The sequence below is a fragment of the Halomonas sp. TP35 genome (assembly GCF_052375975.1).
GTDB classification, from domain to species: domain Bacteria; phylum Pseudomonadota; class Gammaproteobacteria; order Pseudomonadales; family Halomonadaceae; genus Vreelandella; species Vreelandella citrativorans.
The window spans coordinates 56,004-99,374 of record NZ_JBQSUZ010000012.1 but is presented as its reverse complement, the minus strand read 5'-3'; the positions used below and the strand labels follow the sequence as shown (position 1 = coordinate 99,374).

36 protein-coding genes and 1 pseudogene are annotated in these 43,371 nt (G+C 52.9%); 13 read left to right on the top strand and 24 right to left on the bottom strand.

The genetic code is table 11. The features are described 5' to 3' along the window. Positions 1-48: 48 nt before the first annotated feature. From ACT3RU_RS13800 to ACT3RU_RS13765, 8 genes are all read right to left on the bottom strand, one after another. Entirely contained in the window at positions 49-1,554 is a 1,506-nt protein-coding gene (locus ACT3RU_RS13800) for a tripartite tricarboxylate transporter permease (protein WP_087108241.1), read from the bottom strand. Then, entirely contained in the window at positions 1,554-2,000 is a 447-nt protein-coding gene (locus tag ACT3RU_RS13795; RefSeq protein ID WP_192526662.1) for a tripartite tricarboxylate transporter TctB family protein, read from the bottom strand. The genes ACT3RU_RS13800 and ACT3RU_RS13795 overlap by 1 nt, the downstream gene beginning before the upstream one ends. A gap of 88 nt (positions 2,001-2,088) precedes the next feature. Then, positions 2,089-3,063, bottom strand: coding sequence for a Bug family tripartite tricarboxylate transporter substrate binding protein (locus ACT3RU_RS13790; RefSeq protein WP_192526661.1), 975 nt, complete (start codon positions 3,061-3,063; stop codon positions 2,089-2,091). Between the two features lie 430 nt (positions 3,064-3,493). Then, positions 3,494-4,819 (bottom strand): enolase C-terminal domain-like protein, encoded by a 1,326-nt coding sequence (locus ACT3RU_RS13785; protein WP_192526660.1) that lies wholly within the window; start codon positions 4,817-4,819, stop codon positions 3,494-3,496. Between the two features lie 51 nt (positions 4,820-4,870). Then, on the bottom strand, positions 4,871-6,439 hold the full coding sequence (gene garD, locus ACT3RU_RS13780; protein ID WP_192526659.1) for a galactarate dehydratase: 1,569 nt from the start codon (positions 6,437-6,439) through the stop codon (positions 4,871-4,873). Then, positions 6,420-7,979 (bottom strand): tripartite tricarboxylate transporter permease, encoded by a 1,560-nt coding sequence (locus tag ACT3RU_RS13775; RefSeq protein ID WP_087108233.1) that lies wholly within the window; start codon positions 7,977-7,979, stop codon positions 6,420-6,422. Before ACT3RU_RS13775 ends, garD begins: the two co-directional genes overlap by 20 nt. 17 nt (positions 7,980-7,996) lie before the next feature. Continuing rightward, on the bottom strand, positions 7,997-8,431 hold the full coding sequence (locus ACT3RU_RS13770; protein ID WP_087108231.1) for a tripartite tricarboxylate transporter: 435 nt from the start codon (positions 8,429-8,431) through the stop codon (positions 7,997-7,999). Positions 8,432-8,547: 116 nt separating this feature from the next. Further along, a complete protein-coding gene (locus ACT3RU_RS13765) occupies positions 8,548-9,603 on the bottom strand; it encodes a type 2 periplasmic-binding domain-containing protein (protein ID WP_192526658.1) in 1,056 nt (351 codons plus the stop codon). A gap of 915 nt (positions 9,604-10,518) precedes the next feature. Here ACT3RU_RS13765 and ACT3RU_RS13760 point away from each other — a divergent pair. Further along, on the top strand, positions 10,519-10,641 hold the full coding sequence (locus tag ACT3RU_RS13760; RefSeq protein WP_254908591.1) for a hypothetical protein: 123 nt from the start codon (positions 10,519-10,521) through the stop codon (positions 10,639-10,641). 90 nt (positions 10,642-10,731) lie between these two features. On the opposite strand, the gene speG is transcribed toward ACT3RU_RS13760, so the two are convergent. Next, entirely contained in the window at positions 10,732-11,265 is a 534-nt protein-coding gene (speG, locus tag ACT3RU_RS13755) for a spermidine N1-acetyltransferase (RefSeq protein WP_192526657.1), read from the bottom strand. A gap of 64 nt (positions 11,266-11,329) precedes the next feature. After that, a complete protein-coding gene (locus ACT3RU_RS13750) occupies positions 11,330-12,541 on the bottom strand; it encodes an NAD(P)/FAD-dependent oxidoreductase (RefSeq protein WP_192526729.1) in 1,212 nt (403 codons plus the stop codon). An 84-nt stretch (positions 12,542-12,625) separates the two neighbouring features. On the opposite strand from ACT3RU_RS13750, the gene ltaE reads away from it, so the two are divergent. After that, positions 12,626-13,636 carry a low-specificity L-threonine aldolase gene (ltaE, locus tag ACT3RU_RS13745; protein ID WP_192526656.1) on the top strand — a complete coding sequence of 337 codons (1,011 nt, stop codon included), beginning with the start codon at positions 12,626-12,628 and terminating at the stop codon, positions 13,634-13,636. A 24-nt stretch (positions 13,637-13,660) separates the two neighbouring features. On the opposite strand, the gene fhuB is transcribed toward ltaE, so the two are convergent. After that, on the bottom strand, positions 13,661-15,658 hold the full coding sequence (fhuB, locus tag ACT3RU_RS13740) for a Fe(3+)-hydroxamate ABC transporter permease FhuB (RefSeq protein ID WP_192526655.1): 1,998 nt from the start codon (positions 15,656-15,658) through the stop codon (positions 13,661-13,663). A gap of 218 nt (positions 15,659-15,876) precedes the next feature. On the opposite strand from fhuB, the gene ACT3RU_RS13735 reads away from it, so the two are divergent. The 3 genes from ACT3RU_RS13735 (at position 15,877) to fhuF (ending at position 18,277) form a co-directional block, all read left to right on the top strand. Then, a complete protein-coding gene (locus tag ACT3RU_RS13735; RefSeq protein WP_192526654.1) occupies positions 15,877-16,470 on the top strand; it encodes a cytochrome b in 594 nt (197 codons plus the stop codon). Positions 16,471-16,575: 105 nt separating this feature from the next. Beyond that, positions 16,576-17,343, top strand: coding sequence for an ATP-binding cassette domain-containing protein (locus ACT3RU_RS13730; protein WP_192526653.1), 768 nt, complete (start codon positions 16,576-16,578; stop codon positions 17,341-17,343). Positions 17,344-17,509: 166 nt separating this feature from the next. Next, complete coding sequence (gene fhuF, locus ACT3RU_RS13725; protein WP_192526652.1) at positions 17,510-18,277, top strand: siderophore-iron reductase FhuF; 768 nt, start codon at positions 17,510-17,512, stop codon at positions 18,275-18,277. A gap of 70 nt (positions 18,278-18,347) precedes the next feature. Here the strand turns inward: fhuF and ACT3RU_RS13720 are convergent, their stop codons facing one another. Further along, positions 18,348-20,003: a multidrug ABC transporter permease/ATP-binding protein gene (locus ACT3RU_RS13720; protein ID WP_192526651.1), complete on the bottom strand. Its 1,656-nt coding sequence runs from the start codon at positions 20,001-20,003 to the stop codon at positions 18,348-18,350. Positions 20,004-20,221: 218 nt separating this feature from the next. On the opposite strand from ACT3RU_RS13720, the gene ACT3RU_RS13715 reads away from it, so the two are divergent. Then, complete coding sequence (locus tag ACT3RU_RS13715; protein WP_192526650.1) at positions 20,222-22,360, top strand: TonB-dependent receptor; 2,139 nt, start codon at positions 20,222-20,224, stop codon at positions 22,358-22,360. Positions 22,361-22,493: 133 nt separating this feature from the next. On the opposite strand, the gene ACT3RU_RS13710 is transcribed toward ACT3RU_RS13715, so the two are convergent. From ACT3RU_RS13710 to ACT3RU_RS13700, 3 genes are read right to left on the bottom strand one after another with little or no spacing between them, the layout of a single operon-like run. Then, entirely contained in the window at positions 22,494-23,522 is a 1,029-nt protein-coding gene (locus ACT3RU_RS13710; protein WP_192526649.1) for a FecCD family ABC transporter permease, read from the bottom strand. Further along, complete coding sequence (locus tag ACT3RU_RS13705) at positions 23,519-24,523, bottom strand: FecCD family ABC transporter permease (RefSeq protein ID WP_192526648.1); 1,005 nt, start codon at positions 24,521-24,523, stop codon at positions 23,519-23,521. The genes ACT3RU_RS13710 and ACT3RU_RS13705 overlap by 4 nt, the downstream gene beginning before the upstream one ends. Continuing rightward, a complete protein-coding gene (locus ACT3RU_RS13700; protein ID WP_192526647.1) occupies positions 24,507-25,466 on the bottom strand; it encodes an ABC transporter substrate-binding protein in 960 nt (319 codons plus the stop codon). Before ACT3RU_RS13700 ends, ACT3RU_RS13705 begins: the two co-directional genes overlap by 17 nt. A gap of 114 nt (positions 25,467-25,580) precedes the next feature. Here ACT3RU_RS13700 and ACT3RU_RS13695 point away from each other — a divergent pair, with 114 nt between their 5' ends. Both ACT3RU_RS13695 and ACT3RU_RS13690 read left to right on the top strand, forming a co-directional pair. Beyond that, a complete protein-coding gene (locus tag ACT3RU_RS13695; protein WP_192526646.1) occupies positions 25,581-26,426 on the top strand; it encodes an ABC transporter ATP-binding protein in 846 nt (281 codons plus the stop codon). After that, positions 26,423-27,352 (top strand): ferredoxin family protein, encoded by a 930-nt coding sequence (locus ACT3RU_RS13690; protein ID WP_192526645.1) that lies wholly within the window; start codon positions 26,423-26,425, stop codon positions 27,350-27,352. The genes ACT3RU_RS13695 and ACT3RU_RS13690 overlap by 4 nt, the downstream gene beginning before the upstream one ends. 136 nt (positions 27,353-27,488) lie before the next feature. Here the strand turns inward: ACT3RU_RS13690 and ACT3RU_RS13685 are convergent, their stop codons facing one another. The 3 genes from ACT3RU_RS13685 to ACT3RU_RS13675 all read right to left on the bottom strand — a co-directional run bounded on the left by ACT3RU_RS13685 (position 27,489) and on the right by ACT3RU_RS13675 (position 29,386). Continuing rightward, positions 27,489-27,791 carry a hypothetical protein gene (locus ACT3RU_RS13685; RefSeq protein ID WP_225733688.1) on the bottom strand — a complete coding sequence of 101 codons (303 nt, stop codon included), beginning with the start codon at positions 27,789-27,791 and terminating at the stop codon, positions 27,489-27,491. Positions 27,792-27,872: 81 nt separating this feature from the next. Next, the gene (locus ACT3RU_RS13680) at positions 27,873-28,430 is read right to left on the bottom strand and encodes a cytochrome b (RefSeq protein ID WP_192526644.1); all 558 of its coding nucleotides are present in this window, start codon (positions 28,428-28,430) and stop codon (positions 27,873-27,875) included. A gap of 83 nt (positions 28,431-28,513) precedes the next feature. Then, positions 28,514-29,386 (bottom strand): LysR substrate-binding domain-containing protein, encoded by an 873-nt coding sequence (locus ACT3RU_RS13675; protein WP_087108193.1) that lies wholly within the window; start codon positions 29,384-29,386, stop codon positions 28,514-28,516. 101 nt (positions 29,387-29,487) lie between these two features. Between ACT3RU_RS13675 and ACT3RU_RS13670 the strand changes: the two genes are divergently transcribed. Further along, positions 29,488-30,366 (top strand): DMT family transporter, encoded by an 879-nt coding sequence (locus tag ACT3RU_RS13670; protein ID WP_192526643.1) that lies wholly within the window; start codon positions 29,488-29,490, stop codon positions 30,364-30,366. A gap of 326 nt (positions 30,367-30,692) precedes the next feature. Here the strand turns inward: ACT3RU_RS13670 and ACT3RU_RS13665 are convergent, their stop codons facing one another. After that, on the bottom strand, positions 30,693-31,466 hold the full coding sequence (locus tag ACT3RU_RS13665) for an RsiV family protein (protein WP_087108190.1): 774 nt from the start codon (positions 31,464-31,466) through the stop codon (positions 30,693-30,695). A gap of 109 nt (positions 31,467-31,575) precedes the next feature. Next, positions 31,576-33,027 carry a hypothetical protein gene (locus tag ACT3RU_RS13660; protein WP_192526642.1) on the bottom strand — a complete coding sequence of 484 codons (1,452 nt, stop codon included), beginning with the start codon at positions 33,025-33,027 and terminating at the stop codon, positions 31,576-31,578. A 372-nt stretch (positions 33,028-33,399) separates the two neighbouring features. Between ACT3RU_RS13660 and ACT3RU_RS13655 the strand changes: the two genes are divergently transcribed. Together ACT3RU_RS13655 and ACT3RU_RS13650 are read left to right on the top strand one after the other, a co-directional pair. Continuing rightward, on the top strand, positions 33,400-33,723 hold the full coding sequence (locus ACT3RU_RS13655) for a septal ring lytic transglycosylase RlpA family protein (protein ID WP_412767824.1): 324 nt from the start codon (positions 33,400-33,402) through the stop codon (positions 33,721-33,723). A 260-nt stretch (positions 33,724-33,983) separates the two neighbouring features. Beyond that, positions 33,984-34,988 (top strand): NADP-dependent oxidoreductase, encoded by a 1,005-nt coding sequence (locus ACT3RU_RS13650; RefSeq protein WP_192526641.1) that lies wholly within the window; start codon positions 33,984-33,986, stop codon positions 34,986-34,988. 33 nt (positions 34,989-35,021) lie between these two features. On the opposite strand, the gene ACT3RU_RS13645 is transcribed toward ACT3RU_RS13650, so the two are convergent. Continuing rightward, positions 35,022-36,071 carry an RNA-guided endonuclease InsQ/TnpB family protein gene (locus ACT3RU_RS13645; RefSeq protein ID WP_483392755.1) on the bottom strand — a complete coding sequence of 350 codons (1,050 nt, stop codon included), beginning with the start codon at positions 36,069-36,071 and terminating at the stop codon, positions 35,022-35,024. Positions 36,072-36,488: 417 nt separating this feature from the next. Between ACT3RU_RS13645 and ACT3RU_RS13640 the strand changes: the two genes are divergently transcribed. Next, complete coding sequence (locus ACT3RU_RS13640) at positions 36,489-39,038, top strand: glucose/quinate/shikimate family membrane-bound PQQ-dependent dehydrogenase (RefSeq protein ID WP_192526639.1); 2,550 nt, start codon at positions 36,489-36,491, stop codon at positions 39,036-39,038. A 127-nt stretch (positions 39,039-39,165) separates the two neighbouring features. On the opposite strand, the gene ACT3RU_RS13635 is transcribed toward ACT3RU_RS13640, so the two are convergent. After that, positions 39,166-41,220 carry a TonB-dependent receptor family protein gene (locus ACT3RU_RS13635; protein WP_192526638.1) on the bottom strand — a complete coding sequence of 685 codons (2,055 nt, stop codon included), beginning with the start codon at positions 41,218-41,220 and terminating at the stop codon, positions 39,166-39,168. 148 nt (positions 41,221-41,368) lie between these two features. Between ACT3RU_RS13635 and ACT3RU_RS13630 the strand changes: the two are divergent. Next, positions 41,369-41,511, top strand: a pseudogene (locus ACT3RU_RS13630) (YqaE/Pmp3 family membrane protein). Positions 41,512-41,579: 68 nt separating this feature from the next. Here the strand turns inward: ACT3RU_RS13630 and ACT3RU_RS13625 are convergent. After that, complete coding sequence (locus ACT3RU_RS13625; protein WP_192526637.1) at positions 41,580-42,053, bottom strand: nucleoside deaminase; 474 nt, start codon at positions 42,051-42,053, stop codon at positions 41,580-41,582. 34 nt (positions 42,054-42,087) lie between these two features. Then, positions 42,088-43,350, bottom strand: coding sequence for a dicarboxylate/amino acid:cation symporter (locus tag ACT3RU_RS13620; RefSeq protein ID WP_192526636.1), 1,263 nt, complete (start codon positions 43,348-43,350; stop codon positions 42,088-42,090). Between the last annotated feature and the right edge of the window lie 21 nt (positions 43,351-43,371).

Below are 43,371 nucleotides of genomic sequence, written 5' to 3'. Positions count from 1 at the left end.
AAAACTTCCCAAGGTTAAAAACAGCTTTTTAAGAATTAGTTTAAAACGCTAAAGCTCACCCTCAACTGGGCTACGCCTTTGCTTAATTGCTGAATAGATTGACCAACATAAAAAAAGCGCTATTAACGCAAAAAAGGTTGCGCTAACAGGTCTTTCTAAAAACACCATCAAATCTCCCCGGCTTATCAACATGGCACGCCGAAAGTTTTCTTCCATCATCGGCCCCAAAATATACCCGAGGAGCAATGGCGCTGGCTCAAAACCCAAGATTAATAACACGCATCCAATAACGCCAAACATAGCCACTAGCATAATATCCATATTGGCATAATTAATACTATAAACACCAATCACAATAAACAGAATAATTGCGGGATAAAGTATAGGATAAGGTATTTTCAACAAGCGAACCCATAACCCCACCATAGGAATATTAAGTATCAAAAGAAGTAAATTACCAATTAAAAAGCTAACAACTAACCCCCAAAATAAATCAGGGTTATCTGAAATAACATTAGGCCCTGGCGTGATACCGTGGATTAAAAGCGCGCCCAGCATAAGAGCCATAACTGCATCACCGGGAATGCCCAAGGTTAAAGTAGGTATAAAAGCAGATTGAGCTGCTGCATTATTTGCACTTTCAGGCGCAGTAATACCTTCTATCGCCCCTTTGCCGAATTTGGAAGGGTCCTTAGAAATTCTTTTTTCCAAGGCATAGGCTATAAAAGACCCTATTGACGTGCCCGTTCCTGGCAATATGCCAATCCCGGTACCTATTCCAGTACCTCTTAATATAGGGAATACACTATCTTTAACATCGCGCTTCGTTGGTAGAAGTGAACGAAACGTGATTTTTTGATCATTTTTTATCTGGGCCACTTTACCAACATTTGCAATGACTTCTGTAACACCAAAAATGCCCATAGCAATGGCTACAATATTGATACCATCATAGAGAAAGGTAAGCCCAAACGTGTATCGTTGAATACCAGTACTTACGTCAGTACCTACCATCCCTAACATAAGACCGAACACGACTGCTGCTAACCCCTTAGCAGGCGATCCCTGCACTAGAATTGCAGCAGCCACGAGTCCAAGCAACATCATGGCAAAATAATCTGCCGAATTAAAAGCAACGGCAAAATTTGCCAAAGGTGGTGCAAAAGCAGCCAGTACAATTACTGTAATAAAGCTACCTACAAACGATGCAATCGTCGTCATAAAAAGCGCAACACCAGCCCGCCCATTTTTCGACATGGGATAGCCGTCCAAACAGATGACAGACGAAGACGGTGTACCAGGCAAATTCAGGAGAATTGCCGCCGTGGACCCACCATACTGTGCCCCATAATAAATGCCAGCTAACATTACGAGCGCCGTTGTAGCGGGTACATAATATGTTAAGGGCAAGAGCATCGAAATAGCAGCGAGGTGGCCAACACCTGGGATAACCCCAATAAACATTCCAATCGTTACGCCCAAAGCGCAATACATAAGGTTTTCAAGGGTAAAAGCAACGGATATACCAAGTGCCAAATTATTTATAATTTCCATTAGAAACTCCAAGGAAAAAGGCGAATTGGCATATTAAGCCCCAGTATAAAGATTAGATACGACATTAGGCATAATGCAAGTGATATCAAAGCCAACCTTACTGGCTTGAACTTTTTCTCACTTAAACCGCACAAAAAAACAAGCGTAACTGTTGAAATGAATAGCCCAGCGGGGTTCATTAAGGAAGCAAACACAACGATGCCTGTAGTAATACAAACTAACGCTCTAACGTTAATTTTCGGAAAATCAGTCGCTGTCTTGGCTGAAAAAGCCATTATCAGAACACCAAGCGCACCAAGAAAGTAGCCCAAGACTCTTGGCAAATATCCAGGCCCCATATTTCTCAAAGTTCCTAAACTATAGTCTTGCGCCTGCCAAAGTACACATATCGACAATACAAGGCACATTAACCCTGCCAAAAAATCTCTATTGGTGAGTACTCTCATCCTTCTTTTCTCTTTTCTTGGGCAACGAGAGTCCTGCTCCAAAGAGCAGGATTCTATTTTTATATTTAAACTTCTTAATAGCTAACAATTATTGTTTAATATCAGATCCAGCAATAAACTCAGTTAACTCTGCCATTTGTTCGGTCATCCATTCCTGTAACTGAGCAGAGGTTTCAGAAGGTCGAGCCTGGCCGCCTTGTTGGGCAATTTTTGCTTGTAAATCTTCAGTCGCCAGTATATCAGCAAGCTCTTTCTGAAGGCGTTCAACTACTTCTGGCGGACTGCCTGCTGTTACCAAAATACCTTGATAGGTTCCATCAAGCTCCCCCGGAAGTCCTAGCTCACGAAACGTTGGCGTATCAGGGAGCTCCTCTAACCGCTCTTCTCCAGTTACTGCTAGCGCATTCATTTGATCATTTAAAACAAAAGGAAGGGAAGCTGTTGTACCGTTCAGTAACATATCACTTTCACCAGACACTACGGCACGTGTAGCATCAGACCCACCTCGATAAGCAATGACCGTCCAATCAAGCCCTAAATCCTGGATTAATCGCTCGGTAGTAATATGATTATTTGCTCCTACACCGGATGTTGCGACGGCAATATCACCAGGATTATTGCGAGAATACTCGACCAGATCATCAAAGCTTTCAAAATTATGCTGCTGTGACATGCCTAACACATAAGGCGAATAAGAAACCATCGTCACAGGCGACAAGTCGCTTTCAATATCATAAGCAACATTATCAAGTACGCTGGGCGCAGCTAGTAGTGCAGTCAGATCCGAAAGTAAAAGCGTATGCCCGTTAGGGTTTGCTTTAGCCACATAGTCCGCGCCAATATTCCCCCCTGCCCCCGCCTTATTTTCGACAATGACGGGTTGACCAATGGCTTCGGAGAGTTCTGGCGCAATGTAGCGTGCAAGAATATCTGAGGTGCCTCCAGGAGCAAACGGAACAACGATCCTAACAGGCCCTTGAAATTCATTAGCTAAAGCGACATTACCGGCTACGATCAGCGATACAGACGCAGCACCTACAAATAAGCTTTTGATATTTATCATGACATCTGCTCCAAGCTGTTAATTTTATAGTTATGTCAAATCTCGGTATTAATTAGTATGCCGCCTCAAACGTCATATGTATTTAATCATACAACCATAACGTAGCGTGGGTTGAATTCGTTGAACATACGACTATAGTCCAGACTTAGCCAAATTGTTTGCTCTGTCTGTACTCGCACCGATCAAAGTGATACACGACAATGGCAACAGTAACAGGAAGTTTGGCTATGCTACACAAACTGTGCAAAGTCATTAATTACGACCTGATGTAATACGCCAAGTAAACTGCAAATTAAAAGCAAAATCACGCTGATTAATAGGCAGTAAACTTGGAAATATCAATTCTCTCTTATACAAACAAGTAAACTATAATTAATGAAAGCGCAAGAAAAAACTTCCCCTCGGCTAGCATACAAAACTTACAGTTCATTTAACGAACCAATGCTGGGCGTTTAGGATCAAACTTCCAATCAGGAACAAGGAACTGCATAGCCATGGCATCATTTCGTTGCGTGACATCCAAGGTTTTATAAAGACGATGTGCTTCCATAAGCTTATCGTCATCCAATTCAATTCCTAAGCCAGGTGTGGTAGGAACCTTAATTTTTCCATCTCGAATTAAAAACGGATTTTTCGTAATACGTTGCCCATCCTGCCAGATCCAGTGGGTATCAATCGCCGTAATCTCTCCTGGGCAGGCGGCCGCTACATGCGTCATCATCGCAAGAGAAATATCAAAATGGTTATTGCTGTGCGAGCCCCAAGTCATACCCCACTCGTGGCATAATTCGCCAACCATGACCGCTCCTTGCATGGTCCAGAAATGGCAATCAGCAAGCGGAATATCCACAGCATTAAGCTGTACGGCGTACTGCAATTGCTTAAAGTCGGTCGCAATCATGTTTGTTGCTGTGGGCAGGCCTGTACGCTTCTTGAACTCAGCCATGGTTTCACGGCCTGAGTAGCTTTCTTCCTGACCGCAAGGATCTTCTGCATAGCTAAGCAGGTGCTTGATCGGGTCCAGAACACGCACCGCCTCATCAAGCTTCCATGCGCCGTTGGGATCCAACGTCAAGCGCGCCTCCGGGAAGGCTTCATAAAGGGCGCGAATGCAGTCAGCTTCTTCTTCACCGCGCAGCACACCGCCTTTAAGTTTGAAATCCTTGAATCCGTAACGCTCATAGGCAGCCTTAGCCAAGCTCGCCACGGCGTCAGGCGTTAGCGCTTCCTGATAGCGAACTTCATCCCACGCATCTTTAGGGTCTGATGTTTGAGGATATGGGAGATCGGTTTTGCCAGGATCTCCAAGTAAAAACAAATAACCTAAAGCCTCTACCTCATCGCGCTGGCGACCATATTGCCCTAACAAATCGGCGACAGGCAGCTGCAACGTTTGGCCATAAAGGTCTAACAATGCGGACTCGATACCCGTAATAACGTGAACAGCGACTCGTAGATCAAACGTCTGGCGACCGCGCTCTTCACGGCCATTTTTGGCCAAGGCCAAGCGCGTGTTATTGAGGGTTTGTTTGATATTGTTGATGCGCGACCCTTCAACGATACCCCGGCACTGTTCCAAACCCTTAAGAATACCGGCACTAGAAGGAATTTCACCTACCCCTTTATTACCGGCGTCATCTTCAAGAATGACAACGCAACGGATAAACCATGGTGCATGGCCGCCGCTCAAGTTGAGCAAAAACCCATCGTAGCCAGCAACAGGAACGACGCTCATGGATTTAATTCTCGGGAACATAAATCACTAACCTCTTGTACTATTAGTCCAGCCAGGATGTCTTTTCCACACTCATGTCACAGGTGCAGGATTAAATAACACTAGATCGTTATGGATACCCAATCGATCAGCAGCGGCTTGCTTGCGCCCACTCGCCACATCGAGAATCAGATGAAAAAGCTCCCATCCAACGTCTTCAATGCTGGCATCACCCGTGGCGATGCGACCGGCGTCCAAATCGATAATGTCGTGCCAACGTCTTCCTAACTGTGAATTAGTGGAGACCTTTAGCACCGGCACCATTGCCAAACCATAGGGCGTTCCACGGCCTGTGGTGAACACCTGCATGTTCATGCCTGCAGCCAATTGCAGAGTCCCACAAATAAAGTCGCTCGCCGGTGTAGCTGCAAAGGTGAGCCCTTTACGCCGTAAGCGCTCACCAGGACCAATCACATCCACAATGGGCGAGTTACCCGACTTAATCACCGAGCCAAGCGCCTTTTCAACGACATTACTTAACCCGCCTTTCTTGTTGCCAGGCGAGGGGTTGGCACTACGATCAGCCTGTCCTTGAGAGAGGTAATCATCGTACCAAGCCATCTGTTCAATCAGCGCTTTTCCCACTTCCTTGTTAATAGCTCGCGGCGTTAGCAAGTGGATGGCATCGCGCACTTCCGTGACTTCAGAGAACATCACGCTACCGCCAGCTCTTACGATCAGATCAGTAGCAAAGCCGACGGCTGGGTTCGCAGTGACGCCAGAGAAAGCATCACTTCCTCCACACTGCATACCTACCACAAGATCAGATGCAGGACAGGTCTCACGGCTGCGCTTGTTGAGCCGTTCCAAATGGCGCTCGGCCATGGCTAAAATGCCGTCGACCATGTCACCAAACCCTTCAAAGCTCTCATCCTGAAGGCTCAGTACGTTGGCTTCCGGATCGGCGGCTTCGCTGTTTTCATAGATTTTGACCGGGCGATCTTCGAGCAGTGTCGAGGGTTGAAGCTTTTCGCAACCCAATCCGATCACCATGATCTCGTTACCGAAGTTGGGGTTCAGCGCAATATTTTTTAGCGTACGAATAGGCACAATCGCCGCCGGTGCGTTGATCGCCACGCCGCAGCCATAGCTATGGTTGAGCCCGACCACATCATCAACATTGGGAAAGCGTGGCAGCAATTCACGCTTGATACGACTGACTACATAATCCACGGTGCCGGCCACGCACTGAACGCTGGTGGTAATCCCCAGTACGTTCTTGGTGCCCACGCCGCCGTCCGGATTGCGAAACCCTTCGAAGGTATAGCCTTCGAGCGGTTCGGAAGCTGACGCCTGTCGCGTGGCCAACGAGAGCTCGCCAAGGCCTGGGGCCGTCGGCAGGCGTACATTGGTTTCATTGACGTGGCCGCCACGCTCGATAGCAACCACGGCGGTGCCGATTACCTCGTTATAGCGAATCACTGGGCTATCCTGGGCAATCGCTGTCAATGCCACCTTGTGACCCTGCGGAATAGGCATCAAGGTAGTACACCCCTCGCTGATACTCACACCTTCAGCCAACCCGCCCTGCTCAATCACAATGGCAACATTATCGTTCGGATGTACTTTTATTACGCGCGAATTAGTCATTGTTTGAGCCATGGTGTTTTCCTGAAACGGTGTGCGGGCCCGAGGCTTGGCTTAGCTCCATCTTTTGGCGAGCACGAGACCTGATGCCCATGATGATTGCAAACACCACAGAGGCAGCGATCAATCCCCATAGCACCATAGCAATCGGGCTTTTAGTGAAGAAGACCGAGTAGGTGCCAAAGGATTCAAGGCTTTTTACAAAATATACCTCGGCCTGACTTCCCAGAATAAAGCCGATGATCAGTGGCGCTATTTCAAGGCCGATTTTCTGAATCAAATACCCCAGAACGCCAAAGATAAGCAGAGTCCAAACATCGAACATGATGCCGTAATTAATGGCGTAAGCGCCCACTACGCACATCATCACAATAATGGGATAGAGAATATGTTTGGGTACCATTACCACTTTGGCAATGTACTTGATGGCAAAGAACATCAAAAAGAACATCACGAAATTGGCAAGCACCAAAGCCGTCATCATGACGTACCATGTTTCATGATTTTCCGGGATGAACAGAGGCCCGACCTGTATTCCCTGTAGCGTAAAGGCGCCAATCAGTACTGCCGTGGTAGCATCACCTGGAATGCCAAGCGAGAGCAGGGGGATGAGCGCACCACCGGTCAGCGCGTTATTAGCAGACTCCGAGGCGATTAACCCTTGTGGCGCTCCTTTGCCCATCTGAGACGAGTTACGTGCCAGGTTTTTCTCTTGGGTATAGGCGAGAACGGAAGCAGCACTGCCACCCACGCCCGGCAACATCCCCACAAAAGTGCCAATAAAAGAAGAGCGTGTCAGATTGGTCAGGCTGCCCTTAAAGATAGACAGCGAAAACCCACCTTCTTTACCAATTTTAATACGTTGCCCAGCGACATCGCGTTTTACGCCTTTTTCAGCCTCCAGCAAAATGGTGGAAATACCGAAAATGCCGATTAGCACCGGTAACAGCGAGAAGCCTTCAAACAGGTAAGGTTCCATGAAGTCGAACATCAGCCGCGTATGGCCATTACCACCGTCAGAAATGCTGTAATCGCCAATAAGGCTTAGCCAGACGCCAATGACGCCGCTAAATATACCGATCAGCATGCTATTTGAAAGAGAGGCAATAACGCTCAATGCCAGCAAGATAATCAGGAACTTCTCTACATAAGAGAATTTGATCGAAAAATCCGCCAGCAGTGGCGCAAACAGGAACAGTACGGCTGCGCTAATAAGCCCGCCAATGACAGAGGCAATGACACAAATGCGCAATGCCTTTTCACCCTCCCCTTTACGCGCCATAGGATAGCCGTCGAAGGTGGTGGTTATCGAAGAAGGCGTACCGGGGATATTCAGAAGTACCGCTGGTACCATACCGCCTGAAATTCCGCCCACATAGAGGCCCAGCAACAGTGCCAAGCCATGGTTCAACCCCAAAGCATAGGTAAGCGGCAGACAGACAGCGACGGCCATGGTAGCCGTCATGCCTGGGATCGCGCCGAAAATGATACCTACAAGGGTGCCAAATCCAACGAGTAGAAAAAAAGTAAAATCGAGAACTGACAAAAATTCCATGGCGGTACTCGCGTTGGTTATGGCAGTGTGATGGTGAATAGCTTGGCGAGCACAAACCAGGCTAGCGTTGGCGCAACAACAGCATTGATGACGACAATAACGAGGGCTTTTTTCGTCCACTCATGCAGATAAAGCAGCGACATGAGAAGTACAAAAGCTATTGAGACAAACAGAAAGCCATAGCCCGTATAGGGGAACAGATCACCGACAACCGCCATTAGATAAAAGTACGCGGCTATCAAAGCAAAGGTGCCGAAGAAACGAAAATTGTCTCTTGATTCGCCAATAATGGGTAAAGTGCGCTCTCCTCGCTTAACCGCAACCATAAAGGGGGCTACTTTGGTTATTAAAATCAAGGCAAACAGCCCACCCAGAATCCAGTGAATAATAGTGGGAAAGAATAAGTGTGAAGTCTCGAAATCTATCGAAACACTAAACAGCCCTGACTCCATATTTACTCCAGAAGTATTAACGCAGCGTGCGTATAAGTAAGGTATATACGCTTGGCCCCATACCCATGCTCAGCGCATGGATAGGCGCTAGTAACAAGCTACTAGCGCCTACCCGCTTAGTTGATGTTGCTAATGATTTCTTCGTAGCGAGTCATTTTCTCTTGGAGGTATTCAGAAGCCTCTTCTGAGGGGTTGAAGTCAGGAATAAAGAACGCATTTAACTGCGCTTCCTGAATGCTGCCTTCGTCATATATTGCAGCAAGCGCCTCATCAATCTGATCTACGATACCTTGGTCCATCTCTTTGTTGTAAAGGAAGAAGAACTCTTTATCGAAGGTAAAGTTTTCGTCTTCACCCATGGTGACATCCACATTAGGCTCGACGTATTCAAGAAGTTGCTCGCGGGTCGTCTGGCCAAGACCCTCTTCCAACGCCTGCTCGATAGTGCCTTGGCGTGCTGTCAACCATACAAAGCGCATGGCTTTCTGATCATCTTCGGGTAAACGGGTGTATTGCTCATTGGCTTGGACACTGCCATTAATGACATCGGCTTGACCATCAAACAGCTGCTGGTTTTTATCAGACTGAGAGCCTGTATTAACGGCTACCAGATTGTCTTCCTGTCCGGGGTGCTCAATAGCAATGGCATTTTTCAATGCACTGAAGCCGATCTCGGAAACGCCGCCAGGCTGGATCGCTACGCGCACGGTTTCGCCGTTACCTACCGCCTCAATGATATCGTCTAGGGTTTCATAAGGAGAGTCTTTGGCCACGAGATAGGCGTTGCCGGGGTTGATCGCGATAGTCGGCCCAATCGTGTACTTTTCAAAGATATCGTCATAGCCTTGCACGCCATAGAGATGACCAAGATAGGATTGATCATGAAAAATCATCAGGGTATTGCCCCGAGAATCCCTATCCAGTGTGCGAAACGCTGAGCTTGCGCCTACGGCATCAACCTTCATATTTAAGCCGAGATGCTCGGCTAGACGATCAACAACGATGCTGGCGTTTTGGTAAGTGTCGCCACCGGTAGAAGTAGAGCCAATTACGACTCGGATATTGCCACGCATCTGGGCCTCTTGTGCCATGGCAATGCCGGAGTGCATAGCTAATGCTGCAATCAAGCCAGCAGAGCCAACGCCCATCATTGTTTTCTTTGATAGCAACATAAATTCACCTTTTGCGTTCATTGTTGATTTTATCGGTTTGAAGATACTTATTCGTTGGCACTATCAAAAAGCTGTTCCAACGGCTGCCACTGCCATTCGATTCAGTACCCTATCTTTACGAAAATTAAGCATCTTTCACAAACCTGCGAATACAGCCACATCAACTCATTTCACAAGCTAATAAGTTATTAGTTAAAACCTTGAGAGCAGAGTCGTCTCTCACACACAGCGCTATCACGGCTTATCGTCATACATCATACAAATAAACATTATTGCCAAGTACCGAGTGTCGCAAGGCTTATTGCTTAAATTGAGACCAAAGTTTTAATCACACAGGACATAGACTTTCGTCTCAACCGAAAAGCAAAAAACTATTAAAACAAACGGTTGAGCACAGAGTGCAGCGCAGCAAATATAAGCAGCACAACTATTAATCATGCCCCATAAAATGGTGCATGATGGCCCATAGCTAACCAATAGACCCAAAAATAACTGTAAAAGCTCATGCGCTAGCCAAGACAGCGCTTAATGGGGAGCTGCGAGCTACTCCAGGTGTAAAGGCTCACGGAGGGGCGGTGACGGCGCTTTAAAGCCAGACATGTGGCCATGGGCTTTAGCTTTTGGGAATTACACACTAGCTCACCAGCGAACTGCTAAAAAATATCCAACTCATGCCACCCTGAGGCTTTTTTATATTGCTTGTGAAAACCTTTTTCATTCAACAATGTAAGCACTCATCTACTCAATCTGTAAGCCATTACTTACAGCCCATCGTCTTTTACCTACAACGTTAGGACTAGCATCAACCCTCAAAAGCGCCTACTATCCTCCGCCGCAGCCAATGCTGCGACGCACAACCAAAAATCCTCATAACAAGAACCGTTGTTAACTCCCCTGCTAACAGGAGTGCATGCTATGCAACACTCAATGACTCAGTACCCGGCCACTAATGCGGACATTATGGAAGTATGGGCACAGCACGCGCTTGCGCAGCGCGCAGCGTTTGATGCCTTTGCCGCTTATATTTGCGATTGCTAAAGCCTGCTGCTATTTATCCCTATCAACGCCTCCCCTTGGAGGCGTTATTTTTTTGTACATGAGTAGTCGATTCAAACCACCCATCAGCCACTAGGTAGCGTCGCTTTCAAGCACTGCCAAATAAGCGTCCTGCAGGATATACATTCGCTTTACGTCCCGGTATTTGCCGTTGATAAAGAACTCCTGAACCAGGTGGCCTTCTTCGATGAACCCGCTCTCTTCATAAAGATGAATCGCCTTAACGTTCTCCACTGCGACGATGAGATATACCTTATGAAGGTTCAAAATGGTAAACGAGTAATGTAAGGCTTGGCGGATCAGCGAGCGTGCAAACCCTTTTCCCTGATGATCCGGGGTAATAATGATTTGGAATTCTGCGCTGCGATGGATGTAGTCAATTTCAATCAGTTCCACCAAGCCAATCGCCGTGCCGGTGCTATCTTCCGCTACAAAACGTCGCTCGGCATTATCATGAATATGTTTGTTATAAAGCTCCTCCAGCTCATCAAATGATTCGTATGGCTCCTCAAACCAGTACGACATAATACTTTGATTATTATTGAGTTCATGTACAAAGCGCAGGTCGCCACGCTCAAGGGCACGTAAAAATAGCAAGTGGTTCATGGGCGCTGCCCTCATCGTGTAGCGGCAATGTGAGGTGGCAATATCACATAGCCCGTTACGTGGCTTAAATGTGGCGTTTAAACGAAAATAACTCTGCCAGCGGATGCGGTTTTCCTTCAATTAAAGCGCGCAGCAGCTTGGCCCCTATCATGCTGTAACTAATGCCGTTTCCGCCGTACGCCATGGCAAAGTGCACGTTTGGCCCATGGGAATCATGAGGACCAAAATAAGGCAGCCCGTCGCATGTTTCGGCAAACGTGCCCGCCCAACTAAAGGTAGGGTTAATCGTTAACGACGGCCAGAGCATCTTGATCTTATCTGCCAACCCTTGGGCTTTTTCCAGCACTCGTTCATCGCGGCGCTTGGGTATATCCTGCTCATCATCATCACCGCCCACCAGCAGCCGCCCCTCTTGAGTAGTGCGCAGGTAAAGATAGGGCCGCGCAGACTCCCAGACGAGGGTATGTTTAAGCTCGCCCAGCATGTCAGGCGTTAGCGGGTCAGTAATGAATGCATAGCTGCTCCGGTTTTTAGCCACCGGCTCAGGCAGCCACGCTTGAGACTCATAGCCTGCGGCCACCACGACCTGCTGGCAGTTGAGCGTTGCGCCGTTCGTCAACGTAAGCGCTATATACTCACCGTGCCGGGTCATGCGCTCAACCTTGGTACGGTCGTATACCTTGCTGCCCCGCGTGGTTATCTTGCCAAACAGCTGATAGGCCATTCGATAAGGGTCCATGCGTGCTGCAAGCTCGGTTAAAATAGCGCCTGGCGCATCAAAGCCGTAGCGTTCCAAAAGCGTTGCCCGCTCAAGCCAACTGGCCTTAAAACCATGTTTCTGACGCAGCAAAAGTTCCTCTTTTAACGACGCTACGTCTTCCCCACTGCTTGCATAATAGAGGCTTTGCTGACGCTCAAACTCCACATCCTCCAGCTCAAGCGCCAAGGCTTCAAGCTCAAAAATTGATTCGGCACACGCCCGATAGGCAAGCACCGCGTTTGCCTCGCCGTAACGCTCGGCAAGCTCGGTCATATGGGTATCAATTTCATACTGCAGCAGTGCGGTACTGGCGGCCGTGCTTCCCCAGCCTATATCACGGCGCTCAACCACCACCACGTGATGGCCATGCTGACTTAGTTCATTGGCAATCAGCGCCCCGGTTATGCCGCCGCCGATGACGGCCACCTCGCATTGATGGTCATGGGTTAGCTGTGGGAAAGTAGCCAATAGACCGTTCTTTACCGCCCAAAACGGATAGCCGCTTTTAAGATCCATCATGCTCCCCTTGCAACGTTTTTATCGATAGCTTTAACCATAGTGGGTTAACGTAGAAATCACTTATTTATAAAGGAAATCTTTATGATCGATTTACGCAGCGACACGGTCACCCGACCCGATGCCGCCATGCTAGAAGCCATGATGAGTGCGCCCCTTGGTGACGATGTCTGGGGCGATGATCCAACGGTCAATGCGTTTCAGGAGCACCTTGCCACCTTAACCGGCAAGCAGGCGGCACTGCTGTTTCCAAGCGGCACCCAAAGCAACCTGGTGGGACTGATGGCGCATTGCGAGCGAGGTGATGAGTATATCGTTGGGCAGTCAGCCCACACCTATCGTTATGAAGGGGGCGGCGCTGCGGTGTTGGGCAGTATTCAGCCACAGCCAATTGAAAATGCCAGTGATGGCAGCCTGCCATTAGAGAAAATCAGCGCGGCGATTAAAGCCGATGATGTTCACTTTTCCCGCACGCGTCTTTTGGCGTTGGAAAATACCATTGCCGGTAAAGTGCTACCCGAAACCTACGTTCATCAAGCCACCGAGCTTGCCCGTTCACGAGGTTTGGCAACGCACCTGGACGGCGCGCGGCTTTTTAATGCGGCCGTTGCAAGCCAGGTGCCGCTTGAACAGCTATGCCGCCCCTTTGATAGCGTTTCATTGTGCTTTTCAAAAGGGATGGGCGCACCGATCGGCTCGGCGTTGGTAGGTCCACGAGACTTTATCGAGCGCGCCCGCCGCTGGCGCAAGGTAGCGGGAGGAGGTATGCGCCAGGCAGGAATAATAGCCGCCGCCTGCCAGTATGCGTTAGATAACAATATTCAGGACCTGGCCGACGACCACCGCCGCGCAGCACGCTTGGCCGAAGGCCTGGCCCTGCTTCCGGGCATAGAGGTGACGTCTCAAGCCACTAACATGCTGTTTGTACACATTTCGGAAGAGCACCTTCAGCCTCTTGCAACATGGCTTAAACAGCACGATATTTTAATTGAGCTTCTATACGCCACGCGTCTTGTCGTGCACCGCGATATCGCTGATGCCGATATCGAAAAGGTACTCGACGTGATGGCTGTTTACTTCAAACAACGCACTTAGGGGTAACGCTTAAGCGCGTAAGCCTCATAAACGCCGCAGGCCCCACATAAAGTAGGCGCCGCCAATCAACGAGGCAACAAGGCCTGCGGGGATCTCATACGGAAACATAATCTGGCGGCCGACCCAGTCGGCCAGCACCATGAGCAACATTCCGATCAGTGCGGCGCCAACCAGTTGCTGCCGAGCGCGGGAAAAACCCACCAAACGCGCCATGTGCGGTGCCAGTAGGCCGATAAACGAGAGCGGCCCAACGACCAGCGTGGCACACGCGGTTAACAGTGCCACCAGCAACAACAGCCCCAACCTTGCTCGATTCAGTGAAACACCCAGCGCTTGGGCCATCGGCGCACCCAGCGGCAGGATGTCGAGCCAGCGGGCAAAGGGAAGGGTTATCACTGCCAGCACAGCGGCGATACTTCCCACGACCACCGAGCTGGTCACATCCACGTAATACGTAGAGCCCGCCAGCCAGGCAATAACCTGCTGCCCCCGCGGGTCGCCGCCCGCCAGCAGCACGCTACGCACCGCATCAAACAGTGCGCCAATCGCAACGCCGCTAAGCAACAGCCGCTCGGGCACAAAGCCACTACGGCGATTCAAGATCACTAGCACGGCCAGCGTAGTCAACGCCCCCAGGGTTCCAATGCCGATCAGCGCTGCGTTGCTCGGTGCAGGCAGCACGTAAATGCCCAGGACCAACGCAATCGTGCAGCCCCCACTGATACCCAGCACTTCGGGGCTTGCCATAGGGTTAGCGGAAAGGCGTTGAAGCACTGTTCCGGCGATGGCTAACATCAAGCCACTGGCTGCCGCGGCGATGACTCGGGGCAGGCGCCACTCCATCACCTGCCAGTGGGCCGGACTAACCCACTCCCAGCCGTTGGCACCCTGGCCTGATAGAAGCCCTAAGCACGCTGCCATTAATAACGCGATTAAAAGCCCCATCGCCAAGCGGTACGGCGTTGGATGACGGCTTACCAACATCCCCGGGGGTTGCAGAGGCCTGTCCCCCTGAAGCTTCAGTCGAGGAATGAGCCATAAAAGCAGCGGTGCACCCAGCGCGCCGGTAATGGCGCCGGTGGGAACCAGCGTCGTCAGCATGCCCGAAAAGCGCTGTAGTAGAAGATCCGTGGTCGCCAGCAGTACCGCGCCCAGCAGCGTCGACCAGAGTATGCGGCTGCCTAATCGGCGTGCCCCGGCCATGCGCACAATATTGGGCGCCGCCAAGCCAATAAAGCCAATAATGCCGACAACGCTGACCACGCTGCCGGTAATAAACACCGCAAGCCCGAGGCCAGCAAAACGCAGATATTTAAGCGAGATACCCAGGCTCTTGGCGCTGGCATCGTCAAGTTCCAACACGGCCAGTGGGCGTAACAACAGCCCTGCAGCCACAGCACTGATGGCCAGGTGGGGCCATAAGGTGGCTACCCCGCTCCAGCCGTTCTGGGCAAGCGACCCCGCCCCCCAAATCAATAGCCCCGCCAGCGTCTCATGGTTGAACAGCAACAGCGCGGTCGAAAGTGCGCCCAAATACAGATTAACCACCAACCCAGCCAATACCACGACCACGGGCGCTAGCCCACGCCGCCAGGTCAGCGCGAACACCAGCCCAACGGCTAAACCGCCACCGATTAACGCCACCCACTCACGTCCGATGACCAGCAGCCCTGGCGCCATCAACGTGGTAGCCAGCAACGCCAGGTTAGCACCCGATGCCACCCCAAGCGTAGTGGGTGACGCCAGCGGGTTTCTCAGCACCTGCTGCATCAACACACCCGCCAGCGCCAAACCGCCGCCAGCCAGCAATGCCACGCACACCCGCGGCCACCAGGCATAATAGAGTAATACCTCATGGGTATTTCCAAACGAAGGCGCCAGCAGTGCCTGAAACCCGGAAACAATACCGCCCTGAACATGAAGGCTAATGCCGAACAGCACCAGCAACGGTAGGCTAAGTAACCAAACGGCCTTGGCAGGCGACATACGGCACACTTTTTGAAGGGCGGCTGCATCTAGCATGGCGGGGTATCTCGAATAATCGTCCACGCTTGTGCGGTGGACGCGATAGGCAGCACGGTCATTTAAGCGCCTTGGCTTTTTAATCAGTCATGGGTGAATATAAGCGCGTGATTTTAAATGATAACGATTAGCACTACAATTGATGCCCTCGTTAGTGCCGCTCTGTAGGGCTGTAACAGCGCATCATCAAAACAGTTATTGAATCGAGAAAGATAATAATGGCCGACATAACCTCCCCTGCTGCTTTAACAAGCTCTCACTCCTACTGGCGAGACAGCGCTACGCGCTATGGCATCATAAGCCGCACTCTGCACTGGTTAACAGCCGCTATCGTATTGCTTCAGTTCAGCGTTGTGCTGGCGTGGCGCGGGTTTGGCGAAACGCCCCTCACCTTGCTGCTATCTAGCGTCGGCCCCCACGGCTCGTTGGGCGTTATACTTTTAGTGATGACGTTACTGCGTGCGGGCTGGGCATGGCTAAATCGCCAGCAGCGTCCTTCGTATGCGCCTGGGATAAGGGGTGCTCTAGCGCATGGCGTGCATGTCACGTTGTATGCGCTGCTGATCGCGCTACCAACGCTTGCCATCTTGCGCCAGTACGGCAGAGGCGGTGCGCTGGATATTTATGGCCTACCGCTTTTCAGCGCAGCCGAGCGCGAAATCCCATGGCTGATAGCGACGGCCAACGCACTACATAGTCCGCTCGCTTGGCTGCTTTTAGCACTGGTGGTTGGGCACGTGATAATGGCGCTTATTCACCGCATCGGGCTCAAAGATGGCGTGCTTTCCCGTATGGCGGGGGTCCCTTCGTGATTAGACAGCCGCTTTCGTGAAGCACTGGACCAGCGCTACTAAATGATAACCATTCACGATACAATCGGTTTTTCGTAATCACCTTCTGACGGCCAGGAGTTCTCCATGTTCGAGGTCAAAGGCGCTACCTTTGCGATCAACGGCAAGCCCCTTTTACAGCCCATTGAGCATACCTTTCAGCAAGGCAAGGTCTACGGCCTGATTGGTCATAACGGCTCGGGAAAATCGACCCTGATCAAGCTGCTGGCCCAGCAGCAGCCGGTAAGTCAGGGCGAGATCCATTTTGATCAACGCTCGCTAAGTGCCTGGGGCAACCGGGAGTTTGCGCGCCAGGTGGCCTATCTTCCCCAGCACTTACCCAGCGCCGAAAATTTAACCGGTCGCGAATTGGTCGCTTTTGGCCGCTACCCGTGGCACGGCCTACTGGGTCGCCATAACCAGAAAGATAAAGACGCGATTGACCGAGCCATCACGCTCACCCATACCGAAGCGTTTGCCGACCGCTTGGTCGATACGCTTTCTGGAGGTGAACGCCAACGCGTCTGGCTTGCCATGCTATTGGCACAAGGTAGCCGCTTTTTGCTGCTTGATGAGCCGCTGGCCGCGCTGGATATTGCTCACCAGGTGGAAGTCCTCGCGCTCATTCGCAAGCTCTGCGATGAGCTCGGCCTTGGGGTTATTATCGTTCTGCACGATATTAATATGGCCTCGCGCTACTGCGATGAATTGATGGCCCTGCACAGCGGCCGCTTGCTCGCTCACGGCACGCCAAGTGACATGATGAGTAATAGCACCCTGGAAGCTATTTATGGGTTGCCTATGCAGGTCATGAAACATCCTAACGGCGAGCATGATATCGCGGTCGCTCAATAAGCGCGTTTTTGTAAAACGCACTGATTCGCAACTAACACTTCAACTGATAAGCATTATCGATTAAGCTGACTCCTTCACTTTCAACCTGCGCTAACGCCACATCGTTACCATTACTGTTTGCGCGAGTGTGCTTGAACTTTTACAAGTTCATGTCGGGAGTTTTGTTATGCCACCGCTAGCCCTGAACCGTACCTTGCCCTCGCTCGCTGACTGCTATCAGGGCGCGCTTGTGCTGTTTACCCCGCCCTTGATTGGCGGCACGCCACCGGTCGGTGCAGTAAAGGCTTCGCGCTGGCGCAATACAGCACTGCTGGAACAGGACCTGGAGCGCTACGCTGCTCGCTACCCGGGTGGCGACAAGCGCGCCATTACGTCGCTGTGGTCGAAGTGGCATTTCAGCGCACTTACCGTGCCTACCCTCGCTTCTCACCTGCTTCTTAACCGTGATCTACCGGTAGAGCTGGATGACGTACACGTCATTTTGAATGATGAAGGCTGTACAACACAGCTTTGGCTGCCCCATGAAGGCGCGTTGATGGACGCTCAGGATACCAGCGAACGTTTTGCCAAATTGATTACCCAGCACTGGGCGCCACTTATTGAACGCTTGTCCGCCATTTCAGGCGCAGCCCCCCGCGTGTTCTGGAGCAACGCCGGTGGCTATCTGGATTACTATGTGAAGGTACTTGCTGAACATCCGGAAGTGAACCAGGCGGCGCTTAGTGCTGCCCGAGCGCTGCTGGAATCGCGCCATATTGATGGCCAGCGCAATCCGCTCTTTGAGCCTGTACGCACGTATACGCCCAAGGGCAGCGATGAGGTGAAGCAAGTGCGCAAGCTTTGCTGCCTGCGCTATTTGCTGGATGAGTTTAGCGTGTGCAGCAACTGCCCACTGGAAGGGTGCGACCGCGTGGCCCGCAAGCGGGCCACCTAACGGCTTTCTAACTGTAGATTTTTTAACTTCAAATTTTTAACTTCAGATTTCTAACCTCAGATTTTCAACCTCAACTGTTAATTTGAGTGACCGCATCCTGGCTTGCCAGATCGCGCTGCGCGCCGGTTAGTTCACTTAGCTGCCCTTGGGACATTTCCAATAAACGGTCGGCATGCACGAAGTAGCTATCATCGTGGCTGATGGCAAACACCGTTTTGCCCATATCACGCAGGTACGGCAATAGTTCGCGGTAGAACAGCCGTCTGAACTGAGGGTCCTGGTCGGCGGCCCACTCATCAAGTAGTAAAATATCCCGCTCTTCAGCAATCGCCAGTAAAAGTGCCAAGCGCTTGCGCTGCCCTTGGGAAAGCTGAGTATTAATGACCCGATTATCCTCCCACTTCAGCTTCTGCTGCATTTGTAACCGCGCAAGCCAGGTAGCCACCAACACAGGGTCGGCATTTTTACCGCCCGGGCCCATCGCCAAGTCAAACTGATGGAAGTCGGTAAACACGCTGGCAAATCGCGCTCGAAACCCTTGCCACTGCGCCGGCGTCAGCGTCTGGCCGTCCACCTTGATATGCCCGCTTTGCGGCTGATACAAGCCGGTTAACAAGCGCGCCAGGGTGGATTTGCCGCTGCCGTTACCGCCAATCAGAAATACTTGCTCGCCGCGCTCAAGCGTCAGGTTGACGGGGCCAACGTGAAACCCTTCGTCCTGCTCACTGCCAGGATAGTGATAGCTCACATCCACAAGCTCAAGGCGCTGCCAGGCAGCAAAGGCGTCATCAACTGCAAAGCCCGGCTGATACTCGGCAAGCTCCAGGCTTGCCAGCTTATCAAACGCGACCTGTGCGCTTATCAAGGTGGGCCAGGCGCCGATGGCTTGAATTAAAGGCGTACGCAAGAACAGTAACGTCAATGCAAACGTAGCGGCAACGGCAGGTGTTGCCCAGCCAAGCCCATTGGCCATGAAAAACACCACGCCAATGGCTCCCAGCATCATAATGTTGGACCAGTTTCCCGCACTTAGATGATACGAATCCGCACGAATAATATGGTAGCGATACTCGCGCGCATTGCGGGTGAAGGTGGCATCAAAAAAGCGCTGAGCCCGGTCACGGTTGAGCGTTAACTCTTTGCGCCCTTCAATGGCAGATTGGTAGTCCTTGTAGAGCTGATCCTCGCTTTCCCGCACCAGGTTAAAGTGCCGATATACCTTTGAAATCAGCACCCAGCCCACTCCCATCGTGGCCGCAATCCATATCACGGTAATGACCACCATCTTTGGTGAAAGCCACGCCAAATAGACAACCGAAGCAAGCGCCAGCACGGCGCCCTGCACAAGCTCAGGCAGGCGCACAAAACCAATGGTGATATTACGCACATCGCTTGAAAGACTCGCCAGCAACGTAGCATTACCCAACTGCTCAAGCCGCTCGATATCGGTGTCCAGAATGCGCTTCACAAGCCTTGTGCGCAGGTCATACACAAAGTAGTGACCCAGCAGGGTAATCGCTAACTGAGTCCCCAGCGTCACAACGAGCAGCACAATTAGCAAACCCAAGAACTGAGGAAGCGCTGAAAGCGGACTGCCAACTTCAATCAAACGTTGATTGATAAAGGCAATGACACCAACCCCCAGGCCCGCACTCAAAAGGCTTAATCCAATGGCACCTAAAAATGGCCAGCGGTAATGACGAAAGACAACCTGCAACAACTCCATTAGCGCTTCCTGACTGAAAGATAGGCAGCGAATTGTGACGGACTACCTCGTCAAGTCAATGCGCAAAGTGATTTTCATTTGCATTTTTCAGCCCCTACCCACAACTCAAAACATAATCATTTACACATATCAATGATAAACATTACCATTATGTTGAAAGACTGACCTTCGCTCTTTATTAAAACGAAAAAATGCTATCCAGTAAGGGCCCAATCGCTATGTTTATTCGCTCGACACTTACCCCTGCTCGCTTGCTACCGCTGCTTTTATGGCCTGCGCTGGCCAATGCTCAACAGTCTCAACCAGCGCACTCATCCGCTCAGGAGCCGCCTACCCATGAACTAGCTGAGTTAGTGGTATCGGCGACGCGTAACCAGAGCATCGCAGGGGAAACGGCGCAAAAAGTCACTATCATTACCCGTGAACAAATCGAGCAGCAGCTGGCAATCACCCAAGACCCAGGGCAAGTGCTAAGCAATTTGATTCCATCCTACTCGCCCAGTCGCCAAAAGCTTTCCAATGCCGGAGAAACCTTCCGTGGCCGCTCCCCGCTGTTTCTAATCGATGGTGTACCGCAATCCAACCCACTGCGTGACAGCGCCCGAGACAGCTATACCATCGACTTGAGCATGATCGAGCGTATAGAGGTTATCCACGGCGCCAGTGCCGAGCATGGCTTGGGAGCAACAGGCGGCATTATTAACTACGTGACCCGCCGAGCAGAGAGCGGCTCTTTCAATCAGCATGCTGGCATTCGTCTAACCACGGATGATCGCTTCGAGTCGGAAGGCTTTGGTCATCAGATTGATTATCGGCTCAGCGGCCAGCAGGACAACTGGGATTACCTGGCAGCGGTTACACGCCACGAGCGCGGCGTATTCTTCGACGGTAACAACGAGATTATTGGCGTTGCCTACCCAGGCGAGCTGCAAAATTCACGCAGCTACGACGTGCTGGCGAAAGTCGGCTACTGGCTGGGCGATGATCAACATATCGAACTCTCGGTCAATCGTTTCGAGCTTGAAGGCCATAATGACTATGTGCCGGTTGCGGGCGACCGTAGCGCAGGAACCCCCACCACTGCGAGGCGCGGTACACCGCTGGGCGAGCCTGGCTATAACGAAGTCACCACGATCAGCGCGGCTTACTCGCATAGCGACTGGTACGGCAATACCCTTGATGCCCAGCTTTACAGCCAACAGTTTCGGGCTCAGTTCGATACCATCACCACGTTTCCCTACCCCGGCGAAGCTGGCGAAACGCTGTATGATCAAACGCGCAACGAGTCAGACAAGCTGGGCGCCAAGTTCACGCTTAGCCGGGGCGGGCTGTGGGATGACCGCTTAACGCTCACCACCGGGGTGGATTTACTGCAGGATCAAACGCGCCAGATGCTGACCCATACCAGCCGCACCTACGTGCCGGACAGCAAATTCAATAACATTGCCGCGTTCCTGCAGACCGACCTGGATCTGACGGATCGGCTATTGCTGCAAACCGGCGTTCGCCATGAGCATGCAAAACTGGATGTGGATAGTTTTGCAACGCTTGACCGTAGCGACGTAACCCAGGATTTAGTGAGCGTTGAAGGCGGAAAACCCTCCTTCGATGAAACGCTGTTTAATGCGGGCCTGGTCTTCCAGGTTAACGATTGGGCACAGCTCTATGCCAATTACTCGGAAGGCTTTGGCATGCCTGACGTTGGTCGCGTGCTGCGCAGTATTTCAACCCCCAATCAGTCTGTTGATAGCCTATTACAGCTGGAGCCTATCGTTACCGATAACCGCGAAATCGGCGCTCGGTTTGACTGGGGACGTTATGGGCTTGAGCTTAGCTATTACGAATCCAACTCGGATTACGGCGAGCGTTTAACCCAGGATAACGGCGTGTGGGTAGGCAGCCGGGAGAAAACCGAAATTAGTGGCGTTGAGATTAGCGGCGATATGCAGGTTACCGACGCCCATACGCTGAAGGCCAGCTATACCTATGCCGAGGGTAAATCGGATACTACCGGCGATGGCCAGGTCGATACCGAGCTTACCGGGATCAATATCGCGCCCAGCACGCTCAAGCTTTCCTGGTCGGCGGCATGGAACAATCAGCTATCAAGCCATTTGCAAGGCACGCATTACTTTAACCGCAGCGTCGACGACCCTGAACTTGAGTTCGATGGCTACAGCCTGGTGGATGCCGCTCTCACTTACCAACTACCCTTGGGCCGAGCGAGCTTCGGTATCGAAAACATGTTTGACCGGCAGTACCTGACCTATTACTCCCAAGCGGCGCGCGTCAGTGACGACTACTATTTCACTGGTCGCGGACGTACTTTTACGCTGGGCTATAGCGTCGATTTTTAACCACTATTTTCTATCACCTGCGCTGTTCTAGTATTCCTTCTAGCGATCGATTGGCGGCCTCTTGGGGGTCGCCTTTTTTTATCTGCGGCCTATCGGTACATAGCCAAGGATTAATTAGTTATATGGCTTAAGATTAATGACGCTGCCAGCGATAAAGCAGATAGATTAAAAAAGGCGCCCCGATACCAGCCACAAAGATGCCCGCCGGTAAGTCGCGGGGCAAAAACGCAAGCCGGCCGATTAAGTCCGCATACAGCAGTAATAGTGCGCCGATGAGCGCGGTAACCGGCAGCAATGCGGTTGTGCGATTAGCCACCAGGCGCCGCGCGATGTGCGGTGCTATCAGGCCGATAAAGCTTAGCCCTCCCGCATAGGCAATCGCCGCCCCGGTTAAGATCACGCTTAAGCCCAATAGCTTTAAACGACTCATCGTGACCTGTGACCCCAGGCCAATCGCCAGTTCATCCCCCAGCGATAATACATCCAACTGGCGCGCCATCACGAAGGCCAGTGGCAGGCCCAAAGCGACCCAAGACACCATGCCTATTACCGCTGGCCACTGCGTCGCATACAGGCTGCCGGTCATCCAGATATACGCATGCATGGCTGAAGTATCGGTACTTAAGACCAGCAACAGCGTGGTAACGGCGCCCAAGGCCGCCGCAATACCGATTCCCATCAGCACCAGGCGTGTCGGCGTTACTCCGCGCGACCAGGCAAGCGTAACGATACCCAGCGCAACGAGTGACGCCCCGGCCATGGCGGCGAGCGGTAGCCAACGCTCACTGATCACGCCCGCCCCCAACGTTAACACCAGCACCGCCGCCACCGATGCACCGCTACTGATCCCGATGACATCCGGGGAAGCCAAGGGGTTGCGCACCAGTTTCTGGAGTATCAGCCCAGACACCGCCAGGGCTGCCCCAACGAAGATGGCCAGCAGTGTCCTTGGCAGGCGCAGCTCATACAGTATCAGTTGGATATCACTGTGCTGGGGGCGTATCAACCCGTGCAGCACATCCATAAAAGCCGTGGGCTGACTGCCCAGTGATACCGAGAGCAGCAGGCTTGCCAGGAGTATGACACTAAGCACGGCCACCACGCAGCGAGATTGATGCGCATCGCTATGTTTTAAAGCGCAAAGACGTGGCTGTGCGATCATAAGCCAAGGCTCCTGCGCCGAGCCAGGTAGAGAAAAAACGGGGTTCCGAGCAGCGCGGTCATAATGCCCACCGGCACTTCCTGTGGGGGCATTAACACTCGTGCGCCGGTGTCCGCCAACATCAATAAGCTTGCGCCCAATAAGGCGCAGCCCGGCAATACCCAGTGATGATCACGGCCAAAAATCCCGCGCACCATATGCGGCACAATCAGTCCTACAAAGCCAATCATGCCGGCGATAGCCACCGCTCCACCGGCCAGTACGATCACCGCGCTTCCGGTTAAAAGTTTAATGGTACCGGTGCGCTGGCCCAAGCCAGTGGTGACTTCATCATCCAGCGCCAGCAGGTTCAGGGAACGGCATAGCAAAGCGCAGAGCAGCAGTGCCGCACCAAAAAGCGGCAATAGCGGGGTAACAGCGCTTAATTCGCGCCCGGCGACCGAGCCTGCCAACCAAAAGAGCAGGCTTTCAAACTGGTCCTGATGGGCAATCAGCACACCCTGAGCGAGTGAAACAAACAGCGCCGTCATGGCCACACCCGCAAGAACCACCCGCACCGAAGAAAGCCCTCGCCCAGGGCTACGCCCCAATAGATACACCAGAAATGCCGCTCCTCCGGCACCCAAAAAGGCCACCCACACCAAGGCAAACGGCGACTTTAAGCCCCACCACGTGCTTGCCACCACCAATAGCAGCATGGCCCCAGCGTTAATGCCCAGCACGCTCGGGGCGGCTAACGCATTACGGGTTAAGGTCTGCATTAACGCGCCTGCCACGGCAAGGCTTGCCCCCACTAACGCCGCGATCACCGTGCGTGAAAAACGCTCAGTACGCACAATAAGATGATCAATATTGCCCGGCTGATAGGCCGTCAATGCGTTGAAAACAGCGGACCACTCCATCTCGATCTGGCCTATCGCAAGGCTCAGCCAAAAAGCCACCAGCATTAGTGCTGCGCTTGTGAGCATCCCCCAGCCCTTAGCGCTATGGGTGATTAACACGTACGCCCTCCTCAGGATAAAAAGGAGCTAGCCGGTAATGGGCGTAAAGCTCATCCAGCAAATGATTGGCCGCGATAATGCCGCCGCCCATATTCCACGTTACAGGGTCGACTTCAAACACCTGGTCATTACGCACGGCGGTAAGGTTTTGCCACAAAGGATGCTGCGCCCACTGCGCCAGGGTATACGCGACGGACGCCTCAGCGCCCTGCAGGAACATAAACATGACGTCGGACTCAAGTGCGGGTATGCCTTCGCGGCTGCTAAGCTTGATCCCCCAGCTGTCTCTACCCTGCTTATCAGGCAAGCTGAACCCGAGCTCGGCAAGAATACTGGCCGCAAAGCCGTGATAATAAAGCCGTACGTGATCAGCTCGCACGCTGACAATCGCCACTCGCTGGGGCCAGGCATCGCCCAGCTTGGCTGAGATCTGGCGCTTAAAATCAGCCACTCGGGTATTCCACTGGATGAGTAGCTGTTGCGCGGCGTCTTCGCGATCGGTTGCAGCCCCCACAAGGGTAAGCAGGGCTTTAAAATCGAGTCCAGTATTTACAATCACAGTTGGCGCCATTCGCGATAACAGCGGATAAACAAGCTCATGGCGATAGTCGGCACCGACAATCAGATCAGGCCGAAGGCCAGCGACACCTTCAAGGTCAGGCTGGGTTTCAAGGCCTAAATAACGCACCGTCTCGGGCAGCGCATCGCGCAAGTAGTGATACATAGGGCGCTCGACCCAGGATTCCACTACACCGATGGGCGTAACGCCCAAGGCCAGTGCGGTATCGGTTGCTCCCTGATACAGCGACACAATCCGCGCAGGCTTGCCTTCGATAAGGGTTTCCCCGAACGGATGCACCACCCGGCGAGCGGGCTCATCTCCAGCAGCAGCGTTGGTCAATAAACCGCCAAGCAGGGCTAACATTACATAAAAAAAACGCATGACCCACCTAAGCCCGGCAAAGAGGGCCTCATTGGAGTAGACAGAAAGCTTGCGACAATGCCACACTTGGCCGCATAGATACAAATGATTATCACTAAAAGGCAGCGAATATCCATGCCCGAACAGCGGCTTAGCGGTATCAACCTGACGGCAGGTTATGCTGACCGGCCCGTCTTAAAAGACGTCGATTTCACGGTTGAGACAGGCCGTGTTACTGCTTTATTGGGCCCTAACGGCAGCGGCAAATCGACCCTCCTGAAAACTCTGGCACGCACGCTGACCCCCGAACGTGGCCAGGTCATTCTGGATGGGCAAGATATCCATCAGCACGCCACCCGTGATGTGGCGCGCAAACTGGGTATTTTACCGCAAAGCCCAACGACACCTGACGGCATGACGGTCCGCGAGCTTGTTAGCCTGGGCCGCTTTCCCTATCAACGGCGTTTTCGCCAGTGGTCGGCAGAAGATGAGCGGGCCGTACAGGACGCCATGCAAACGGCCGACGTGAGCGACTTTGCTCACCGCTCGATTGATGCGCTTTCAGGCGGTCAGCGCCAGCGCTGCTGGATTGCCATGGTACTCGCGCAGGAAACCGAACTGATTTTGCTGGATGAACCCACTACCTTCTTGGATTTAAAAGTCCAGGTGGATGTACTTGAGTTACTGGTGCGCCTCGCCCATGACAAAGGCCGCACGCTGTTAGTGGTTTTACACGACCTTAACCTTGCGGCGGCTTATGCTGACCGGCTGGTAATGCTGTGTAACGGCGAAATTGTTCACAGCGGCCAGCCTGAAGACGTGTTTACCCGTAATAACCTGAAGCAGGTCTTTGATCTGAATGCTCACGTTATCCGCGATCCTTACAGTCAGCGGCTGGTCTGCGTACCCAGCGTTGGTCACTGCTCAACACCGGCTACTCGCCTGCCTAATAACCCGTTAACCGCCACGGCATCGCTATGAGCGCGGCGTCATTATTTTGCAGCGTCGAGAGTGCTGCCATAGGCGACCCATTAGCGGGCAACGGCGCTCACGCCGAACGTAATTTACTGATTAGCTGGCCTAGCAAGAAATGGGGACGCGGCATGCGCCATGCCAGCGATATGTCAGAGGCGGTACAGGAGGCGGTGAATAACATTGCAGGCAACGGGCGGCGCATTAACCTTATCCATCGCCGCGATCAGCCGTCCCATCAGCACAGAGTTTTCTTGCTGCCCGAAGGGGCCATCTATGACGTGCCCCGCAATGAGCTACTTAACTTTCTCACCGCACTGACCCATAACACCACGCTTGAGCACTGGTACACAGCATCGCTACAGAGCTCACTGATCCTGTGTTGTACTCACGGTAAAAAAGACAAGTGCTGCGCCAAGTTTGGCTTTAAAACGTATCAGGCGCTTGACGAGCAGGCTCTGCAGCATGCTCATCCGTTTGATATCTGGCAAAGTACTCACCTGGGTGGTTGTCGGCTGGCCGCCAGCGTTATCGTATTTCCCCAGCGGCGCAAATACGGGCGAATCAGTGAAGAACACCTGCCGCGCCTGCTGGATGCCGAAGCAGCCAATCGCCCTTACCTACCCTGTTATCGCGGCGGCGCGGACCTTACGCCCGTACAGCAATGCGCCCAAGTAGCGGCGCTGAACTGGCTCAATGATCACGGATCTATCAGCGAACCAAGTGTGAGCCACGTGACGCTCACTGAGCCGCCTTCGGCCTGCCAGGTAAGCGTCACGTGGCAAACGCCCAGTCAGCAGGGTGAACTACGAATTACCTGCGAACCGTATGTGTTAACACGCGTGGATAGCTGTGCAGATTTTGAGCAGGGAGCAACACCCAGCACCGTGTGGCGGGCCACCCATATTGCCAGCAAGGATCAAAAGCCTGTCTAAACCCAAGACTTGGCACCGGTTGGACACTTTAAAAAAACGCTACGAAAACACCAGCAGCACGGTACTAATAAGCGCGCCTAACGCAAAAGGCCAAAAGCGGCTATGGCGGTCTTCCGGCAACTCCTCTTTCAACATATTAAGCACAATACCACCGGCCACAAACGCATGTCGCGGCTTGCTCAAGCCCATAAAATACCGCCAACCCAATGAGCGCCACGATATAGGCATTATGCTCCAGCACCTTCAGCAGCCCATGGGCGTTAATGGTTTCGTGGGCATCGCGAAGGGCAGGAAATATATGAATAAAGACATAAGCAACCGAGACGCCACCTGCTAATGAAAGCCAAGCGCTGCGAGGTACAGCACTTAGCTTTCGAAGCCTGCTGGCAAAGATATGCACGGCGGCCAAACCGATAATGAAAGCGATCTGTAGGCCCATATATCATCGCTCCCTGCGAGGGTTTGGGCTTGAAACCTGGTCGCTTGAAACCCAGTCGTTTGAAACCTAGTCGTTTGAAACCTAGTCGAATAGGCTCATACGTTTGGTGACATTATCGCGCTTTACCCGCCAATGAAATAACGCTCCCGCCACGTGCAAAACGATTAACACCACAATGGCCCAGCCAAGACGTCCATGCCATGTGTAGAGCTGGTCAGAAAGCGCTGGGCGTTCACTGATCAGCGCAGGCAGGTGCCACTGAAAAAACTCAACCGGATACCCACCGCTGGCGGTCGCAACCCAACCCAGCAGCGGCATCATCACCAACGCCAAATAAAGCAGGTGATGCACGCTCGTACTGACAATACGCTCAAACGCATTCAAGGGCGGGTCGTGGTCAGGCACGACAAACGCCACGCGAGTAATAATGCGCAGTGTCATTAGCAGTAAAATCGTTAAACCCAGTGTTTTATGACTGGTATAAAGCAGGTTAGTGAGCGTGTTGCCTACCAGCGCCACCGTACGTTCATACCCTATCGTTCCGATGGTTAAGCCACTGGCCAGAGCAAGTAGCACGGCGACGGCCACCAGCCAATGCAGCACCCGGTGTGGATAAATGTAGTGATCCAATTCGTGCATTGAGCACTCCTGGCAGCAACGTTATATGGCGTTTAGTCTAGCTATATTAAGTCGATTAATCATTCAACGCTTTACACTTGATCTTATAGCGCCTCGCTGGGGGCCGCTAGCTGTTCACGAATCAACTCGCCCAAGCGCCGAGCTGGCTCGGATGGCCGATGAGGCGCACGGTGCAGCGCCAGCTCGATCATGGGCAAGGCGGGCAGGCCGCTACTTTCATCCAGCGGGCGCAGTGAAGGTGTCAACATGCTGCGTGTCACCACGACAACGGCAAGCCCGGCAATGACAATCGGTGCCAACCCCGCCATCGACTGGCTGGTATACGCCACCCGCCAGTTACGCCCGGCGCCATGCAGCGCCTGCTCGGCGACTTCCCGAAACACGTCGGCGCCTGGCGAGTAAAGCGCCAGCGGGATAGGGTCGCTGAGTAACGGCTGTTGGTTAACGCCCACCGCCCAGACCAGCGGCTCACGGCGGATAACATCGCCTCCGGGCGAATTACGTTGGCGCGTCACCAGAGCTAAATCAAGCTCAGCAGCTTTTACCTGGTCAACCAAGTGGGCGCTTGTTCCGCAAATAACCTTTAGCCCCACCGCTGGATAAAGCTGGTGAAAGTAAGCAAATACCGATGGCAACAGCGATGCGTAATCTTCTGGTATTCCCAGTGTCAGATCCCCGGTTACCTGTTGGGCCTGCATATCGCCCCATGCTTCGTCATTAAGCGCCAGAATACGCCGAGCGTGAGTAAGTAATCGCTCACCGTCAGGTGTAAACCGGATACGTCGCCCATCGCGTTCATGCAGGCTGAGCGACAGCTGAGCCTCCAGACGCTGAAGCTGCATACTCACCGTGGACTGCGTGTAATCCAGCCGTTTAGCCGCCGCCGTGACGCTACCGGTATCGGCAATCGCTACTAGCGTACGTAGCAACGTGAGGTCTAACGTTGGCGCCCGCATATATCACCATAATTGATCAAAACAATCATAAGAGATTGATATTGTGATGTGTTATTGGCGAGTATGCTGCATTGCATATGTTCCAGGCAAGGAGATCATTCATGCAACGTACACACTCCCCTATTGTGTTTCCTCGTTGGTATAGCGTTGGCGCCGCGTTAGTGGCTGTCATCCTGTGGAGCGTGGCCCCCTTGCTTGCTGAACGAGCTCACACTTCTTCGCCCCTGCAGCTAACCGCTTTAACACTATTAGCTGGCGCATTTGCCACACTGCCGCTAAGCCGCCGCGTAAATACCACCCGCTGCAGCCTGAACTGGCAGTTAGGCATCTGGGTAGGCATCCCATTGTTGATACTGGGCGCAGTAAGCACTTACTTCATCGGCATGCGCCTTGCGCCTGCGGCCGAGGCTGCGCTTATCACTTACACCTGGCCAGTACTTTTCGTGTTGTTAAGCCAGTGGAGTCGCTTTGGTCGGATACGCTTGGCAGGTATTACCGGGGCACTGGTTGCCTTTTCAGGTGCCGCCATTTTGCTCGTGCCGCAGGCATTAAGTAATGGCCTGGGGGGAGCAACACTGGGCTATGGGCTCGCCTTGCTTGCCGCCTGCTGCTGGGCACTCTATTCATGGTTAAGCCAAGCCGCACCCGTGTGCATTACGCCGCTTCTTCCTCGCCTGCTGCTGATTGCCTGCGCCATCGCAACGCTTGCCAGTATCGGGATGGAAGGCCAGCTGGTTCTACCCAGCAGTGAAGCGCTGCTGGCAGGTGTTGCATTGGGGTTAGGGCCTTACGGAATCGCCATGGTGGCCTGGGATAAAGCCCTGCGCTGGGGGCATGCAAGCCTGGTCGGCAGCCTTGCCTATGGCGTGCCCATTTTAGCGGGTCTTTTACTGGTACTTGCGGGCGTTAGCGTACTGGATTGGCGCTTACCCACCGCGGCGCTGCTGGTAGTGGCGGGCTGCTTAAACGCTGGCCGGTGAAGACGTTTAGAAGCGGCTCGCTAAGCAGCACGCCTGCCATAAGCGCCGGCAGCCAGCTCGGCTTAAACACATCATCGGCGTCACCGTTCATCTCAGCTAGCGTCCACCAACGGTAAGCTGGCTGAGAATTTTCCTTCCGCGTTTACGATAACTAAACACACCCAGCGGCGTGCTTCCATTGATTGATTCATCGCCATCCATGCCTTTTTATTGTTAATAGTAGGCAGCAGAGCAGAAGCTTTAGAATGATGGTGTATTTCCAGTGTGCTCCTGCCTGCCACAGCCACTGTTTTATTGCCTTATAAAGCCAATGGCGCTAACAACTATCATTGGCCTAAATAACGAGGTTCAACTATCCCTTTTAATTCCTCAACAGGGATCGTTAACTCAGGCTGCCCCATCACATAGGGAGCAATTTCGTACACGTTGTATTTTACCATCCACTCTTTTTCAAGCGGTGCCACGTTGGTGCTGTTAGTAAATGGCCAACTGGACGCAAAATCTTCACCCACATCCTGCTCACTCAACCAACGCTCATGAGCCTCGGCTAACGCTTCATCAAAGCCCTCCTGACCGCCAGCCATGAGCATATCATCGAGAGTAACCACCTCATCCAAACGCTCATCAATGACCATAAATTGCGTGGATGGCAAACCGTGGGCCTGGCCTGCATAAATCACATAGCTATCAAGCTCAAGCACCAGAAGGTCGTTCTGACGGGAAAACACACTGGCACTCAGCTGTGCTTCACTCGCCATCGGGTGAGGCAGCCTGGTATTGTCCTCTTCAGCACGATGAAAAAACTCATCAGCGAAGTGATCCCAGTCGTCAGCGGGCGTGTCGTCGCCATCGGTTATACCCAAGGCAAGCGCAAGCAGGCGCTCTTGCACCTGCTCTGTTAATGCGGGGTTATCAGGGAATGTTAATGCAGATATCTTCACCGTTGAACAATGCTCATCCTGACAATCAGGAGATGAATACTGCTTATCCAATGGCTGGTATGCGAGGGCACTGATATCGGCCGTTTCAGCATCAGCCGATTGGCAGCCACTTAGCAGCAGAACCGCGATGGGACATACACTCATTTTCCAACGAAGCATATTTTATCTCCTTGTAAGGCATTTTGTAGGGCGCCAAGTTGAGTTTAGTCATACTTAAGCGCCCTTGCCCACCAAGGAGAGGCACAACAGCTTAAAATAGCGTAATCAATTACATGTTGGGCTGCATTTGTGCCGGTTCAGCGGTTACGTCAAGTTCAAACAAACCGCTGCTCGCCGTGCTAAAGCCACGCGCAATGACCGTATAGGTGCCCGGCAGCAATTGCTGTTGCAGTTGCGCATCGGTACCGGCACCACCATCGTCATCACTAACAGCTACACCTTCGCCCTCAAGTTCCAGATAAGCATCAAAGTCGCTGGAGCGCATATTGATGGTGACTAATGAGCTTTCGGCTAGCTCAAGCTCGTACACCAGTGACTCACCGGTATACCAACCGTTTAACGTTTCGCCAAGCGTGATTGCACCGCTGTTACGCAGCTCGATCCCCTCAGGTAGCTCTTGCGGTTCCAAGGTAATCCTGAACAAACCGCTATCACTGCCATAAGCAGTGCGCGCCGTTAACTGATAAGTACCGGGCTCAAAAAAATCAGCAATACGGGCATTCAGATTATCACCGCCATCGTCATTTTCACGGTAATAGCCATCAGGACCTTCGAGCACCAGGTAAGCATCAATATCATCAGACATCATGTCAATCTGGTACATGCCTGCTTCTTCAATTTCAACCTGATAGCTAAGATTCTGGCCGCTATACAAACCATTTAATGAGTCATTTGGCACAATGCTACCGTCGTTGCGCAGCTCGCCATCGCCGGGTAATTCGCGCGACTCAGCAGTAAGCGTGAAAAGGCCAGCACCTTCGTTATAAGATGTGCGCGCCGTCACTGTGTAGTCACCCGGCACCAGGAAGTCTGAAATTCGGGCGTCCAAATTACCCGCGCTATCGTCGTCCTCCCGGAAATAGCCATTTGGCCCGCTAAGCTCAAGATACGCATCAAATTCATCGGAACGCATTTCCAACTGATACATGCCAGCTTCTTCGATGGTCAGCGTATACTCGCTGGAGGAGCCATCCAACCAGCTGTCCAGTGGAGCATCAAGGGCCAATACCGTGCTATCGCTTAGTTCAACCACTCGGCTGTTCAGCGTATAAGGGCCATAACTGCTGCTATCAGCACCGCTGACCACCACCATGTAATCCCCCGCTTGCTCAATACGGTGGCGCGCAGTAGGCGCTACGCTCAACAGCTGAAGCTGATCATCATAAAGCGCTACGATACCATTCAGGGCACCGCGCAAACTAAACTCAACCAGGTCACTCTCATCAAGCGTCATCATGTAGCGGTCATAGCGGCTTCCATCATTGCCATTAAGCAGGTCACTGGCCGTAATTTCCCCACGCAGTCGCTCGCCAAGCGTAACGCTATCCAGCCCCACCAGTGCATCTGCGGTTGGTGTTTGTTCGGCGGATTGAGACGCCACCGAGGAAGAGGAAGAGGAAGAGGAAGAAGCATCGGAAGACAGAGTCTGTGCAGCTAAAAAGCCGACAACAGCTCCCCCTACCGCAACCACGATTAGCGCAAAAGGAGAGGATTTAGCCATTAGGGCGTCCTTGATCAATGACGGAAGGATGGGTCGTTCAGCAAGATGAATAATACGTAATGGTAAGTAAAATGCTCAATGAGCGGTATCATTTTAATGTACCAAAAGAACTTTACTCATATTTCGCCATCTCCCGTTAACCCCCTGAAATGCAAGGTCATAACGGGAACATCAAAAAACACGCAACTTTGGGGTCAATTGCACCGAACGTCTTAAAGCTTGCTGACTCTGAAAGAGCGCGTTACCATCCCTTCGCCTATCCGGCACCTCATTGATGCTTGCGAGACTCTCGATACGAATAACTGAGGTACTCCAATGGGAGCCCCTACACGACTATTTCGAACGAGTTGTTTAGCTGTCCTGCTTATCGCCATGACAGCAAATAGCGCGTTTGCCAACGACACAGATATACAGGAAGGCGTTGCTTCCTACTACAGTGATCGCTTTCAAGGCGCACTCACTGCCAGCGGAGAAGCGTTTGACCAGCAGGCACTCACCGCTGCTCATCCTAGCTTACCGTTTGGGACGAAAGTGCTGGTAACCCGCCCTGATACAGGGCAAGAAGTAGAAGTGCTGATCAATGACCGCGGCCCCTTTGTAAAAGGGCGGATTATTGATCTATCCAAACGAGCAGCACGCACATTGGGCATGCTGAACCAGGGAGTAGCCCCGGTCATGGTAACGTTGCTGGATTAACGGATAGCACACCCCCTAAGTGTGTGGTACCCCTTAGCCGCTCAACGACACATCACTTCTGTACTTCGCTGAACCTTACAGGGCGCTCATTTGAGCGCCCTGTTTTTTTGCCTCCAGTTCTTGCCTGGTGTTTTAAAAACTTGGCTTACCCCATAAATGACTTCAAAAAAAACGAACTTGCGCGCAAGGTAATGATCTCTATGCTTCAAGTACATCTGTTTCAAGTACGTTAATACGCTTTCACGTGACAGGAGCTATGCATGAAGTCTCATTTCTTTACCCTATCCGATTACCCCAACGGCTTACCCGAACGTGAACTGTTCACTCTGGACTCCCAATCACTTCCTGATCTCAACCCAGGTGAAGTGCGTATTCGCAACCGCTGGCTCTCGGTAGACCCCTACATGCGCGGCCGCATGAGCGGGCAACATACGTATGTCGCACCGTTCAGGTTGGGTCAGCCAATGGAAGGTGGCGCAATAGGCGAAGTTATTGCCTCCAACGATGAACGCTTAAAAGAGGGCGATATTGTTAGCCATATGGGCGGCTGGCGCGATATCGCTCAGATCTCTTCATCAGGCGTTTATCCACTACCCAACGCTGATGTACCCGAGCAGGCATATCTTGGGGTATTGGGCATGCCTGGCATGACTGCCTGGACCGGCCTTAACCGCATTGCCGAGTGCCGCCCTGGCGACAATGTGTTGGTAAGTGCTGCCAGCGGTGCGGTGGGCTCACTAGTGGTTCAACTTGCCAAGGCCAAGGGTTGTCACGTGGTCGGTATTGCAGGTGCAGCGCATAAGCTTGCGTGGCTTGAGTCGTTGGGTGTTGAGCCCGTTAGCTACCGCGACCGCAGCGCTCACGAGTTAAGCGATGCGATACAGCTGGCCAGCCCCGAAGGCATTGACGTTTATTTTGAAAATGTGGGTGGCATTTGCCTGGAAGCCGCATTAAGCCAGCTAAATGAGGGCGCTCGTATTGCGGTCTGCGGCATGATCGGAAGTTATAACGCCGAAAAACCCACGCCAGGCCCCAGCAATCTGTCTCAAATGCTTGTACGCAAAGCGAAGATGCAAGGATTTATTGTGGCAGACCATTGGGATCACTACTCTGAGTTCCTCAAGGAAGTGGCTCCCCAAGTAACGGCGGGTAAAATTGATTACAAGGAAACGGTTAAAGAGGGCCTGGAGAGCACACCGGATGCGTTTTTGGAGCTGTTCAAAGGTGGCAATACTGGCAAGATGCTAGTGGCACTAGAGCGCTAACACCGTGTTAGAATGATTGACGTCCTCCCCCGCCTAAAGTCGGGGGATTCCAACTGCTTGAGGGCAACGTCCTGCCCCAAGACTTAGGATATTACGGGCTGCATTCACATCCCGGTCATGCGAGGCACCACACTCGCTGCATATCCAGTCTCTTATTCCAAGACCTGCGATACCTTTCGGCCTTTCCCTGGGCAGTGCGCCACAATTCGAGCAGGTCTGGGTGGTGTAGGCTTCATTGACTTCCTTGAAGACGGTGCCTGCGTGATCGCATTTGTATTCCAGCATCGTCTTCAACTGGTACCAGCCAGCGTCCAGCACTGACTTGGCCATCCTGGTTTTTGTCAACTTTGAGGCGCTGACATTACCTACTACGATTGTGCCGTACTGGCTGATCAGCTGACGGCTGAACTTGTGATTGGCATCCTTGCGACGATTCTTGATCCTGGCGTGGATCGCTTTCACACGCCGCTTATTGCCCGCTCGTTGGGCGGCTGCCAGTTTGGCTTCAAGGTCACGGTAGAAGCGTCCTGCCTCCAGCTTTTGGCCGTCGCTGCATGTCGCGGTATCTTTAAGGCCAAGATCAATACCAACCTCACCCTGGGCCTGATTAGGCGGAATATTCACCTCAACCACGACATTAAAGTACCAACGGCCTCGGGCATCTTCATTGAAGCTGCCTGAACGAAATGTGTATTGGCCAAGACCGTAGCTATCCCAGACCTTGAAGTAGGTGCCGTTGTGGAACACTTGACCGTTCTTCCACTTGGCCGCGCCGGTATTCACTGGAATCCAGCCGAGTGAGCGACGAACACCGCCGGACTTGCGCCATGCCAACCGCGACTTCTTGAACTGTTTGCGGCGTGTCGTGTATTCACGGGCGACTTCCTGCAACGTTTGGCTGTGCAGCCCCAGGTCCGTGCCTGCACCTTTTGTGTAGGGGTGCATATCGTAGGCCGATAGAAACAGACCGCGTTCACGAATCGCTCGTGAACTCAGTTCGTTGAGGTAGTTCCAGACAAAGTTCACGTTGCGCGCCATACGATTGAGCTGGTCGACGTGCTTGTCTTTGACTCGAACCTTCAAGGTCTTGGTCTGCTTCATGCTTTGGAGCATAAGCGGTCCATGGACACTAAACAAGAAGCTAGAACTGGCAGTCGGTGCGCCTATATCGGTAATCCGTCAATACATTGAGGAACAAAACCGCCCCAACAAGTCGCCCTGACGGGCGACGCGCTCGACATCCCCACACTAAAAGTACGGGGTTTTCTGCGCAAATCTAATAAATAGTAGCAACACACCATGGCCACGCTATCTTTATAGCGTGGCTTTTTTATGCGCTATCAAACGCCGTTTGATCAGTTCACATCCATTACTGGTACTTTCGGCGCAGCGCAGTCACCTGTTTGATGGGTAAACCCCGTCGGAGCCGGTACCAAGCCTAGTCATCAACAGCTATCAAACGTAATAAGCTGTCAAACGTAATAAACAGGGGGAACACTCATGGATGAAAATACGCGAGCACGCGGGAAATGGCCTGCCTTACTGCTAGGCCTCTTACTTATTGTTGCAGGCCTGGCGTTAGCGGTAGGCGGCGGCAAACTCATTAGCCTCGGCGGAAGCGCCTACTATTTGATCGTTGGCATTGGTATTACCGCCACCGGTATTTTACTCGCTATGCGCAGGGGCGCTGCCCTTTGGCTTTATGCGCTAGTTTTAATAGCGACGCTTCTTTGGGCACTATGGGAAGTTGGCCTGGACTGGTGGCAGCTGGTTCCCCGCGTCGCCATTCTTGCGCTCATCGGCATCATTATGCTGCTTCCCTGGTGGCGAAAGCCGCTTCGTTCACGAGGCGGAAGTCTCGCTCTGACCGCCAGCATTGCAGCCGCTATTGTGGTGGCTATCGCCAGCCAATTTGATGACCCCACGACCATTGGTGGTACGCTTGCCAATAACAACACTCCGGGTAGTGAGAGCGTCAACCCCGCTCAAGTAGCCGGCGACGACTGGCCTGCCTATGGCGGCACCAACGCGGGTACGCACTACTCGTCGTTAAGTCAAATCACCCCTGAAAACATCGGCCAACTGGAAGAGGTATGGCGCATTCAGACCGGTGACCAGGCGGGGCCCGACGCCCCTCCCGAAATTACCAACCAGAATACGCCGTTAAAAGTTAACGACAGCCTGTATATCTGTACCTCCCACAGCCGCGCAATGGCGCTTTCACCCGAAACCGGCGAAACCCTCTGGGAGTTTGACCCGCAAATCAGCACCCAGGGTGCCGACAACTTCTCGGGCTGGGCGCACATGACCTGCCGAGGCCTGGCGTACTATGATGCTGCCAACTACGCAGACAGCGGTACGAATGATGCGAGCGAGGCAGGCGCCCAAAGCACTAGCGAAAATGCCACAAGCGCTCAAGCGTCTGAACTCTTTGCGGATGCCAGCGCCTTTGATATCGACATTGCCCTTCTTAGTGGTTTGACCGAAACCGCTGCAGATGATGCTGACAATGCTCCCTCGGCAATTATTAGCCAAACCGATGTGATGTGCCCACGCCGTCTCTATCTGCCCACCGCCGATGCCCGCTTGATCGCCCTGAATGCCGACACCGGAGAGCCTTGTGAAGGGTTTGGGGTAAACGGAGAAGTTGATCTAACCCGCAACATCGGCAGCTTCGACCCAGGCGGCTACTACTCAACCTCCCCCGCCACCGTGACCGAGAACCTCGTCATCCTGGGCGGCCACGTGACGGATAACAGTTCAACCGATGAACCGTCAGGCGTTATCCGCGCCTTTGATGTGCGCACTGGCGAGCTGGTATGGAACTGGGATAGCGGCAACCCGGAAGAAACAGAACCGCTTGCCGATAACGAAACCTACACGCGCAACTCGCCCAACGTATGGGCGCCCATTAGCGTTGATGAAACGCTGGGGCTGGTGTACCTACCAATGGGCAATGCAACGCCCGACCAGTATGGCGCGGACCGTACCGAAAACGATGAAATCTACAGCGCAGGCTTGGTGGCGCTTGAACTCGAAACCGGCCAGGTTGCTTGGGTCTATCAGTTCGTTCATCACGACCTGTGGGATATGGATATGCCCGCCCAACCCGTACTGATTGATTTGGCGACCAGTGACGGCGTTCAACCCGCGGTGATTCAGCCGACAAAGCAGGGCAGCCTTTACGTACTTAACCGGGAAACCGGCGAAGCGATCGTGCCGATTGAAGAAACCCCTGCGCCCCAGGGCGCCATTGAAGGCGACTGGACAGCAGAAACTCAGCCTCGTTCGGCACTCAATCTGCTACCCCCACCGCTGACCGAGCGCGACATGTGGGGTGCATCACCGTTTGATCAAATGATGTGCCGTATTCAGTTCAACTCACTGCGCTATGAAGGCCAGTACACGCCACCCTCGCTTGAAGGCAGTATCATCTACCCGGGCAACGTCGGGGTGATGAACTGGGGCGGCGTCACGGTTGACCCTGAGCGCCAGGCGCTCTTCACCGGGGCCAAGTACTTGGCATTTATCTCGCGCTTGATTCCTCGTGATGAGGTTGAAGAAGGCCAGGGTTCTGCCAGCGAACAAGGGCTACAGCCAAACGCAGGAGCCCCGTACGCCGTTGAACTAGGGCCGCTGCTGTCGATCTTTGATTTGCCCTGCCAGGCACCGCCTTGGGGCGATGTAGCGGGTATTGATCTGCAAAATGCCGAGGTCGTGTGGAAGCACCGCAACGGCACTACGCGTGACAGCATGCCCTTTGATTTGCCAATTGGTTTGCCGGTGGGTGTTCCGGCACTAGGCGGCCCGCTCTCCACCGCCAGCGGCGTTGTCTTTATGTCGGGCACGCTGGACCAGTACCTGCGTGGTTACGACATCACCACGGGTGAAGAACTCTTTAAAGCACGCTTGCCCGCCGGTGGCCAAGCCACTCCCATGACCTATACCGGCGCCGATGGTCGTCAGTACGTTGTGGTCACGGCGGGTGGTCACGGCACCTTCGGAACTAAAATGGGCGATTACGTTATCGGGTACGCACTACCTGAATAAGCGTTTACTCATCGTCTCGTCATAACACAGCGGGCAGCCCTTGGGCTGCCCGCTGTCGTTGCCGTCTAGTCTCATGACCATTACCGAAGCCTTCGCCGATTAAAGCCGAAGGCTTGAAACCACGGGCTTAGAAGCGCATTTCCACCCCACCGTATACGCTGCGCCCCGGTGCCGGTTCATAGTAACGACCATAGGTGCCGTTCAAGCGAACGTTGGCATAGTGCTCTTGATCAAACAGGTTACGCACGCCCACATAAGCGTTTAAGCGTGTATCACGTCCCAGTTGCCAACCATCCCCCGCGCGAAGGTTCACCAGCCAGTAGCTATCTATATCGGTTTCATTAGCATTATCAGCGACCATATCGCCGGTGTATTGCGTTTCAAGCGTGGCAAAGCGGTGCGCTGAGCTCTCCCAGGTGAGCTGGTTGACCCAGGTTTGCTCGGGCAAGCCGGGAATACGCTTGCCATCAAAGCGCTCATCAGGCGTGGAAAACCGGTCAAACTCATAGCGCGCCAGCGTCAACGCACTGTCTAACCGCCACTGATCCGCAAGCTGCCAGCCCAGCGCTACTTCCAGGCCATCCCGATTAGTATCGCCCGCATTTTGATAGAAGGTACGCCCGCCCTCATCATAAGGCACTAGCTCATCACGCACACGTACCGAGAACAGGGCGACGTCGTAATCCATCGCTAGCGGCTCAATATACCCGCGCATACCCACTTCACGGTTCCAGGCCTTTTGCGGCTCAATGGATGGGTTAAAACCGCCGCCTGCCGGGTTAGCAAACTCAGCGAACGTAGGCGTTTCAAAGGCGGTCCCGGTATTGATATACACCTGATGCTGAGGACGATAGCGGTAGCTAAGCCCGGCAGAGCCGCTCCACTCGTTATAGGTACGCTCACCGCTTTGGTCACCATCTTCATCGGCGATATATCGGTCATCTATATCCAAATCCACACGGTCAAACCGCGCACCTAACGAAAGCGTTACCTGCTCGGTGATATCCAAGTCGCCCTGAGCAAAAACACCCGCCGACGTGGCCTTTTGGGTTTCATCCGCCACTTGATCACCTACCGCGCCCTGGGCGTTCACATCATTGCGGAAGCGCTCATCACTCTGGCGCGCGACATCAATCCCCGCGACATAGCTCAGCGGTAGCTCGCCCAGAGTAATATCATGATGGTATTCAGCGCTGGCGCCCATGTAATCACGCTTATACCCTAATCGGCTGTCGCCCACGTAGGGCAGTTGCTGCTCAAAATCGCGGCGCGCAATAAACCCTTTAATGTAGAGTTCACCCGGGCCTGCGGCCAGATCTTCATACTGCAAACCGACTAGCTGCTGGTCGACTTTTTGGTGTGAATCAAGCGCCAATGCGTTAGGTGCCGCCTGATGGCGCCCGCTAGCCACTTCGCCAGCATTGAGTGCGCCGGGATCTTCCGAGCGTGGGTTTTCCAACAGGTTGACAATCGCGGTTAGCGCACGCTCGCTACCCAGCTCCCGGCGTAGCTTGGCATTCAACAAATACTTTTCAGTAGAGCTCTGATCGCGATAGCCATCCATGTTCAAGGCTGAAAAACTGACGTGGTGTGACCATTCCCCTTGGGCGCCACCGGTTTGCAGGGCAGCTTTACGATACCCATCACTGCCTACCCCCACTCGCAGCCGTGTACCTGGATTATCACGCCCGTCAGCGGTCGTCACATCAATCACCCCACCGGCGGCATTGCCATAAAGCACCGAGGAAGGCCCACGAATCACCTCAATGCGCTCGGCACTGTCTAGGTCAATGGCGTCCAACTGCGCCTGGCCATCGGGCAAGGTATAAGGAATACCATCAACCATCACCGTAATACCGCGCACGCCAAACGGCGCACGCGCACCAAAGCCACGTATTGCAATACGCTGGCCCTGGGCAAAATTATCCCGATTTTGTACAAACACACCCGGCACGCGTACCAGCGATTCATCCAACCGCACGCGCTGCTGGCCCTGAGCAATAGCGTCTCGATCCAGAATAGAAACTGCGGCAGGCGTGGCATAAAGCTCACGTGCTAAACGGGGTGCACTCACTTCAACAGTGGGCAGCGCTTGGGTAGATACCGGCTCGGCTTGTGCCCAAAGCGGGCTAGAAACAGCGCAGCTTGCAAGTAGTAGTGATGGCGGTAGTAACTTATACATGGATTCCCTTCCCCGTTTTTCTGATAAAAAAATGATAGTTAAGGATGTTGAAAAAAAGCGTTAATTAAAGATAGAAATAACGCCGCAGATGACAATTTATATAAGTAAAGGAGGCGTTGTGGCGTTGACAGCAACGGATCCGATCAAGATGATTTTTGCCATCATCCTACCGCCGTTAGGTGTATTTTAGAGGTTGGCCTAAAAGGCTATTTTTGGCTAAACACCACCCTGACGCTGCTTGGCTTTATCCCCGGCATCATTCATGCGTTTTATGCGATTTTAAAGCACTGATTGTACAACATAGAGAAACCCTGAAGCCGCCTGGACGAATGCCTGGGCGGCTCTCTTGGTGCTGCTAGCTAAACGGCATGGCGCCGTTGGTGCAGCGCATGGACCTTTTCATCCCAGCCCGCTAACGGGCCTGCTACCTCAAGTCCTGGCACAATGTGCTGAATAGGGAAGGAGGCTACCGCGGGTGGTGCGACGCCCAAGTCATTTAGCCAACGCCCTAACTGTTCAGATGAGCTGATATAAACGATCCGGCCAAGCCCTGCCCAACCATGCGCGGCTGCGCACATGGCGCAGTGCTCACCTGTGGTATACACCGTTGCCTTAGCGCGCGCCTCTGGCGTCATGTGTTGTGCTGCCCAACGTGCCAGCGTGAACTCGGGATGCTGCGTCACGTCACCGCTGACAATTCGGTTACGGTCCTCGGCAAGAATATCCCCTTGTGCACTTACCAGCACGCTGCCAAAGGGTTCATCGCCCGCATCAAGGGCTTCTTCAGCCAGCTCAATGGCACGGGTCAAGTAAGTGAGTTCCTGGTCATTCATCCCGGCGTCTCCTGTCGATTAATGGCCTTGCTCGTTACTCTTTCACTGTGGAAGATATATCGTCTAAAGGCACGTCTTTCTGTTTGCCTTCTTCACTTTTGGCGATCACTGCCGTGCCCACTAAATCGCCGGTTACGTTCAGGGCAGTGGCGCCCATTCCTACCAGCGCATCAATAGCGGTTAACAGTACGACGGTTTCGATAGGCAGCCCTACCTGAGCAAACACGGTGGCAATCATGATGATACCCGCCCCCGGTACGCCCGCAGTGCCAACTGAAATCAGCGTACCGATCACTACAATCTGCGCCATGCTGGCAAGATCCAGCGGTGCGCCGATCACATTGGCAGCAAACACAGCGGAAATAGCGATCCGGATCGCCGCGCCATCCATGTTCATGGTCGCTCCCAGCGGCAGGCTAAACCCATACACCCCTTGCGCGATGCCCATACGGCGGGCGGCATCCATGGTCAGTGGCAGCACACCCGCGCTACTTTGCGTGGCAAACGCCGTGGCCATCGGCGTGCGTGCCTCCCGAAAAAAGCGGCGCAGTTTCACTCCAAAAAGACGCATGATGACACAGTAAATCGCCAGTTGAACGGCCAAGGCAATGTAAAGCACCATGACCATGTCACCCAACGACAGTAACGTTTCAAGCCCCTGCTGGCTGACGGTTTCCGCCACGATAGCGAATACCCCAATCGGTACGACATGCAGCACGCCCGACATCACCTTCAGCGTCACGGCATTCAAGCCTTCGACCATTTCATACAACCGCTCGGCGCTTTTGCCGTGCGTTTCGCTTTGGCGCACCTTCATCAAAGCGACACCGAACACCAACGCGGTAAAAATGATGCCGAGCAGGTTCTGGTCAGCCAACGCGCCAATAATGTTGTTCGGTACGATATTAAGCAGTACATCAACGAGTCCCGGATTCTCCGGCACTGAGAAGCTCGCACTGTCATCCAGCGTCATGCCACTGCCTGGATTAAGCAGTGAGGCAACCGATAGCCCCACCACAATTGCGAACGCGGAAGAGGCCAAGTAATACAGCAGCACCTTTTGACCAACGCGGCCAACGCGGCCCACCGTTGACTGGTTGATACCGACCATCAGCGTAAACAATACAATGGGTACAATTAGAAACGTCAGCAAACGCAGCAGTAGATCGCCGACCGGCGCCAGCCAAGTGGCGATGGTTTCCCCACCCAACAAACCCACCACCACACCCAGCAGCAACGCGATCGTGACACGTAGAATCAACGAAGAGCGCATATACCCTTTCAAAAGCGCCGCCATGTTAGTCACCTTTACCCAGAA

What these genes read in the sequence shown, in the direction of transcription:
- ACT3RU_RS13800 (WP_087108241.1), bottom strand. Translation starts at nt 1,554, where the DNA reads ATGGAAATTATAAATAATTTGGCACTTGGTATATCCGTTGCTTTTACC.
- ACT3RU_RS13795 (WP_192526662.1), bottom strand. Translation starts at nt 2,000, where the DNA reads ATGAGAGTACTCACCAATAGAGATTTTTTGGCAGGGTTAATGTGCCTT.
- ACT3RU_RS13790 (WP_192526661.1), bottom strand. Translation starts at nt 3,063, where the DNA reads ATGATAAATATCAAAAGCTTATTTGTAGGTGCTGCGTCTGTATCGCTG.
- ACT3RU_RS13785 (WP_192526660.1), bottom strand. Translation starts at nt 4,819, where the DNA reads ATGTTCCCGAGAATTAAATCCATGAGCGTCGTTCCTGTTGCTGGCTAC.
- garD (WP_192526659.1), bottom strand. Translation starts at nt 6,439, where the DNA reads ATGGCTCAAACAATGACTAATTCGCGCGTAATAAAAGTACATCCGAAC.
- ACT3RU_RS13775 (WP_087108233.1), bottom strand. Translation starts at nt 7,979, where the DNA reads ATGGAATTTTTGTCAGTTCTCGATTTTACTTTTTTTCTACTCGTTGGA.
- ACT3RU_RS13770 (WP_087108231.1), bottom strand. Translation starts at nt 8,431, where the DNA reads ATGGAGTCAGGGCTGTTTAGTGTTTCGATAGATTTCGAGACTTCACAC.
- ACT3RU_RS13765 (WP_192526658.1), bottom strand. Translation starts at nt 9,603, where the DNA reads ATGTTGCTATCAAAGAAAACAATGATGGGCGTTGGCTCTGCTGGCTTG.
- ACT3RU_RS13760 (WP_254908591.1), top strand. Translation starts at nt 10,519, where the DNA reads ATGCAACACTCAATGACTCAGTACCCGGCCACTAATGCGGACATTATG.
- speG (WP_192526657.1), bottom strand. Translation starts at nt 11,265, where the DNA reads ATGAACCACTTGCTATTTTTACGTGCCCTTGAGCGTGGCGACCTGCGC.
- ACT3RU_RS13750 (WP_192526729.1), bottom strand. Translation starts at nt 12,541, where the DNA reads ATGGATCTTAAAAGCGGCTATCCGTTTTGGGCGGTAAAGAACGGTCTA.
- ltaE (WP_192526656.1), top strand. Translation starts at nt 12,626, where the DNA reads ATGATCGATTTACGCAGCGACACGGTCACCCGACCCGATGCCGCCATG.
- fhuB (WP_192526655.1), bottom strand. Translation starts at nt 15,658, where the DNA reads ATGCTAGATGCAGCCGCCCTTCAAAAAGTGTGCCGTATGTCGCCTGCC.
- ACT3RU_RS13735 (WP_192526654.1), top strand. Translation starts at nt 15,877, where the DNA reads ATGGCCGACATAACCTCCCCTGCTGCTTTAACAAGCTCTCACTCCTAC.
- ACT3RU_RS13730 (WP_192526653.1), top strand. Translation starts at nt 16,576, where the DNA reads ATGTTCGAGGTCAAAGGCGCTACCTTTGCGATCAACGGCAAGCCCCTT.
- fhuF (WP_192526652.1), top strand. Translation starts at nt 17,510, where the DNA reads ATGCCACCGCTAGCCCTGAACCGTACCTTGCCCTCGCTCGCTGACTGC.
- ACT3RU_RS13720 (WP_192526651.1), bottom strand. Translation starts at nt 20,003, where the DNA reads ATGGAGTTGTTGCAGGTTGTCTTTCGTCATTACCGCTGGCCATTTTTA.
- ACT3RU_RS13715 (WP_192526650.1), top strand. Translation starts at nt 20,222, where the DNA reads ATGTTTATTCGCTCGACACTTACCCCTGCTCGCTTGCTACCGCTGCTT.
- ACT3RU_RS13710 (WP_192526649.1), bottom strand. Translation starts at nt 23,522, where the DNA reads ATGATCGCACAGCCACGTCTTTGCGCTTTAAAACATAGCGATGCGCAT.
- ACT3RU_RS13700 (WP_192526647.1), bottom strand. Translation starts at nt 25,466, where the DNA reads ATGCGTTTTTTTTATGTAATGTTAGCCCTGCTTGGCGGTTTATTGACC.
- ACT3RU_RS13695 (WP_192526646.1), top strand. Translation starts at nt 25,581, where the DNA reads ATGCCCGAACAGCGGCTTAGCGGTATCAACCTGACGGCAGGTTATGCT.
- ACT3RU_RS13690 (WP_192526645.1), top strand. Translation starts at nt 26,423, where the DNA reads ATGAGCGCGGCGTCATTATTTTGCAGCGTCGAGAGTGCTGCCATAGGC.
- ACT3RU_RS13685 (WP_225733688.1), bottom strand. Translation starts at nt 27,791, where the DNA reads ATGGGCCTACAGATCGCTTTCATTATCGGTTTGGCCGCCGTGCATATC.
- ACT3RU_RS13680 (WP_192526644.1), bottom strand. Translation starts at nt 28,430, where the DNA reads ATGCACGAATTGGATCACTACATTTATCCACACCGGGTGCTGCATTGG.
- ACT3RU_RS13675 (WP_087108193.1), bottom strand. Translation starts at nt 29,386, where the DNA reads ATGCGGGCGCCAACGTTAGACCTCACGTTGCTACGTACGCTAGTAGCG.
- ACT3RU_RS13670 (WP_192526643.1), top strand. Translation starts at nt 29,488, where the DNA reads ATGCAACGTACACACTCCCCTATTGTGTTTCCTCGTTGGTATAGCGTT.
- ACT3RU_RS13665 (WP_087108190.1), bottom strand. Translation starts at nt 31,466, where the DNA reads ATGCTTCGTTGGAAAATGAGTGTATGTCCCATCGCGGTTCTGCTGCTA.
- ACT3RU_RS13660 (WP_192526642.1), bottom strand. Translation starts at nt 33,027, where the DNA reads ATGGCTAAATCCTCTCCTTTTGCGCTAATCGTGGTTGCGGTAGGGGGA.
- ACT3RU_RS13655 (WP_412767824.1), top strand. Translation starts at nt 33,400, where the DNA reads ATGACAGCAAATAGCGCGTTTGCCAACGACACAGATATACAGGAAGGC.
- ACT3RU_RS13650 (WP_192526641.1), top strand. Translation starts at nt 33,984, where the DNA reads ATGAAGTCTCATTTCTTTACCCTATCCGATTACCCCAACGGCTTACCC.
- ACT3RU_RS13640 (WP_192526639.1), top strand. Translation starts at nt 36,489, where the DNA reads ATGGATGAAAATACGCGAGCACGCGGGAAATGGCCTGCCTTACTGCTA.
- ACT3RU_RS13635 (WP_192526638.1), bottom strand. Translation starts at nt 41,220, where the DNA reads ATGTATAAGTTACTACCGCCATCACTACTACTTGCAAGCTGCGCTGTT.
- ACT3RU_RS13625 (WP_192526637.1), bottom strand. Translation starts at nt 42,053, where the DNA reads ATGAATGACCAGGAACTCACTTACTTGACCCGTGCCATTGAGCTGGCT.
- ACT3RU_RS13620 (WP_192526636.1), bottom strand. Translation starts at nt 43,350, where the DNA reads ATGGCGGCGCTTTTGAAAGGGTATATGCGCTCTTCGTTGATTCTACGT.